This window comes from Kribbella sp. NPDC026596 (genome assembly GCF_040638415.1).
GTDB lineage: Bacteria > Actinomycetota > Actinomycetes > Propionibacteriales > Kribbellaceae > Kribbella.
The window spans coordinates 1-55610 of the sequence record NZ_JBEZYF010000020.1 but is presented as its reverse complement, the minus strand read 5'-3'; the positions used below and the strand labels follow the sequence as shown (position 1 = coordinate 55610).

Sequence of the window (55610 nt, the reverse complement as noted above, 5' to 3'; positions counted from 1 at the left end):
ACCGCTACCGACAGGCTGCGTGCGGCTCGCCGGCGCGCTCCTCCGCTTGTCATCGCCGCCAGCGCGATCAGGCCCATCGCGGCCGCACGGAGGACGCTCGGCTGGGGTCTTGCGAGGACCACGAACACGACGACCGTCATCAGTCCGATCGCAGTCAACCCGCGAGCCCGGACGCCGATCAGCCGGGCGAACGGGAGAACGAACGCCAGCAGCAAGGTCAGGTTGGTGCCCGACACCGCCGAGAGATGCGTGAGACCTGTCGTTTGGAAGTCCTCGGTCAGGTCGGCGGGTAAGGCGGACTCGTCGCCCATCACGAGTGCTGGTACGAGGCCGCGGACGTCCTCTGGCTCCCCGGCGACGGAGTTGCGAAGGCCGCCGCGAACCTTCTCGGCGGCGCGTAACCACCAGGGTGGTTCGTCGGCAATCCGCGGAGGTGAACGGATCGAGAGCATCGCGGTGACATCGGATCCGGATTCCACTGCCTCGAGTCGACCGTTCGCGTTGACGTGCTGGCCGTACCTGACCGTTTGCCATTGCGTCGTACCGATCAGGAGCACCGGGGTACGCACTCGGGTTGCTGTCCCTCGAGATTTCACCTCCTCGATCGTTGCTCTCACTACGACGTACGGCGGGCGTCGGCCGCCTGGACTCTGGCGTACGGATGGGTCAGCGGTCATTTTCAGGCGGACGGTGACTGTTGCGTTGTTGGCCGCCAAGTTGTGTACCGGGCCGACGCGGAGGCTTTCCACCTGTAGGCCGGCCGCTAGTCCCATGCCGGCGATGACGACCAGGACGCCTACGACGGTCGAGCTAATGCGTGTCCGGGGACGCATCTGACGCCTGGGCTTGCCGGACGCGTGGGACTTGGTCAGGGCGAGTACGACGGCGGCGGTTAGGGCGACTGCGGCCGTGATGGCACCGGCGAGCGGGCGCTGGCCGACCAGGAGGACGGCGGTCAGCCAGCCTGCGGCCGCCGGCACCAACAGCCGAATGTCCAATCGCTCGTTGGGGGTGGCGGGCTCGGCGGAGTTGGAGTCGTCGGTCGAGTCGGCAGGGCCTGCGGGGTTGGTGGCGTGGGTGGGGTCGGCGGGGTTGGGGTGGGTGGGGGTGGTGGTGGGGTTAGAGGCGGACATGGGGTTTTAGGGAGTCGAACTTCTTGGGGCCTACGCCGGGGACCTCTTGGAGTTGGTCGATGGTCGTGAAGGGGCCGTTCTGGGTGCGGTAGTCGAGGATTCGTTGGGCCAGGACGGGGCCGACGCCGGGGAGGGCGTCGAGTTGGTCGAGGGTGGCGGTGTTGAGGTTGACGGGGGCTTCGGGTAGCGCGGTGGGTGCGGATGAGGTGGTCGCGCCGGGGGTGGAGGCGGGTGGGAGTGCGTTTGGTTGGCCGACGATGATTTGTTCGCCGTCGGTGACTTGGCGGGCGAGGTTGAGGGTGGTGAGGTCGACGCCGGGGAGGGGGCCGCCGGCGAGGGCGAGTACGTCGGCTACGCGGGAGCCGGTTGGGGCACGGACCAGGCCGGGGCGGCGTACCTTGCCGGCTACATGTACGACGACCAGGCCGGTTGGCTGTCCGGGGATGCCGGTCGACTGCCCGGGCTGGCTTGGTGAGGCCTGAGCTCCTGCGGGTTGGGTGGTGCCGGCGGCGGCTGGGGATTGGCTGCCGGATGATGGTTGGGCGACGGGTGAGCCTGTGGCGGCGGTGGACGGGCGGGTGTCGGGGAGGGTCTCCGGGCGGGTGCGGAAGACGGACCATGCGGCCCAGGACAGGCCGATGGCGAGTACGGCGGCCAGGACCACGACGTGTCGTGGGGACAGGGTCCAGCGTGCGTCTCGTAGTCGCTCGGGCCGGACTGATTCGGGGATCCATCCACCTCGCACCTCCTCATCACGCTCCTCCAGGTGTTCGTCGGGTGCGTGCTCCGGTGGGCGGGCGCCGAGACGTTCCAGCGCACGCTCACGGGCGCCCGGGTCGGGCGCTGGAGCACGACGAAAGACCTTCACGCCAGAGAAAGTACGAGTCCGTGGAGCTGCTGGAACCACGACTTTGAAGCTGTGGAAAACGTCCCGCCCGCGCCTGCGGCGCGGACGGGACGAAAGGCCGGGTGACGAGGCAGGACCGGGTCGAGTGAGCGGGGAGGTGGCGCGGGTTTGGCCGAGCGCGGAGGCGACGCGGGTTGGCCGAAGGTGGAGGTGGCGCGGGTTTGGCCGAGCGGGGAGGTGGCGCGGGTTGACCGAGCGCGGAGGCGACGCGGGTTGGCCGAAGGTGGATGAGGCGCGGGTTTGGCCGAGCGCGCAGGTGACGCGGGTTGGGCGAGAGTGGAGGTGGGGTGGGGGGCTAGCGGGGGGCTATGACGACGGCTAGGAGGCCGGGGCCTACGTGGGCTCCTATGACGGCGCCTACTTCTCGGAGGACTATTTCTTCGGCTTGGGGGAGGCGGGTGGCGAGGCCGTCGGCGAGGGTTTGCGCTTTTTCGAGGTTGGCCAGGTGGTGGACCGCTACCTGGACAGGGGTGTCGCCGGCGCGTTGGACGGCGATGTCGGCGAGGCGGGCGATGGCTCGGCTGGAGGTGCGGACCTTTTCGAGGGGGACGATGCGGCCGCCGCTGATCGTGAGCAGTGGTTTGACGGCTAGCGCCGTACCGAGCAATGCCTGGGCGGCGCCGATGCGGCCGCCGCGGCGGAGGTATTCGAGGGTGTCGACGTAGAAGTACGCCGAGATCGACTTCATCCGGGCGCGGGCCGCGGCCTCGACGCCGGCCAGGTCCTCCCCCGCGGAGGCAGCCGCGGCCGCGGCGAGGGCTGGGAAGCCGAGTCCCATGCCGAGCGAGCGGGAGTCGACCACGCGGACCGGGATCGGCGAGTCCTTGGCGCCGATCATGGCGGCCTCGAAGGTGCCGGACATGTCACCGGAGAGGTGGATCGACACCACCGACTCCGCGCCGTCCTTCGCACACCGAAGGTACGTGTCGGCGAACGTCTGCGGCGCCGGGCGGCTGGTCGACACCGGCGTGAAGGTCTTGAGCGCCTCAGCGACCGCGTCGGCCGAGGTAGCGCCGTCGTCGTACGACGTCCCGCCGATGACGACCTGGAGCGGTACGACGGTCAGCGGGTACCGGAGCACCTCGTGCGTGGACAGGCCGGCCGTGGAGTCGGTGACGACCTGCACGCGGGCTGACATGAAGCGAGGTTACCGGACGGTTTTTGTCTGCGCGCGGTGCCAGACTGCGGAAGATGAAGGAGACAGCGGCCGAAGTCACCGAGTTGCAGGAGCTTCTGGACCGGGCGTACGAGCGTTCGACGGAGCATCTGCGCAACATCATCACGGACCCGCGCCGACTGGACGCCGACGACCTGGTGCGGGTTCTGACCGGCATGTGCACGCTCAACCTGGCCACGGTCACCGCACGGGGCGAGCCGCGGATCAGTGCGGTCGACGGGCACTTCCTGCATGCCCGGTGGGTGTTCACCACGTCGGGATCGGCGGCGAAGGCGCGGCACCTCAAGGCCAGACCGGCCGCCAGCATCTCATACGTCGATGGCGCGCGGATCGGCGTGTTCAGTCACGGCGACGTGGAGTTCCTGACGCCGGAACACCCGGACTTCGCGGAGATCGAGGCGCATCTGGTCAAGCACTACGGCAGCTCGCCATCGAGCTGGGCCGACGACATCGTCTACTGCCGCCTGCAACCGAGCTGGATGGTCGGCTACGCCTTCGACAAGGCTGCTGTGCTCAAGTCCTGAGGCCGTTTAGCGGTGGCTAAAAGTGTGGTCCACGCATGAGCTCGTCGGGATAGTCAGCTCATGACAGTCAGGTGGGAACGACTCGCGGCGTCCCTCCAAGGAGCACTGCTCCTTCCCGGGACCATCGAGTACGACGAAGCCGCGAAAACGGCCCGGCCGCGGCCCACAGCACCCTGTCCACAAGCTATCGTCCAGGCCGCAAGCGCGGGCGACGTCGCGACTGCCATCAGATTCGGTCGCGATCAGGGGATCCGGACGGTCCCCAGAGGCGGCGGCCACTGCTACGCCGGCCGATCGACGACCGCCGGGCTGCTCATCGACGTTGGTCCGATGGACCGGGTCGAGCTCGCCGGGACGCTCGTCACCGTCGGCGCGGGAGCCCGATTGGGCGGTATCTACGACGTCCTGGCCCCCGCGGGCCGGATGCTCCCAGCCGGAACCTGCCCGACGGTCGGCATCTCCGGACAGGTGCTTGGTGGTGGCTTCGGGTTCCTAGGCCGGGCTTACGGGCTGGCGTGCGACTACCTCGTCTCGGCCGAACTCGTCCTTGCCGACGGATCGATCGTCCGGTGTGACGCCACCCATGATGCCGACCTGTTCTGGGCCCTCCGCGGTGCCGGCGGCAGCCAGCTCGGCGTACTCACGAACCTGGTCTTCGACACCGTGCCACTCCCACCCGTCATGACGTCGTTCGACCTGACCTGGGCTTACGATCACGCAGCCGCGGTGACGACGGCCTACCAGCGCTGGGCACCTTCAGCTCCGGACGAGTACGACCTGGACCTCCGGCTGTTCGTCCCAGCCGATCCCGTCCGGCCGCCCGAGGTCCACCTGTTCGGCTCGATGCTCGGCACCGGGCCACTCGACGTGGTCACCGACATCGTCGCTGCGATCGGCGTGGAGCCTCACTGGGTCTTCCACGAGCACGGCGACTACCTGGGTGAGGTCGAGCGGCTCGAGACCGTCGGCCCCGGCTACTCGCCGGACTCGACAAAGCCCAGGTTCGTGAAGTCGGAGTTCTTCCGGGAATCGATGCCGCCGGCGGCGATCAGAGAGTTGGTCGCTCGGCTGACGGCCGATCGGGTCCCGGGCCAGATCCGCGAGTTCAGCTTCTCCCCGTGGGGCGGTGGCTACAACCGCGTCCCGACCGAAGCAACCGCCTTTGCCCACCGCGAAGAGGCATTCCTGCTTGAGCACAGCGTCGAGGTCGAAGACGCAACCGCTCCGGACTGGCTGGACGAGGCGTGGCAGTTCACGCATCAGTGGGGGTCGGGACGGGTCTACCCGAACTTCCCGGACGCCGGACTGACCGACTGGGAGTCCGCCTACCACGGTCCCAACCTCGGTCGGCTCCGCGAGGTCAAACGCCGTTACGACCCGGACAACTGGTTCCGCTTCCATCAGTCGGTGCCTCCGGCCGAGGACACAAACTAGCGAGGTGAAGGCCACCCCGCCGGGGCCTTCACCTCGCTGTGCTGACTGCCTGATCTCTCCGGGCTGACGTCCCCACGTGCGTCAGCCTGGCGACTCCCCCCACGCGTCAGCGGGCGGCTTCCTCATGGCGCCGGCATGCTGGCTCCCCCTGTTGGCCAGCGAGCGACGTGGCTTTCGGTTCCTCGCCGAGCTACTCCCCGCGCCGGTCCGGTGTGGACCGCTCTGACCGCGAGCTCGTCGAGGTCCCGGGAGGCCCCAGCGACTGACCCGCCGGCGGGTGACCAAACCCACCGGTTTCCCCGTGTCAGCCGGACCGCAGCACTCGTCCCCTGTTTCGTGTGCCTGGCCCGTTGCTGGGACCTCGCCCCGGGTGTGGTGCCCTGACGGCGCACGGCACCCGGTTCAGGCAGGACAGATCCGCACTGCACAGCACTCCGGAGCTCTCGACAGCCGATCGGCGCCCCCACCGTCCGGCCGCCGGATGCCCTCCGCGTCGCCTCCCCCAAGCTCGACGGCAGTCCAGTGCGGTTCCATGGCCTCTTCATGGGTTCACCGCCCTTTCCTGCCCGCACTGCCCGGCGTCGGTCTCTGCTTCGTGGAACCTGTCCTACGGCTGTAATTCTTCGTCGGGCAGCCAGGTCAGGACGAGGCAGAAGTACCGGCAGTTACCCGGCAGCTTCAGCAGAAGGGCGTCATGAAAGCGCGGTGAGTACGTCGTTCGCCAGCCGCTGGACCGCGGCTGCGGGATCAGGCTCCGGCCACCCCTCGGCAACGGACGCACTGGCACACGACTCCTGCAGGACCGCCCACGCGGTCGGCAACATCGGCGGGTCCATCGACCGCTGCCACGCCAGCAGCTGGCCGCACAGCAAGTCACCCGCGTCCGACCGCCCCAGCGCGTGCAGGACGGCGACAGCCTCAGGCAGTACTTCGAGCAGATATACCACCCGGCCTTCGACCAGCAGCCGGTTGACCGCGTCCCGGATGCAGACCCGGGCCTGCTCGGCGTCACCGGCGTCGCGCGCGAGTCGGGACCGGTAGAGCATCACCAGGTAGTCGAAGTACCCACGGTGCCCACGGATGTCGGCGTCCGCCGCGTCGAGCAGCGCCCGCGCCTCGTCGTACCGGCCGGCGTGGTACTCGACCATGGCCAGGCAGCCGGCCACCTTCGTCCGCTCCGGATCGTCTGAGGCCTGGCTGTCCCGCGCCAGCAAAACCCAGCGACGGGCCTCGGACAGGTTGCCCAGCTCGAGCTCGACGCGGCTGAGCGCCATGTACGCGATCTCGTCCGGATAGACGCCTGGGTTGACCAGTGCGGCCTCCCACGCGAGCAGGAGTTCCTTTGCCTCCGGCAATCGGCCCCAACGCAGCAGAGCGAGCCCACAGATCGCCTGTACGGTCGCCGACCGCTGGAGGTCGCCGTGTTTGCGCGCGTCGTCCACCAGCGCCGGGATCTCGGCCAGACTCCGGGTGTCGAGCAGATGCGATCCGGACGACACCCAGCCGCCTCGAGCGACCAGACCCATCTCGGTCTCGCCAGGGATGAGCGTGCGCGCCGCCTCGTAGTGCCGGCGGGCTCCACGGATGTCACCGGTCAGACTGGACAGCCGTCCCGCGATCGCGAGCAACCTGCCACTGACTTCCTTGTCCTCGACGTTGTCGGCGCACAGCGTCGCCCAGCGGATCCCGCTCTCGGCAACGCTCGCCTGGTACTGCCAGGCGATCCGGAACCCCAGCACGATCCGCGCGGCCACGTCCCACTGCCCGAGCTCGGACGCGCGCTCCAGCGCCACCTCGAACAAAGCGGAGTTCGCATGCGCGGCCCGATACCGCCGATCCCGGTCCGGCGACGACCACGCGCCCTCCAGCCCGGACATGTACGTCGAACACCACTCGACCGCGCGGTCCCGGAACTCGATCAGATCATCGCCTTGCGACGACAGACCGGCGTACGCGTGCTCCCGGATCGTCTCCAGTAGCTTGTAGCGAGTGCCGTACAGCTGCTCGAACTCGTGGACCGGCTGTAGCAGCGACTTCTCCACCAGCTCGGCCAGCAGCATCGGTACGTCGGCAGCGTCGATCGGAGCGCCCGGACACACCCCGGCCACAGCATCGAGGGTGAACGGCGATCCGAGCACAGACGCCCGATAGAGCAACTGCCGCGCCGGATCAGACAGTGCGTCGACGCTCCACGCGATCGTGTCGGCCAGCGTCCGCTGATGCGGCGCACCGAACCGTCGCGGCCCGGACAACAACCGGAACCGGTCGTCCAGCGCGGACAGTATCGTCTCCACCGGCAGTGACCCGGCCCGCGCGGCCGCCAGCTCCAGTGCGAGCGGCAACCCATCCAGCCGCCGGCACAGGCGAGCGACAGTGGCTGCGTTCTCCTCGGTCAGCGCGAAGCCAGGCCGCACCCGCGCGACCCGCCGGCAGAACATCTCCGCCGCCGGACTGGCTGCAATCTCGTCGAAGTCCTTGTCGTTCTCCGGTACGCCGAGCACCTGGACCCGGCGGACCACCTCGTCAGGCAGTCCGAGCGGGATCCGCGATGTCACGAGTACGCCGATGCCCGGGAAGCTGCGGACCATCCGGTTCGCGACCGTGGCGACTCCGTCGAGCACATGCTCGGCGTTGTCCTCGACGATCACCAGGTCCCCTGGCTCGCGTCCGGACAGGACGTCGTCGAGGTCCGACGTACCGGGGGCGGTGCCGAAGGCGTCCAGGATGGCCGACGGTACGGCGGCATCGCGCTGGACGGTGGTGAGGTCGACGACCACCACTGTGGTGTCCACACCGGAGAACCGGTCGGCCGCGGCGAGGGCGAGCTCGGTCTTGCCGACCCCGCCCGGGCCGACCAAGGTCACCAGCCGGTTCTGCTGCAGCAGCGTCTCCAGCTCCAGCAACTCTTGCTCGCGACCGACGAGACCGTCGGGGATGGGTCTGGTGCCGCGCCAGCGCAGGCCGGTCGGAGCAGGGTCGGCCACCGAGATGACGGGCCGCACGGTCGCACGGCCAGTTCCGGTGCCATGTCCGGCGGCGGCGAGGAAATGGTCCGTGTCGTCGCTTTGCAGTCCGAGTGCGGAAGCGAGCAGCCGGACCGAGTCCTTCCGGGGGCGGGCCACCCGGCCGGCCTCCATCTCACGGATCGATCGGACGCTCAGCCCGGCCTGCCCGGCCAGCTCCTCCTGCGAGAGGCCGGCCTGGACCCGTAGGTCGAGCAAGAGATCGGCGAAACCCCGCCGACCAGCCCGGCCACCCGCGTCCGACACAGCCCGTCACCCCTCTGAAGGCCTCACGTACCTGTCACAACATAGCGTGACAGCGGGCCCGGCGTCGGGCCGAACCGAGGCGCGGGATGCGGCCTGGATCACACCAAGACGTTGATAAGGGCAACAATTTGATTCAGGCTGCAATTACTGAGCAGGCAGAAGAACTGTTTCAAGCGGTCGCCCGAACCGAGGTGGATTCATTTTCTCCGGTGTAGAGAGAAAGCACCGCGGCCCAGTCGTCGAGCCGGGCACGGGTGTCGATGCGGCCGGAATCCGCGTTCAGCAGGCTGCCGGCGCAGATCCCGCGGGTGGCGCGAATCAGCAGGTCCGCGGTGATGTCGCGCAGGGAGTCAAGGGCTGCCATGCGGACAATTCAAGCGGAGGCGTGTTTCGCGAACGTAACGCCCCCCGCAACATCGGGATAAGTCAGCAAAATCCGCGAATAGCGAGTTACCCAGTAGTCCGTTAACCAGGCAGCCAGGAAAGTCGCACCTGGCGCCGGGGATTGTCCACGTTGGTGTCGACCAGGCAGATCGACTGCCAGGTGCCGAGCGCCAGCCGCCCCTCGACCACCGGGACGGTCGCGTACGGCGGGATCAGTGCGGGCAGCACGTGGTCACGCCCGTGCCCCGGCGTACCGTGCCGGTGCCGCCAGGAGAAGTCACGCGGCAGCAACTCCTCGAGCACCGCGAGCAGGTCCGTGTCGCTGCCTGCGCCGGTCTCGAGGATGGCGATCCCCGCGGTCGCATGCGGCACGAACAGGTGCAGCAGTCCGTCGCCCTGGGCCTGGTGGGCCTCAGCGGCGACGAACTGCTCGCACCTGCTCGTCAGGTCGAACACGACCTCGGTCCCGCCGGTCGCGATGTCGATCAGCTCAGAACGCATCTGAGCAGCGTAGCCCCGGGTTCTAGGCCGGAACGATGTTGACCAGTTTCGGCGCGCGGACGATGACCTTGCGGGTGCCGCGGCCGTCCAGGGCCTTCAGGACCGCCTCGGACGCCAGCGCCAGCTGCTCCAGGTCGGCGTCGGAGATGTCCGGCGAGACCTCCAGCCGGTCCTTCACCTTGCCGGCGATCTGGACCACGCAGGTGACCGAGTCCTGAACCAGCAGTGCCGGGTCGACCTGCGGCCAGCCGGCCTTGGCGACGGTCGGCTCGTGGCCCAGCTCTTCCCACATCTCCTCGGCCGTGTACGGCGCGACCAGGCTCAGCAGGATCGCCACCGTCTCGACCGCCTCGCGGACGGCCGGGTCGGCCGCGCCCGGGCCGGCGTCGATCGTCTTCCGGGTCGCGTTCACCAGCTCCATGATCCGGGCCACCATCACGTTGAACCGCATCGAGTCGATCAGCTCGGCCGCGTCCGCCACCGTCCGGTGGGTGACCTTGCGCAGCTCGACGTCACCGGTCGAGGGATCCGTGCCCACCGGCGCCTCGACCGATCCCGCCAGCCGCCAGGCCCGCTGCAGGAACTTCAGCGAGCCACCCGGCGACATGTCGGCCCAGTCGATGTCGTCCGACGGCGGACCGGCGAACACCATGGTCAGCCGGATCGCGTCGACGCCGTACAGGTCGATCTGGTCACCCAGGTTCACCCCGTTGCCCAGCGACTTGCTCATCGCCTTGCCCTGGTTGACGACCTGGCCCTGGTTCAGCAGCCGGGTGAACGGCTCGACCACGGTCAGCAGGCCCATGTCGTGCAGCGCCTTGACGAAGAACCGCGCGTACAGGAGATGCAGTACGGCGTGTTCCTTGCCGCCGACGTACTGGTACACCGACATCCAGCGCTCGGCCGCGGCCGGGTCGAACGGGCCCTCGACGAACTCCGGCGACAGGTAGCGCAGGAAGTACCAGGAGGAGTCGACGAAGGTGTCCATCGTGTCGGTGTCGCGCTCGGCCTTGCCGCCACACTTCGGGCAGTCGACCTCGACCCATTCGCGGTCGGCCGCCAGCGGCGACACGCCCTTCGGCGCCAGGTCGGCGCCGCGCAGGTCGGGCAGCTCCATCGGCAGCTGGTCGTCCGGGACCGGCACCTCGCCGCAGGACGGGCAGTGGATGATCGGGATCGGGCAGCCCCAGTACCGCTGCCGGCTCAGCAGCCAGTCGCGCAGCCGGTAGTTGATCGTCCGCTCGCCCAGCCCCTTGGTCTCCAGCCAGTCGATGATCCGCGACTTGGCCTCGGCGACGTCCAGCCCGTCCAGGCTGATCTCGTCGTTGGCGCTGTTGATCGCCGGGCCTTCACCCGTGTACGCCTTGCCGTCGAAGTCCGCCGCGGGCTCGACGGTCCGCACGATCGGCAGCTCGAACTTCTCCGCGAACTCCCAGTCCCGGGTGTCCTGGCCGGGCACCGCCATGATCGCGCCGGTGCCGTAGTCGGCCAGCACGTAGTCGGCCGCCCAGATCGGGATCCGCTGCCCGGTCACCGGGTTGATCGCGTACGAGCCCAGGAAGACACCGGTCTTGTCCCGCTCGGTGCTCAGCCGCTCGATCTCGGTCTCGGACTTGACCGCGGCCAGGTACTCGTCGAAGGCGGCCTGCTGCTCTGGCGTGACCAGTTCGGCGGCCAGCTTCGCATCCGGCGCGACCACCATGAAGGTGGCGCCGAACAGCGTGTCCGGCCGGGTGGTGAAGACCTTGATCGGCTCGTCCCGGCCCTCGACCTGGAAGCTCGCAAACGCGCCCTCGGACCGGCCGATCCAGTTGCGCTGCATCAGCAGGATCTCTTCCGGCCACTGCAGCAGCTCCATGTCGTCCAGCAGCCGCTGGGCGTACTCCGTGGTCTTGAAGTACCACTGGGTCAGCTCGCGCTTGGTGACCTCGTGCCCGCACCGCTCACAGCGGCCCTGGATCACCTGCTCGTTGGCCAGCACGGTCTGGTCGTGCGGGCACCAGTTCACGTACGACGCCTTGCGGTAGGCCAGCCCGCGCTCGTAGAACCGCAGGAACAGCCACTGCGTCCACCGGTAGTACTCCGGGTCGGACGTGTGCAGCCGGCGGGACCAGTCGAAGCTCATCGCATACCGGTGGATCGACTCGGCCTGCGTCTCGATGTTGGCGTAGGTGTACGTCGCCGGGTGCTCGTTGCGCTTGATCGCCGCGTTCTCGGCCGGCAGCCCGAACGAGTCCCAGCCGATCGGGTTCAGGACGTCGTATCCCTGCTGGAACCAGTAGCGCGACAGCACGTCGTGCAGCGCGAACACCTCGGCGTGACCCATGTGCAGGTCGCCGGAGGGGTAGGAGAACATCGTGAGCGCGTAGCGCCGCTCGGCCGTGCCGTCGTCGCGCGCCTTGAACGGGTCCAGCTTCTCCCAGACCGGGCGCCACTTGGCCTGCATGGCGTTGAAGTCGTACCCACCCCGGTCGATCGGGGCGTCCTCCACCTGCTCGCTCACTGTCCTACTCCTGCGAATCGTGGTTGTTGAGCCTAAATGTGCCAGAAGGCATCCCTGGAAATGAAAAAGCCCCTCGCACAGGAGGGGACGCCGCACTGACCGGCGCTCTCATGGCGCCTTGATGCCAGTACGGCTAACTAAGGAGCAGGCTCACTCGCATGGCCCCAGGATAGCACCGGTGCCGCGACCTACTGAGACGATCGCGACACCGGTAGCGACAGGGCGGTCAGCCGATCGGTACGCCGTAGGTCTTCAGCCAGTCCTGGACGACCTTGATGTCGATCCGCTGCAGGCCATCGAGGTAGCGGCAGTTCTGCGTGTAGCCGTAACTGGTCACGGTCACCACGTAGCCGCTGTGGTAGGTCGGGCCGCCGGAGTCACCGAAACAGGTGCCACCGGTACCACGGTTGTCGTTCTCGTTGCCGTTCACCTGCAGGATCTGCGGGGTGAGTTTTTGGCCCGGCTCCTCGGCCCAGCGGCGCAGCAACGGGTACGACATCGGCGTCGGCTTCTGCGGGCCGGAGTCGGCCTTACGGACCTCGGTGCCGTAACCGACCGAGGTGAAGATGGTGCTGTTCAGCTTCGGCTGTTGATACGCGTTCAGGTAGTTCTGCGGCGCGATCTTGGCCGGGGCGATGTTCGTCACCGGACGGTCGAGCACAATCACGCCAACGTCGTTCCAGTTGGCCAGATCGGTGAAGTTGGAGTAGTTCGGATGCGCGTGCGCCGTCCCGGACTTGTAGCCGGCCTTCTCCAGCTCAGCCTGGGTGTAGCCCTTCGCCGGGTCCGCGGCCACCGGGAACGGCGACGGCGGCTGCTCGGCGATCACCGAGTCGAACGTCACCAGCGTCTTCCCCAGGGCACCCAGCGTGCAGTGCGCCGCAGTGACCAGCACCGTGGGCGACACCAGCGTCGCCGTGCACCGGAAGCGGCCGTCCGGTTGGTAGAACAGGATCAACCCGACAGCTGGATGGCCGTTGCCGTCGGGTTCGCCGCCGGTGATGGCGCTGGCGGACAGCGCCGGCGTGATGGCCAGTCCGAGGGCCAGTGCGCAGATGCCGATGACGCGGCCGAGTCGACTCCTCATATATCCCCTCCAGGGGTGCTGCGGAATACCTGGGTGCATTGGAGCAGTCACCCGGTGCGCTGTCCAGACGTCGTTCACTACGCTGTGTGACCAGGCAGTAGGGCAGATCAAACCGGTCGGCCGGGCAGAAGACGTCCGCGAACCGCCGGTCCGAGTGGTCGCGTAGTGAGCGTCAAGAGCAAGCCAACGACGTATGGGGGAAGAACCGCATGATGCATCTGGGCAAGACGACCGCGGCGGCCGCGCTGGTGATGACCGCGCTGGCGGCACCCGCCGCGGTGGCCCTGCAGCAGTCCGACGACAAGCCCGCCGGGGTCCGGCTCGTCGGTGACACCTGGGTCCGGACCGAACTGTTCTTCGGCACCGACAAGCCCGGACCGGACGTCACGGACTACCAGTTCAGCCGGTTCGTCAACGACACCGTGACGCCGCGCTTCCCGGACGGACTGACTGTGCTGGCCGGCAACGGGCACTGGAAGGACAGCGACACCGGCCAGATCGTCAAGGAGCGGTCCAAGGTCGTCATCATCCTGTATCCGGTCGACGGGGCCGACGACAGCAGCCGCAAGATCGAAGAGATCCGGGACGCCTACGAGAAGAAGTTCCAGCAGCAGTCCGTCCTCCGCACCGACAGCACGGAGCAGGTGTCCTTCTAGATGAACTCCGTACCACCGGTACGCCGGTGCTCCCCCGGTGTGCGCCCGTAGTGTCGCCGGAACGCCGTCGAGAACGGCCGTACGTCGGAGTACCCGCAGGACCGGGCCACGTCGGTCACTGTCAGCGCAGGGTCGAGTAGTAGCTGCGCGGCGAGTTCCAGCCGTAGCCGGCGCAGGGTCGACATGATCGACGCGCCCGTCTGCTGCTGGAACAGCCGCTCGGCGTGGCGCTCGGACAGGTGCGCTGCGGCTGCGACGTCCCGGACGGTGATTGGCCGGGACAGGTTGTCGCGGAGGTGCCGCTGCATCGCAGCCACCACCAGCGGACCCCTGTCGCGCCGAACGGGCTCCACAGCCAGGTCCTCATCCAGTGCGAAGGCTCGTGCGGTTTCGAGCACCAGAGTGGAGCCAAGAGCCGCCAGGGCGGTGTTGTAGCCGGAGAGCGGAGCCGCAGCCTCAGCGGCCAGCGCCGCAATGAGTGCCGGCAGCGATCCCGTTCTGTCCGACAGGACGGGACCGTCGGCGCGCGTCAGGCCCGACCACCAACCTGTTTCGTCTGTTCCCGGGCGGAAGGTGAAACCCCAGAAGGCGATGCCCAGTGGCTCGGTCCGGCTCGACTCGATCTCGTGGACGTCGCCGGGCCGGGCCAGGAACACCGAGCCCGGGCGGACGTCGTACTCGACCGAGCCTGAGTTGAAGCGGCCCGCGCCCGAGTACGCGAGGCAGACCTCGTGGAACGAGTGGCTGTGCCAGTAGTTGCGCCAGTACTCCGGGCGGTAGTGCCCCCAGCTGAGGAAGTCCGCGTGGAAGCCGTCGACCTCGCAGGACTCCAGTAGTCCGGCGAGGTCGACGAAGCGGTCCGCCGCAGCGACATCCGCGAGGCTCAAACAGCACTCCTGCCCGTGGGGTCGACTCCTCGCAGAATCATGCCCTGTCCGAGGGAGTGGTCGTGCGTCTTGACCGTCGGCGGGTCCGCCGGGTCGCGGTACTGGATCAGCCAGGTGGTCCGCGCTTGGTCGCTCACGTTCACCCCGGACCCGTGCACGGTCAGGTAGGTGAAGAACAGGACATCGCCCGCCTCGGCCGGCTGCGGCGTCGCCGACTCGAACGGTACGTCGGGCAGGTGGTACGAGCCCTCAGGGTCGTGCTCACGCGGCCCCTCCTTGTGGCTGCCCGGAATGATCCTGACGCACCCCTTCTCGAGAGGCGCGTCGTCGAAGTGGAAGATCGCCGCGCCGACCCGGTGATAGGTGTGCGGGAAGAACGGGTAGTCCTGGTGCAGCGGGAACGGCGAACCGTTCTCCGGCGGCTTCACGAACAGCTTGGTGTGGTGCAGCTGGACGTTCTCCACGCCCATCACCGCAGCGGCCACGTCGGTGAAGCGCGGGTCCACCAGCAGCTTGGAGAACGCGGCGTCGTAGAACTGCGCGTCGTGCAGGTGCTGCAGCCGGGTCGCACCGCCGGACAGCCCCATCGCGGACTTCCAGGTCGGGTCGTCGTGGCGGTTCAGCTGAGCCAGCAGGTCGTGGCTGCGCTGCCGGTAGTACGCCGCTTCTTCCTTGCTGAGCAGGCCTTTCACCAGCACGAAACCGTCGTCGGCGTACTGCTGCGCCAGCGTCGACAGCTCCGGGCTGCTCGAAGTGATCGTCATCGTCGATGTCCTCCTGATCGGGTACTGCGAGCGTAGGAAAATCGGCGCCCGGACGGCAGGACCGCGCCGGACGCCGATGTTCGTCAAACGGACACGCTTACAGTCCGAGCTGTCCCAGCCGTACAGACGCGGGTTACTCCTCGGTGGTTTTTCTTCCACCGGTACGGCGATCGGCGCAACCGGGCCCAGAGCACGAACACCGCGGCGAACACCAGCATCGCCACGCCACCCCACAGGTTGATGTTGATCCCGTCCGCCTTGGCGATCTCCTCGGGATCGGCGATGATCCCGAGGATCGTCAGCAGCACGCCGTACAGCGCGACCAGCCCGCGATCACCACGCGGACCAGGATGTCGACCACGAAGGCCGCCCCCGCACCGCCGAAGCTCGCGCCCTGACCCGGCAAGTTGATCACGCCGTTCTCGGACAGGACGAACACCAGGACCGCTGTCGCCGTACCGCTCACCAGACCGGTCCAGCCGGCCGTCGCGGTCATCCGCTGCCAGAACATACCGAGGATGAACGTGGCGAACAGCGGCGCGTTGAAGAACGAGAACAGCTGCTGCAGGTAGTCCATCAGGTTGCTGTAACCGGACGCGATCGCCGCCGTCCCGATTGCGATCACGGTGCCGGCCACGGTGATCCAGCGGCCGGTCCGCAGGTAGAAGCCGTCCGGCCGGACAGGAAGAAGTCCAGGCTGTTGGACACCGCGCGTTTGGCCAGGTACCCGATGCCGAGCACGAAGCTCCTGCTTTCAACTACAGACGCGCCGACCCGCGCCGGGCGATTCCTCCACCCCGATCTCCACCCGTGGACGGTCCGCGACCCGGGTCCGCGCGGCCTACCGTCCTGGCCATGAGCTTCGGAACGCTGCCCAACGCACTGGTCGTGATCGCCGTCGTCGTCGCCGTGATGGCCCGGCGGCTGTCCTGGTCCGAGCTGGAGAACTCCGACGCCGATGTCTGGCGCGGCCCGCTCGTGATGATGGGGATCGGGGTCTACCAGCTGTACGACCGGCACGCGCAGCTGGGCGTCCTGGACACCGCCCTGCTGGTCGTGGGCGCCGCTGTCGCGCTGGTGGCCGGCGTCGCCGCCGGGCGGGTGGCCCAAGTCGAGCGGCGCGCCGGGAAGGTGTTCTTCCGGCTCGGGCTGCCGGGACTCGGCATCATGGTGGCCTACGTGGTCGTCCGGCTCGGGCTGGCGGGCCTCGGGCACCTGATCGGCGCGGCGGCCTCCGGCGGCGGCTCACTGTTGGTCTCCCTGGGCGCGAACCTGCTGACCCAGTCGCTGGTCATACAGTCGAAGGCACACCGCGACGCGGAGGAGTACAGCAGCCGGTGACGTTGAAGGCCTACCTGCCGGCCCGGCCGCACGGTGAGAGCGGCTGGGTCGGCCGTGTGCTGACCGGCGGCGTCGCGATCGCCGTCCTGGCCACCGCGCGGCCCGCCGACGCCTGGGTCTGGGTCGTGCTCGGCGTGAGCTTCGTCGCCTTCCTGGCCGGGTCGACGCTGATGGCGACCAGGCCGTACGGCGCTCTCACGCTGCTCTCGGCCGTTGCCGTGAGCAACGCCCTGATCGCCGGCTACCCGGAATCGAACTCCTTGGTGCTGGCTCTCGTCGCGATCAGCGACATCGCCGTCATCGACTTCCGCCGGCCCGGCTATCGGCCGATCATCGCCGCCGGCATCGGTGTCGCGGCGGCGTACGCGGTCTCGGCGTGGTGGTTCGACAAGCCGGACACCTGGTACTTCACCCAGCTGATGTGGACCGCCGTACTCGTCGCCTTCGGGTTGAACCGGCGGCAGTACGAGGCGCAGGCACGGCAGACCGAGCGACTGCTCGAACAGACCCGGTTGGCGCAAAGCGAGCATGCCCGGGCGGCGGCGCTGGAGGAACGCGGCCGGATCGCCCGCGATCTGCACGACGTACTCGCGCACTCCCTCGGCGCACTCAGCGTCCAGCTCGAGGTGGCCGAGGCACTGCTCGCGGAACGCGGCGATGCGGAGGGAGCGCTCGACCGCGTACGGCGGTCGCGGCGGCTCGCCGTCCAAGGGCTCGACGAAGCACGGAACGCCGTGGCCGCTCTGCGGGCCGATGACGTGCTGGACCTCCCCCAGGCGCTCGCGGCGCTGGTGGAGCAGCACGAGAAGGATCACGGCACGCAGGTCCGGCTGACCGTACGTGGCGTGCCGCGGCGACTGGATTCCGGCGTGATCGTGGCGCTGCTCAACGCCGCGCGGGAAGCACTGACGAATGCGGCCAAACACGCGACCGGTCGGACCGTGGCGGTCGAGCTCGGCTACGGGGACGGCGTGCGGCTGACCGTCCGGAACAAGGGAGCGACGAGCGGTACCGGGTTCGGGCTGACGGGGATGCGGGAACGGCTGGCCCTGGTCGGTGGCACGCTGACGGCAGGTCCGGACGGGGACGACTGGCTGGTAGTCGCGGAGGTGCCAGATGAATGACGTCATCCGAGTAGTCGTCGCTGACGACCAGCAGGTGGTGCGCGAGGGACTCGTCGCGCTGCTCGGCCTGCTCGACGGGATCGAGGTCACCGGCGCGGCCGGGAACGGCGTGGAAGCGGTCGCGCTCGTTGCCCAGGGCAACGTGGACCTCGTGCTGATGGATCTGAAGATGCCGGTTCTGGACGGTGTCGCGGCGACCGCACGGATCACGGCCGGCTTCCCGGAGGTCGCCGTACTCGTGCTGACGACGTACGCCGATGACGCGTCGATCGCGACCGCCCTCCGGGCCGGGGCGCGTGGATACCTCACCAAGGACGCGGGCCGGGCCGAGATCGGTGCGGCACTGCGTTCGACCGCGGCCGGTCAGTCCACGTTCGACCCCGAGGTATCCAAGCGTTTGATCGCCGGACTGGCACCTGAGCCGGCCGGCAATGACGGGCTGACGGCACGCGAGACCGAAGTACTGCGGTTGATCGCGCGCGGACTCAGCAACCCGGAGATCGCCGCGCACCTGTTCATCGGCGAGGCGACCGTGAAGACGCACATCAACAACACGTTCGCCAAGATCGGTGCCCGCCACCGCGCGGAGGCGGTTCGCTACGCCTACCGCAAAGGGATCGCGTCAGACCCGTAGCTCGGCGATCACCGGCCGGTGATCGCTGCCGGTGGGCTTCATCACCCACGCCTTGGTCGGAGTGACTCCGCGCACCATGATGTGGTCGATCCGGGCCATCGGGAACTTGGCCGGCCAGGTGAATCCGAAGCCTTGGCCGGCTGCCCCCTGGGCCGAGCGGAGTCCGGCGGTCAACGGGGCCAGGCTGCGGTCGTTCGCCGTACCGTTGAAGTCACCCATCACGATCACGCCGGCCAGTTTCTCGTCGGCGATCTGCCGGCCGAGCGCCTTGATGGTGTCGTTGCGCTGGTCCGAGGTGAAGCCGCTGGTGCCGACCCGCACCGACGCAAGGTGCGCGACGTACACCGCGACCTTGCCCTCCGGCGTACTGACCTCGGCCCGCAGCGCACGCGTCCACTTGAAGCCGACGTCGACCGACTTACTCTCCGCGACCGGGTACTTCGACCAGAGGGCGACCGTGTCCCCGGAGACCTCGTACGGATAGGTCTTCGCGAACTCGGCCTTGTAGACCTTCATGTCCGCCGCGGTGATCTCCTCCAGCGCCATCACGTCCGCGTCGGCGGCGAGCAGATCCTGCGCGGTGTGCTTCGGATCCGGGTTGGCCGCGTCGACGTTGTGAGACAGAACACGCAAGTCGTAGTCGCCACCGCCACCCTTGCCGGGGATCAGCAGGTTCCCGAACATGTAGGCCCACACGGCCAGCGGCAGCAGCAGCGCGACGGCTGCGGTGGCTGAGCGCCGTACCAGGGCCGCGATCGCGAGGATCGGGATGGCGACGCCGACCCAGGGCAGGAAGGTGTCGAGCAGGCTGCCGAGGTTGCCGACCGAGTTCGGGACCCAGCGGTGGAACAGCAGCGGCAGCGCGGACAGGACCGCGAGGACGGCGATGAACCAGCCACGGCGCCACATGCTGCCCTTCCGGCGCCGCTGTGAGGCGGTGCGCGGACGCGGCGGCTTGGCGGCGGCGACTGCGGTCTGGCGGTCCGACATGGAGCGATTGTTGCGGAGTCTCGCGCCGTACCAAAGTCCGCGCCCGGTCAAGGAGGCCTATTTCATCCCTCCGGACGACCGGATCAGACCGAAATGATTAGCGATCTGTGAGAGATCTGGTGCGTTGTGGGGAGAGCCCTGACAATGCGGGTATGTCGTCTGTGCGGAGCGCCGAGCCGTTCGTCGTGAAGCGGCGCGGCCTGGGAACGACGAGGACCGCGCTCTACCTCGGCACGCTGCTGTTCGGACTGATGGTCCTGCTCACGGTGCTGCTCGTCGTGATCCAGTCGATCAGGGGCGGACCGATCCGGGAGCCGCTCGAGGCGGTCTGGCTGGCCTGGGGCGGCATGCCGCTGATCTTCGCGGTCGGGCTGCCGATCCTGCTCCTGGTCGGCGCGATCACGGCGTACGAGGAGCGCCGCGAGGCCGACGATGACGACGTACTCCTGACCGTCGACGACGCCGGGATCTACCTGGGCGGCGAACAGCCGCAGACGATCCCGTGGTCCGAGGTGCACGGCCTGTGCAGGGTCGAGCGCCACTACGACAACGGCGAGAGCGAGTCCTGGCATCCGTACCTGGTCGTCCTGCGGTACGACGACGACGCCTTGCCGCGCAGCTCGAAAGCCTGGGGCCCGTCCCGCCCGTGGCCCGGAACCTTCGAGATCCTCGGCCGCCCGCTCCCCTTCGACGACCTGTGCGCGGCAGTCCGGCGGTGCGCGCCAACCATCGCAGTCACCGACCGCGGCCGCGTCCCGGACTGATCCCCTCCTCGGGTTAGCGGAGCGGGGACTGCTTCCGGTGAAGGGAGATTGAGATGGCCAAGCTGATCTATACGGCGATCATGTCGCTCGACGGGTACATCGAGGACGCGGACGGCCGGTTCGACTGGGCGGCACCGGACGAAGAGGTGCATGCGTTCGTCAACGAGCTGGAGCGCCCGATCGCGACCTATCTGTACGGACGCCGGATGTACGAAACGATGGTCTACTGGGAAACCGCCGACGACGACTCGCAGGTGTCGCGCGAGTTCGCGGAGATCTGGCGAGCGGCGGAAAAGGTCGTGTACTCACGCACACTGCACGCGGTGACGAGCGCCAGAACCCGCATCTGGCGCACCTTCGAACCCGACCCGATCCAGCAACTGAAAGACTCCTCAGCCGCCGACCTAGGCATCGGCGGCGCCAACCTGGCCGGCCAAGCCCTCCACGCCGGCCTGGTCGACGAACTCCACCTCTACCTGGCCCCCATCATCGTCGGAGCCGGCAAACCAGCCCTCCCCAACAACCTGACCACCCAGCTAACCCTTGTAGACGAACACCGCTTCCCCAGCGGCTTCATCCACCTGAACTACAGCATCACCAACTGAAGCCTGGCGCCACTCCAGCCCCGGAACGGAGCAGAGGGCGGCGGGGTACGCCACCTCCGCGGTCCGAGCCCGGGCCTGCCCCACATCACCCGCCCCGGAGCGCGGCGGAGGTGGAGTGACGGCGTAGCACGCGCCGGAAGGAACTAGCCCTTCGGTCCCAGGAGTTTCTCCAGGTCCGACAGCACGTCCATGGCGCCCAGCGGACCAAGGCCCAGGAACCAGACTTCGTCGTCGACGCGGGCTACCTGGCCTTTCTTCACTGCCCCGAGCGCCTTCCAGAGGTTGCCGTTGACAACGGTGTTCTCGGCGGTGGTTTCCGGCTTGCCGTAGCTGGAGTAGAAGATCCAGTCCCCGTCGGCCTTCCCGATGTTCTCCTGCGACACCTCGACCGCGAGATCCTGCACGTCCTGGATCTTCGGCCGCGGCAGCCCGATGTCCTTCAGGATCACGCCGATGAACGACAGGTTCCCGTACAGCCGGATCTCCGCCGGCCGGAACCGGACCAGCGAGATCGTCGGCGACCCCTGCACCTTCGACTTCACCTCGTTGGCGCGCTTCTGGTAGTCGTTCAGGATCCCGGTGGCTTTGTCCTCGTCGCCGACCGAGTCCGCGACCAGCAGGAAGTTCTCCTTCCACGGGAACCCGGGCCGGATGCTGAACACCGTCGGCGCGATCGCGCTGAGCTTGTCGTACAGGTCGTTGGCGCGCAGCTTGCTACCCAGGATCAGGTCGGGCTTGAGTGCCGCGATCGCCTCCAGGTTCAGCTCGCTGATCCCGCCGACGGTCTTGATCCCCTGCGCCTTGTCGGCCAGGTACGACGGTACGCCGGCCTGCCCCGCGGTCGTCGCCATCCCGACCGGCGTGATGCCGAGCGCGAGTACGTCGTCGAGCTCACCGCTGTCGAGCACGACGACCCGTTCGGGCTTCTTCTCGATCTTGGTCTCGCCCAGCGCGTGCTTCACCGTCCGCGGGAACGCGCCCGGCTGCGCGTCCGACCCGAGCTTGGCGGTGTCCTCGTCCGCGGTCTTGAACAGCCGCCCGCCTGTCGCCACGTCCGTGTCACCGACGCCGGTGTCGGCGCTCCCGGCGTCCTTGCCACCACAACCGGCCAGCACCAGCAGGGCAGCCGTAACGACTATTACGATGCGCATCTTCACGGACGTGAGAATACAACAGATTTGGTTAGGCAGCCCTAACCAGGTCCACCTGTTGGCCCGCCGCGAGCTCCACAGTCCGCTCACCGTCCGGCAGCGCGATCCGGTACGTGCCGGACTGCGTCGCACGGACCGTAGCCGCCGTCAGTACGCCGTCCCGCCAGCTCACGTCGAAGCTCAGACCGCCCCGCGCCCGCAGCCCACGGAACGAGCCATCGGGCCAGTCGGCCGGTAGTGCCGGGAGCAGCCGGACGGTGTCGGTGTGGCTCTGGATCAACAACTCAGGAACGCACCCGGTCATGCCGAAGTTGGCGTCGATCTGGAAGATGTCGCCGTCGCGGTGCAGCAGGTTGTCCGACACGAGCCGACTCAGATAGTCCTGAATCACGGCCGACGCCTTCTCCGGCTCGAACAACCGCGCCCACAGCGCGACCAACCACGCGGCCGTCCACCCACCGTTGGTGGCTCCGGCGGTCCGCAGCTCGAGCGAAGCACGGGCCGCCGCGGCCCATTCCGGCGTACGCGTCGGATCGATCTCGGCGCCCGGGTAGAGGCCGTAGAGATGCGACTGGTGCCGATGCTGAGGCTCGGACGGCTGCCAGTCCGTCGGCCATTCGAGCAGTCGGCCGTCAGGCGTCGTACCGATCTCCGGCAGCCGCTCGCGCGCAACAGCCGCCCGGGCGGCGAGGTCGGAGCTCAGCCCCAGTACGCCTTCCGCCTCGGCCAGGTTGGCGAACAGCTCGCGGATCAGCCAGATGTCGTACGTCGACGTCAGGTCGACGGATGCCTTCTCGCCGAACGGGAGGATGAAGTGATGCTCAGGCGCCGTCGACGGGACCAACTGCAACACCCCGTCGCGATCCTCGACCAGCATCGACAGCACGAACTCGGCCGCCCCTGCGATCAGCGGGTACGCACGCTCCCGCAAGAAGTCCACGTCCAGTTGGAAGCGGTAATGCTCCATCAGATGCGCGGTCAGCCAGACACCACAGGTCGCGCACATCGACCAGACCGGGTCGTCGCCACCTTCACCCACCGGCCAAGTCGCGCACCAGATGTCCGAGTTGTGGTGCGACACCCACCCGGGAGCGTCGTACAGGGTCCGCGCGGTCTGCGCGCCCGACTCCGCCAAGCCTTCGAGCAGATCGGTGAGGGGGTCGAAGCACTCCCCCAGACCGGTCAGGTCCGCCGGCCAGTAGTTCATCTGGGTGTTGATGTTGTTGGTCCAGTCACTGGCCCACATCGGCCGGCGGTCCTGGTTCCAGATGCCTTGCAGATTGGCCGCCTGCGTCCCCGGCCGCGACGAGGCCATCAGCAGGTAGCGGCCGAAGTTCACCATCAACGCGACCAGGTCCGGATCGTTGCCTCCGGCAGCGACCGCCTTGATCCGCGCATCGGTCGGCAGGTCGACGGATGAGCCCAGTTGCAGTTCGGCGCGTTCGTAGAGCCGCAGGTGATCCTCGACGTGCCGCTCCCGAAGCTTGTCCACGGCAACTGCATCCAGCAACGCGGTTGCCTCGCGCAACGCCACCCGCGGATCACGTCCGGGTGGCACCGACCAGCCTTCGAAAGTACTTGCCGCCGACACCAGGACGGTCAGCCGGTCGGCTCCGCGGACGGTGACACCCTCGTCCGTCACCGTCACGCTGCCGCCGTCGTTCACCACGCGCAGTGCGACCCCGAACCCGATGCCGCGCCCGTCCTCGTAACGGATCGGGTCCGGGCTCTGCCGGTACTCGATGGTGAGATCCGACGGCGCGTGCCCGACGACACCATACAATTCCTTCCCCGCCCCACCGCCCCGGTCGGTGCCGTCGGCAACGTCCGTACGGATCGGATGCACGCTGTCCAGCCGCAGGCCGAGGTCGATCGCCCCCGGCTGGTCAGCGTCGATCGTCCACACCATCACCTGGTCAGGTGTGGACACGTAGGTCTCGCGCCGGAACCGTACGCCGTCGATCGAGTACTCGACGGCGACGGTCCCGGTGCGGAGATCCAGACTCCTGCGGTAGTCCTGTGGTTCCCCCGCCGAGTTGATCAGCAGGTCGGCGAGCGGCTGGTACGACTCGACCAGCGGACCCTGCAAGGCCCGCGTCCGCTCGGTCGCCGTCAACTGATCATCGTCCTCGAGCAACAACCGCCGTACGTCGGCCAGCACCGAAGGACCGTCCGTCACGGCCAGTTCGCGCGGGCCGTCGCCGGACCAGACGTCGTCGAGGTTGAGGGCGATCCGTTCCTCGCCGACCCGGCCGAACACCTTGGCCCCGAGGTGACCGTTGCCCAACGGCAACGCCTCGAACCAGTCCGGCGCGGGCGTCCGGAACCACATCTGATGGGTCATGGGGCCTCCCGGCCTGGACTGAGGAGCGTAAGGAGCGAAGCGACTGAAGCGACGAGGGAAGGCCGGGAGTCCGGGCCCCATGGCACGCCGGTGCCGGAGGCCCGGCCAAAAGTACTGCTACTTGCTCCCGGACTTGTACTTGTCGTAGGCCTGCTGCTGGATCTCGAGGTACCGGGGCATTCCGGTGCTGTCGAGGCCCTTCACGTAGGCGTCCCAGTCGGTGTCGATGTTCTTCGACCCGGTGATGAAGGCCAGCTGGTTCTGGTTGACGTAGCTGTTGAGGTTCGTCTGCAGGGTGGCAGTCTCACCGCTCAGGCTGGGGTCCGGCCAGACCGAGGTCTGCGGGAACCACTGCGACTTGTCCTCGTGGCCTTCGTACAGCTTGGTGGCCTGGAACAGCCGCCGCTCGAGGCCGGCGCCGGTGTAGATGTCCTTCGGCACGACCTGCGCGTTCCGGTAGGCCAGCGTGTTGTTGTACTGACCGAGCGCACCCCAGTTGATGTTCTTCGGCGCGTCCTGCTTCGGCTTGTACAGCGGCTTGACGCTGTCGTCCAGCGCGATGTCACCGGCACCGGGCTTGGTCCAGCCGACACCCTCCGGGCCCATGTTGGTGATCATCTGGCCCTCGTCGGTGTAGATGTAGTCCAGCATCTTGATCGCCGCGACCTGGGCCTCCTTGCTGGCCTTGTTGGTCAGCATGAACGTGTAGCCGGTGGAGGTCGGGTGGTTGTACCCGGTGTAGCTCTTGCCCTCCGGGCCGGTCAGCGGCGGCACCGCGTCGTACTGCTTGTCGCGGCCGTCCTTGGAGTCGAGCTGGACGAAGATGCCCGGCCACAGCACCGGCACCGAGCCGAGTACGACGGCCTTCGGGTTGTTGCCCTGGGCCTGCAGTGCCTGCGCATTCTGGGTGAACGCGGCCTGGTCGATCAGGCCCTCCTTGTACAGCGAGGCGATGTACTTGAGGCCTTCCTTCCACTGCGGCGAGGCCACCGGGGTCACGACCTTGTCACCGTCGAGCGTGACGAGGGAGCGGACGCCGTTGTTCGCGCCGACCGGGTCGTAGGCGAACGCGTTCATCAGGTACGCGATCAGGCTGCTGTCCTGCGGGTCGGTCGTCATCGGGATCTCGTCGGCCTTGCCGTTGCCGTTCGGGTCCTTGGTCTTGAACGCCTCGAGCACCTTGCGCAGGTCCTCGGTGGTCTTCGGCACCTCGAGGCCGAGCTTCTTCAGCCAGGTGCTGTTGATCCACAGCTTGTCCGGGTAGGTGCAGTGGTAGCAGTCGGCCCACTGCGGCAGCGCGTAGATGTGGCCGTCCGGCGCGGTCGACATCTCCTTGTACTCCTTGTTGGAGTCCAGCACCTTCTGGATGTTCGGTGCGTTCTCCTTGATCAAGTCTTCCAGCGGTACGGCGACGCCCTGCTGGCCGAGCTTCAGCACCTCGGCCTGGGTGAACGCGTCGACCCACGGGATCAGGAAGAACAGGTCCGGGTAGTCGCCACTGGCCAGCGCGATCTGCCGCTTCTCCTTGGCCGGCCCACCGTCGTACGTCGTGGTCTGCCAGCGGAACTGGATCTTGAACTTGTCGCTCATGATCTTGGTGACCTGGTTGGTGTCCAGGTTGGTGTTCTGGTCGGCCGGGGTGAAGGTGTCGATGATCACCTTGCCGTCGGACGAGGTCTCGTTCGCCGCCCCCTTGTCCGACTTGTCCGAACTGCACGCCGCCAGGGCGAGCGCACCGGCCGCTGCCAGCGCGACGACCTTGCTCACGGATGAGCGCATTGCTGTGTTTCCCTTCTGGAATGGGCTGTTTCAGCCCTTGACCGCGCCGACCATCACGCCCTTCGTGAAGTGGCGGGCGACGAACGGGTAGATGATCAGTACGGGCAGGCTCGAGATGACGATGAGCGCGTACTTGAGGACGTTGGCCAGCTGTTGCTGGTCGAGCTGCTGGGCCAGGTTCTGTGAGGTCGAACCACCCGCGACGGTGTTCAGGATCAACACGTTGCGCAACACGATCTGCAACGGGTAGAGGCTCGGGTCCTTGAGGTAGACGAGTGCGTCGAAGTAACTGTTCCACTGGAAGATCGCGTACATCAGCGCGATCACCGCGATCACCGGCTTGGACAGCGGCAGCACGATCGACCAGAGGAAGCGCAGGTCGCTGGCCCCGTCGATGGTGGCCGCCTCGTACAGCTCGTCCGGGATCGTCGAGCGGAAGAACGTCCGCGCGATGATCACCTGCCAGACCCCGATCGCGCTCGGGATCACCATCGCCCACCGGGTGTTCAGCATGCCCAGGTCCTGCACCACCAGGTACGTCGGAATCAGGCCGCCGGAGAACAGCATGGTGAAGATCAGCACGCTCATGATCACGTTGCGGCCGAAGAAGGTCCGGCGCGACAACGGGTAGGCGATCGCGATCGTCAGCGTGACACTGATCAGCGTGCCGCCGATCGCGTAGATGAACGAGTTCAGGTAGCCCTGCATGATCTGCGGGTCGCCGAAGGCCACCTTGTACGCCTTCAGGCTCGGCTCGACCGGCCAGAGCAGCACCCGGCCGGCACTCACCGCGGACGCGCTGCTGAAGGAGTTGGCGACGATGTAGACCAGCGGGACGGTGACGACGATCAGCGCGATCCAGAGCATGATCCTCACGCCGACCAGGAAGATCCGGTCGGTCGTGGTCTCCTCGATCGTGGTGCGCTCCGACCGGTTGTCCGTCGTACGCCGGAAGCCCGGCAAGGTAATGCTCATGACCAGAGTCCGTTCCCTGTGATGCGCTTGGCCGCGAAGTTCACGCCGAGCAGGAGGAAGAGGTTGATCACCGAGTTGAACAGGCCGATCGCGGTGGCCATGCTGAAGTCGGCGTTCAGCAGACCGGTCTTGTAGACGTAGGTCGCGATGATCTCCGACTGGGCCAGGTTCAGCGGGTTCTGCAGCAGGAAGGCCTTCTCGAACCCGATCGACATGATGTTGCCGACGCCGAGTACCAGGATGATCACCGCGGTCGGCATGATCCCGGGCAGGTCGACGTGCCGGATCCGCTGCAACCGGCTGGCCCCGTCGATCCGGGCCGACTCGTGCAGCGCCGGGTCGATGCCGGCCAGCGCGGCCAGGTAGATGACTGCGGAGTACCCGGTGGTCTGCCACACGTCCGACCACACGTAGATGTGCCGGAAGTAGTCCGGGTTACCGAGGAAGTCGACCGCGGGCACCCCGAACAGGCCGATCGCGTCGTTGACGAACCCGAGCCGCGGCGACAGCACCAGGATCGTCATCGAGACGACGACCACGGTGGAGATGAAGTACGGCGCGTATGTGACCAGCTGGGTGATCTTCTTGAACCGCCCGTTGCGGATCTCGTTCAGCGCGATGGCCAGGATGATCGGGATCGGGAAGCTGGCCAGCACGGTGTACGCGGCCAGGAAGAACGTGTTCTTCACCAGGGTCCAGAACACCGGGTTCTGGAAGAACAGTTCGAAGTTGCGGAACCCGACCCAGTCACTGCCCCATGGGCCCTTGACGGGGCTGTAGTCCTTGAACGCGATCACCGCGTTGCTGATCGGGATGTACTTGAAGATCACGAAGTACGCGAGCGGTACGACGATCAGCAGGTAGAGCTGCCAGTGCCGGCGCAGGCTGCGGCCGGCCGCGGTCCGGCGACTGGTCCTGGGGATTTTCCGGGCGGTTTTCACCGCCTCCCGGGGTGCCGGTGCCGGCGGCGCCGGTTTGACCTCGAAAGTTGCGCTCACTCCGCATCCTTTCCCTCACGCGCTGGAGTGGAACCGATATCCGATAGGATCTCGGGTTTCGCTATCCCGGAGGATGGCACAGAACCACGGGCAGCGGAAGACTCTCCGGCCCCGTCGATACCGGACGGTGACCGAGACGCTCAGATCCCCTTGTTCACAAGGGATTCCCAGCGTTGCCCGCAGCAACCATCTGACGAGAACGCCAAATGATCCGATGGCCAGCCATCGGATCCGGGCACGTACCGATCAAGCCCGAGGTCGCTCTGAGCCACCGACACCGGACCGATCCAGAATTTATTTCTCTTGTGAACTATGTCGAAGTCAACCCGCCCCGCACCACTGATGTCAAGACCTGAAGTTCGCCGGCTGCCGCTCGATCAGGTCGAGACGTCGTACGCGTGGAGGCCGATCAGTAGGCCGGCGGGGTCGAGGATGTACGAGCCTCGGCCGACGTCGGGGCTGTTGAACTCGACGTAACTCACCAGCTGACTCATGGTCGATCTCCTCGGCGCAATGGCGGCGCCTTCTCATGGCGGGCGGCCACGTCGATGGCCCAGTACGCCAGCGCGTGGAGCGCGTCCGGATTCAGTTCGTGCCAGCGATGGCGCCCGACCAGCGTGGTCCGCACGACGTCGGCGGTTTGCAGGATCTTCAGGTGCTGCGAGACGGCAGGGCGGCTGATCGGGAACAGTTCGGCCAGTTGCCCGGTCGTCGCCGGCCCCTGCGCGAGGCGCGCCACGATCCGCCGCCGCGACCCGTCCGCGACCGCGGCGAGGACGGCGCCCACCTCGATCGCCATGCCATCCCCTCAACCCGTAAGCCAGGCCTTACGCGTAAGAATCCACTTACGCAATGCGGCAAAAACCTGACCCGACCATCACGGGGGAACGGCCGGGCCAGGCACTTCGATGGTACTCCTGATCACCGGCAGTGGTCCTCAAATTCAGCGGCGGACACGCCCGTCTTCCCCTACCCTGGACGCCATGCAAGCCCGCTCCTGAAAGCGCACCACCGCGGCCCTTCCCATCGGGCCCGCCGTCGTGCGTCACGTCAAGCGTTTGACCTACCCGGGTCGCGCTTCGTCATTCGCACGCACGCTTTCGGGAGCAACCCACGATGTCTCTGCCTGCCTACCGGTCCGCCGATCCGGTCCGGACCTATTACGCCTACAACGGCGCCTGGGCGTTCCTCTCCGCGCTGACCTTCACGCTCAGCATGGTGTACTACGTCCGCGACGCCGGACTGAACCCACTCCAGATGGTCCTGGTCGGGACCGTCCTCGAGCTCGCCTGCTTCCTGTTCGAGGTACCGACCGGCATCGTCGCCGACCTTTACAGCCGTCGGCTCTCGATCATCATCGGCGTCGCTCTGATCGGTGTCGGCTTCCTGCTGCAGGGACTGGTACCGGCGTTCCTGGCGATCCTCGCCGCCCAGGTGCTGTGGGGTGTCGGCTACACCTTCACTTCCGGCGCCGACCAGGCCTGGATCACCGATGAGATCGGCACCGATCGGGCCGCGAAGGTCTTCATCCGCAGCCAGCAGTTCAGCCTGGGCGCGAAGATCGCCGGCACGGTCTGCGCCGGCGCGCTAGGTCTGATCAGCCTGCCGCTGCCGCTGACCCTGTCGGGTGCCGGGATGATTCTGCTCGCGCTGGTACTCGCGCTCTTCATGCGCGAGCAGAACTTCCACCGGACGCCGCGGGAGGAGCGCGAGACCTTCAAGCAGATGGCCGACACGTTCAAGCACGGACTGTCGGTCGCCCGGCAGCGTCCCGTCGTACGGACGTTGGTGCTGATCAGCCTGATCTCGGGGCTGTCCAGTGAGGCGTTCGACCGGTTGTGGTCGGTGAAGATCCTGTCCTTCAGCTTCCCGACCGTGTTCGGTACGTCGGACCCTGCGTTCTGGTTCACCGTGCTGGCTCTGATCGGGACGCTGCTGTCCCTGGTGTGCTCGGTCGCCCTCAACAGGCTCTCGCCGGAACGCGTGACCGCTGCGCATCCGAACGGCGTACTCGCGTTGCTCGCTGCGTTGCAGGTGGCCGGTGTGATCGCGTTCGCCCTGCTCGGTCATCTCTGGCTGGCACTCGCGGCGATGTGGATCAACACGATCGCCGGCACGCTCGCCTGGCCGATCGAGTCCGCCTGGCTGAACCGGCACGTCGACTCCCGGTCCCGCGCGACCGTGATCTCGATGGTGTCGCAGGCCAACGCCATCGGCCAGGTCGTCGGCGGTCCGCCGCTGGGCGCCGTCGGCCGATCGTCACTGCGCGCCGCACTCCTCGCCTCGGGGCTCATCCTCACCCCGATCCCGCTGCTGTACCTCCGCCTCCGCCCGGCCCGTACCGAACAGCACGAGCGGGCGTGAGGCGGACCGCCAGCACTCATCAATTGCCGGTTGGCGAGCGGCTCACCGCTCACATCCGGCTCCGGGCCGCGATTGTGAAGTGCTGGCGGTCCGCCTCAGTCGTCGATGCGGACCTTGACCTCGACCTGACGACGGTCGTACGACGACTTGATCAGGCTGGCGACCGTGGTGACGAACAAGGTGCCGACGATGAAGCCGAGCGAGGTCAGGATGCCGATGTGCGGCAGGTGGATCGCCCCGACGTCGTCGATGTGCGAGCCGTGCAGCGCCTCGATGATCAGCTTCACGCCGATGAACGCCAGGATCACCGACAGGCCGACGTTCAGGTAGATGATCCGCTCCAGCAGCCCGCCGATCAGGAAGTACAGCTGCCGCAGGCCCATCAGCGCGAACGCGTTGGCGGTCAGCACGATGTAGGCGTCCTGGGTGAGTCCGAAGATCGCCGGGATCGAGTCGAGCGCGAAGATCACGTTCGCCATCCCGATCGCCGCGATCACGATGACCAGCGGGGTGAGCATCCGGCGGCCATCGGTCTTGGTGACCAGCTTCGCTCCGTCGTAGTCGTGCTGGAGCGGCAGGATCCGGCGCATCCCACGGATGACGACGTTCTCCTGGAAGTCGGTCTCGTCGTTCTCGCCCTCGAGCGCCAGCCGGACCGCGGTGTAGACCAGGAACGCGCCGAAGATGTAGAAGACCCAGCTGGCCGCCGAGATCGCCGCCGCACCGGCCAGGATGAAGACCGCCCGTAGCGCCATCGACACCACGATGCCGATGTAGAGCACCTTGTCCTGAGCCAGGCTCGGTACGGCGAATCGCGCCATGATGATCACGAACACGAACAGGTTGTCGATGCTCAGGCTGTACTCGGTGATGTACCCGGCGACGAACTCCCCGCCGCTCTGCCCCGGACTGAACACGAACAGCCCGACCGCGAACAGACCGGCCAGCCCGACGTAGAACAGCACCCACCGCGTCGCGTCCTTGATCGTCACGGTGTGGTTGCGCCTGGCGATCACGATCAGGTCGAACGCGACGATCCCGAGCAATCCGATGATCGTGAGCACCCAGACAACAGGGGGCATGACTGAGACCATGACAAACCTCCGGACGACGGCGAAGAGCTAGCTCGGTCCGGAGGTCTCTTCCACCCGGATCACTCCGGGCCGGCAGCACCGGTTCGGCCGCCCGGGCCTCCCGTGATGACGACACTGCCGTAGTCGGATCCGCCGAAGCGCGACCCGAGAGGAATACTCCCCTCCACAAACGCACCAACTATATCCAGTACCGATGAATTCCACCGTGCACCGGGTCACATCAGCGCGCTGGCTAGATCGTATACCGCATACAGACTCCAACGCCAGCCCCCGCGCGCCCCGCCGGAGGACTCTAGCCGATCAGGACCATCCACCCCGAGCCACTTGGCAAAAAGTTTCCGTTTCGGGGTTGAGCACTGGGAGTTTCCGCCTGATCGGAGTACAAAAGTTTCTGTAGGTCTTACCGCCCCTAGACCTGGAGGAATTGTCATGGCCGGACTCAACGGCGAAGTCTCATGGTTCTGTTGCGGAAACGCGTGGGGACCCTGCGCGAGCACCGGACGTGGTGCTTGCGGAACCTGTCACTCGGGGAACTTCCAGCACGCGTGGCCGAACGCCTCGGACGCGTGCTACGCCATCACCCATCCGGACACCTGTGGCGTCACCGGGATGTCCCGGCGTACGTGCGGGTTCAAGCACTCCACGACCAACCTGTGCAACAGCAAGCGGGTGGTCACGTCGATCGCGGACTGTGGTCCGCAGACCGACCTGTTCTGTGGTGAACGAGCCTGCTGCGGCGGTACGTGCGCCTCCAACCGGATCGTCGACCTCACTCCGGCCGCGTTCTCGGCGATCGCGAGCCTGAGCGCCGGCCTGATTCCCGCTGCGATCAACGTCGGCTGAGAGGTGAGCTGAGATGACAACCACGATGGACCGCCGTTCCCTGCTCACCCGCGCCGCGCTCGGCGCCACCGGCCTGGTCGCCGCGACGGCGATGGGCTCGCTTGCCCCGGAGACCGCGTTCGCCGCGGCCTCGCAGTTCCCCGAACCGGGACAGCCGGACCCGAACTTCGCCGAAGGCCTGATCATGGGCCGCAACCAGGATCTCCTGCAGGTACAGGGATCCGACGGCCGGATGCACCGGATCCAGCTGACCGGCGTGACCAGTGTCTGGAAGCTCCGGCCGACCACGATCGACCAGGCCCGGATCGGCGACGGCCTGTACGCGCGCGGCGTACTGATGCCGGACGGGACACTGGCGGCCGAGTCGGTGTGGATCAACATCGTCAACCTCACCGTCGCCATCACCTCGATCGGGCGCTCCGGGTTGCAGTTCGACCATCACGGCCAGAAGGTCGTCGGGTACGTCCAGCCCGGGGTCACCGCGGCCGTGTACAACGGCACGCCCGCGGTGTCGGACCTGTCGATGCTCAAGGTCGGCCGGCACGCCCAGGTGATCGGCGCCTGGCGACCGGGGACCAACGAGATCGACATCGCGACGATCTACGCGTCGAACTGACATGGGCGCCCAACAAATGGCGGCCGCCCAGCCGCTCCTGATCGGCTTGCTCCTGCTCTGGACGTCGTACGGCAAGTTCGCCCACGCGGAACAAGCCACTCGTACGGCGTTGCCGCGCTTGGTCGGCGAGTCACGCGCGACCGCGGCGTATCGCGCCGTCGGTGGAGTCGAGGCCCTCATCGCTCTGGCCCTACTGCTCCCACCAGCCTTGAGCATCGAGGCAGCGGCGGCGGTTGCGTTGGCCGTCGGGTTCACCGGCTACCTGATCTACGCCAAGATCGTCGTACCCGAAGCGTCGTGCGGGTGCACCGGCGCGTCGGCCAAACCCATTGACCGGCGGGCGATCGGGCGTGCCTTGTTGCTGCTAGCAACAGCAGCGGTAGCGACCACGCCCGATGCCGGATGGTGGTCAGCCGGTCCGGCTGCGGTAGTGCTCGTCTGTGAGGCGGCCGTCTTCGTCATGCTGTCCGCCGAGCTGGATCGGTACTGGCTGCTGCCGTTGCGCCGACTGCGGCTGCGACTCAGTCATCCGCTCGCGGGTACGGCGACCGACGCCGTACCGCTGGCGGCCACGCAGCGACGGCTGCTGCTCAGCCCCGCGTACCGCTCGGTCGACGGGCTGCTGCGGTCCGACATCCACGACTACTGGGACGACGAGGACTGGCGGTTCGTCAGCTACACCGCCAGGTACGACGGCCGCCCGGCGACCGCCGTCTTCGCCGTACCGCATCATGACTCCACTCCGGAGTCCGTCCGGGTCGCCGTCGTCGACGAGACGTCGGGACTCACCTTGTACCGCCCGACCATGCTGGCCGCTGCCGGGTAACAACCAACGGAGCAAGGCCCCCGCGGACGTCCCGCGGGGGCCTCGTGCTGTTGACACCCCACCCGCAACGGCCGCCGCCACCGACTACCAAGCCGAGGGCGCGACCATCTCGCATGGCGCGGTCGAGTCGAACTTCCCTGACCATCGCGCCCCCGGGGCCAGCTTGTGGCCCCCGGGGGGCGCGGTCAGCGCAGTGCGTGCCGGTCCAGCCAGGCGGAGATCTCAGTCGCGATCTCCTTGGGGCGGTCCTCGGCCGCGTGGTGACCGGCTTCGCCGCCGTGGACGATGTCGAGAGCGGCGATATTGGCGGCGCACCAGTCGGCCACCTCCTTGCCGATGAGCAGGGTGGGCGATCCTTCGAAGGTGATCAGCAGCTTGGGTACGTCGGTGCTGCCGGCCAGCCAGTCGTCGTACTGGTTGATGCGGGCAACGAGTTCGGCCGGGTCGCCGCCGAGCGGCAACTGGCGGGCCCACGCGAGGATCGGGCGGCGGGTCTGTGGCGTCGGGTACGGCGCCAGGTAGGTCCGCAGGTCGTCGTCGCCGACCGGCGTGAGTACGCCGCCGGTGAAGGCCTGGCGGACGAAGAGGTTCTGCTCGAGGACGAGGTCTTCGCCGGGACCTTCGGTTCGGATCAGCCGGGAGCGTTCGCGCGCTTGGGGCGACAGCTCCTCCCAGGCCATCGGCTTCACGATGCTTTCGAAGAACGCGATGCCGATGACGCGGTCGGGATGCCGGGCGGCCCAGTCGAAGGCGAGCGCACCGCCCCAGTCGTGACCGACCAGGATGACCCGGTCGAGCTCCAGCGCGTCGAACCAAGCGTCGAGATAGCGGGCGTGATCGGCGAACGTGTAGGCGATGTCGGGCTTGCCGGAGCGGCCCATTCCGATGAGGTCGGGTGCCAGCAGCCGGCCGCTGCCGACGTACGGCATGACGTTGCGCCAGACGTGGGACGAGGCCGGATTGCCGTGCAGGAAGACGATCGGCGTACCGCTGCCGTTGTCCTCGTAGTGGATTGTCGAATTGTGTACGTCGATCTCGGGCATGGCGGAGTCCTTCACAGTGGAGTGTCGAGGAGTTCGGTGAGGTCGCGCACGAAGTCCTTGGTGCGCGCACCACGGCGACCGCCGAGCGGCGCCAGCAGCTTGTCGAGCAGGCCGGCGACTTCCGCGATGGCGGGCTGGATCGTCTCGCGCCCCTGGTCGGTCAGCTCGAGACGCATCGTGCGGGTGTCGCCGGCATCGCGGGTGCGCTGGATGAGTCCGTCGGCGTCGAGACTGCGGGCCAGCTTGGACACGTACAGCGCCTCCAGCCCGGTGTAGTCGGCCAGCTCCCGCTGACTCGGCACCTGCCCGGCGCGCTCCATCCCGTACAGAGACGCCAGCATGACGTACTGCGCATGGGTCAACCCCACCGGGGCCAACGCCCGATCGACCGCCACCCGCCACTTCATCGACAACCTCCAGACGAGATGCCCAGGAGTCGCGCCACTCACCTTGCTCATGTCAGATACAGTACACGGCTACTAAGTACATGGCTACTATTTTGCTGGCGGCCGGGGGTAGCGGGCTCCGGTCAGCGGCCGAAGTCGGCGTACGTCGCGGTGCCGGTGGTGAGGGAGTGTTGGGCCAGGGCCAGGCGGCGGGTCATGGAGGGGCGGAGGCGAGGGGTTGCCTCGGCGAGGGTGAGGAAGTGGATGGCGCGGACCTCGGTGGGGTCGGGGACCAGGTTGCCGCCCTCGAGTCCGCCGCCCTTGAGTCCGCCATCTTCGAGTCCGCCGTCTTCGAGTCCGCCGTCTTCGAGGTCGCGGCCGAGGATTCCGCCGTCGAAGACGAAGGCGAGGGCGTCGGTCCAGGGGCCGAGGACAGGAACCCAGTCGACGACGAGGAGGGGCCCGATCTCGAGGTCCAGGCCGATCTCTTCCTTCACCTCGCGACGGCAGGCGTCGTACGGCGATTCGTCGTACTCCGCAATGCCGCCGGGGATGTCGAGCGTGGGCTTGTAAGTGGGTTCGATGAAGAGGATGCGCCCACCCCGATCCCGGATCAACGCTCCCCCGGCCACCGTCTTCCTCGGCAATCGGCCCGCGATCCCGGGATTGAACTCCTTCTCCGGTTCACCTTCAGCAGCCAGATCATCCTGTCGGTTCACGGCCCTAGTCTCGTACAAACGGCTCTACGCCGATGGCTGATCGAGGGCGCGCGTCATCCAGATTGTGTTGCCGCGGTCGAGGTCCTCGGTGACTCGATCGCTGCGGTAGAAGTCGAGTTTCTCCAGGACGCGGAACGAGGCCGCGTTCCACTCGCGCACCGTTGCCCACAACCGGCGCCGGCCGGTGCGCGCCGCGGCCTCGACGACTGCGCGCGCCGCCTCGGTGGCGTACCCGTGACCGTGGGCTCGCTGGGCGAGCTCGTACGCGATCTCCGGTTCGTCGAACGACGCGCGGCCGACGGTCAGTCCGCAGTACCCGATGAACTCACCAGTGTCCTTCCGCTCGATCGGCAACAACCCGAGCCCGGGCGCGGCGCTCAGCGGATTGTCGGCGAGCCACCCACGGATCTCGTCCACCGTCGGGTGCCCGTCCGCGTCGATCCGGTGTAACGCCCGCGGATCCCGTTCGGCCCAGAGCGCGCGATACTCGGCTGCGTCCGACGTACGCCAAACCCGCAGACGCAGCCGCTCGGTCACCAACTCCACCGGAAACGCCGCGAAACTCGACACCCCCACAACCTAGATCAACTGGATCGGCCGGCTCCCAGCAGGAGGCCGAGTTCCATCATCATTCCGGCCAGGTCCGGGTACGCGCGGAACTCGACCACCTGGTCGCCTTCGAACCGGGCGAAGCACGCGCCGCGGCCGACGACTCGCCGGCCGGTCGGCGGGATCTGCGCACCGGCCACCCGGTTGCCAGGTCGTCCGATCCCTCACGACCCTGACCTGACTGCGATGCAATCGATCAGTTTTCAAGAAGCGTGGGGCGTCGGCGGGTTCTTAGCATTGGTCTTGTTCACACCGGATCACGCAGACAGGAACCTCTGATGGCCACCACGCGGAAGACCACCTCGAAGACCACCAAGTCGTACGACGGCTTCACCGCCGAGGAACGCGACGCGATGAAGGAGCACGCCAAGGAACTCAAGGCGTCCCGCGGCAAGGCGGAAGACCTGGCCGCCGTCCTGGAGAAGATCGCCGAGATGGACGACGACGACCGTGAGATCGCCGAACGCCTGCACGCCATCATCACGACCAACGCGCCTGAGCTCGCCCCGAAGCTCTGGTACGGCCAGCCCGCGTACGCCAAGAACGGCAAGGTCCTCTGCTTCTTCCAGGCCGCGAGCAAGTTCAACACCCGCTACGCGACCCTCGGTTTCAACGACATCGCAACCCTCGACGACGGCACGATGTGGCCCACCGCCTACGCCCTGACCGACCTGACCCCCACCGTCGAGAAGCACATCACCACACTCATCAAGAAAGCCGTCAGCTGACGCAAACGTCACCCTCGGTTGGCCCGGGGTGACTGGTAGGGATGTGGGACCGTCCTGCCTGACTGGAGTCCCCATGACCTACGGCCCGCCCGAACCGAATGCGTCCTCCGCCCCCACACCGCCGCAACAGCCCTGGACGGGCCAACCGCAACAGCCGTGGACTGACCCGCATGGGCGCACGTGGCCCGGAGGCCCGCCTCCGGCGGCTGCTCCCAAGGGGTCCTGGCCGGCGGTGTTCGCGGTGATCTTCGGGCTCGCGGGCTGCGTGGTGTTCCTGCTGCCGGTCAACATGGACACCTGGCGGGCCTACTCCCCGCTCCCCTTCGCACTCCCCGGGGTGGCCCTCGCGGTCTACGGCTGCATCGGCTCCCGCCGCGGCAAGCCGCTGGCCGCGGTCGGCTGGGTCCTGTCCTCGATCGCCCTGATCCTCAGCCTTTTCATGATCGTCCAGAAATTCACCCACTGACGCCCGGCGGGGTCAGCTGCCTCCGAAGGTCTCCAGGAGTTCCTGGCGCTCGGCGTCGGTGAGGTTCGTGGCGATGAGCTTGCTGTGCATGTTGTGGAAGCGCTCGCCCACCCGGTCGAGATCGCCGTGCTCGGTGACCACGAAGAGGGCCGAGGTCCCCTCGGTCACCTCGGTACGGATCTTCGTCAGTTGCTCCTTGGTGATGCCGGTGTCCTGCGTCATCTTGCTGATCGCGCCGATCGCGGCCCCCGCCACGCCACCGACGACGGGGACGAAGAACAGCGCACCGAGGAGAACTCCCCAGAAAGCCCCCCACCCGGTCCCGCGCCAGGCTTCTTCGTGCGCCTGCTTGGTGGTCGGCTGCGAAGCGCCTTTCGGCCAGGAGACGATCGCGTGGTCGAGGATCTTCACCAGCCCGTCCCGCTCGCAGCCCTTGAGGACCGAGGCGGCGTGCGCGGCGTCCTCCGGGCCCTCGAACTTCCACACCGTAAAGGCGGTCATGACGTACTCCTTGCCTTCGATCCAACCGGGCGCTCCCCATCGTGGGCGCCGGAAGTCAAGGCAACGTCACCCTGCCGGGGTGAATCTGACCCGCCCGCCGCCATGATGGCAAGATCAGCCAGGTGCAGATCGGGATTCTGGGATCATTCGAGGTACGCACGGACGACGGCGTCCTCACCGACGTACCGGGCGCCCGGTTGCGCGGGCTGCTGATCGCTCTCGCGCTCAGGCCGGGTCACATAGTCCCGAAGGCGACGCTCATCGACTGGATCTGGGGTGAGCAGCCGCCCGCAGAAGCGGCGAACGCCCTGCAACGCCTGGCCTCCCGGCTCCGGAAGGTGCTGCCGGAAGGCTCGGTCGAGGGGCAGACGGACGGCTACCGGTTGAGGGTCGATCCCGACGCTGTGGACGCCGTACGGTTCGAACGCCTCCTCGGTCAGGCCCGTAATGACGAGGATCCACGGCGGGTGCGGCTGCTGCGCGAGGCGCTCGGATTGTGGCGCGGTGCTCCCATGCAGGATGTCGGTCTGCAGGACAGTACGGCGTTCGACGCGGCGGTCACCCGGCTCGAGGGGCTCCACCTGGCCGCCCTGGAGGACCGGTTCGATGCGGAGATCAGCCTCGGCAACGGTGCGGAGCTGGTCACGGAACTGACCGACCTGGTGGCCGCGAACCCGGTGCGGGAACGGCTCGTCGCCGCACTGATGCATGCCCTCGCCGCGGCCGGTCGCAACGCGGACGCCTTGCTCGCGTACGAGCGTACGCGGGAAGCGCTGGCCGATGCGCTGGGCGTCGACCCCTCTCCCGAGCTGTCCGCACTGCACGTCGCACTGCTGCGGGGCGAGGTGGGACAGCGTCAGGAGAGCCGGAAAGACAACCTGCGCGCCGAGCTGACCAGCTACGTCGGCAAGGACGCTGACGTCGCCGCGGTCCGCGAACTCGTCGCCGACCATCGGCTGACCACGCTGATCGGGCCGGGCGGCGCGGGGAAGACCCGGCTGGCCACCGAAACCGCGCGTACGCTGCTGGGCGATCTGCCGGATGGCGCCTGGCTGGTGGAGCTCGCGCCCATCGGCGCGGACAGTGACGTGGCGCAGGCGACGCTCGCCGCGCTCCGCCTGCGGGACGCGCTGCTGGGCGAGCCATCGGACGTGGAACCCACTGATCGGGTCATCACCGCATTCCGCGAGCAAGAGGCGCTGCTGATCCTGGACAACTGCGAGCACGTGATCGAGTCGGCGGCGGAGTTCGCCCATCGGGTGCTCGGGGAGTGCCGCCGGCTGCGGATCCTCGCGACCAGCAGGGAACCGCTCGGCATCACCGGCGAGGCGCTGTGGCGGGTCGCGCCGCTGGCCCTGCCCGCGGGCGACACCGACCCCGGCGAGATCGAGTCTTCTCCGGCGGTCCGGCTGCTGCGCGATCGGGCGGAGGCGGTGCGGATGGATCTCGGCACCGACGCCCACACGTTGTCGACCATGGCGCGCGTCTGCCGCGCGTTGGACGGGATGCCGCTGGCGATCGAACTGGCCGCGGCGAGGTTGCGCACCATGTCCCTCGAACAGCTCGCCGACCGGCTCGACGACGTGTTCCGCCTGCTGACCGGCGGCAGCCGGACGGCGCTGCCCCGGCAACGGACGCTGCGGGCGGTGATCGACTGGAGCTGGACCCTGCTCAGCGACGCCGAACGAGTGGTCCTGCGCAGGCTGTCGGTGTTCTCCGGCGGCGCGAGCCTGGAAGCAGCCGAGCGAGTGTGCGCGGGCGACACGGTCGAGTCGTGGCAGGTGCTCGAGTTGCTGACCGCACTGACCGAGAAATCGCTGGTGGTCGCCGATACCGACGACGCGCCGCGGTACCGGATGCTCAGCATGATCAAGGAGTACGCCGGGCAGCGGCTCATGGAAGCGGGGGAATCGGAGCTGGCGCGCAACGCGCATCTCGCCTACTTCACCGAACTCACCGAGACCGCGGAGCCGCATCTTCGCCTCGCCGAGCAGCTGGTCTGGCTTGCCGCGCTCGAGGCTGAGCACGACAACATCGGTGCCGCGATGCGTAACGCGATCGCGGCCGGCGACGGGCCGGCGGCGATGCGGCTCGCTGCGGCCGCCGCCTGGTACTGGTGGCTCAGCGGGCACAAGGCCGAGGGCAACGAAATGCTCCGGGCCGCCATTGAGACGCCTGGTGAGGTGAGCGATGAGATCCGCGCGACGGTATACGCGCTGATCTCGATGTTCGTGAGCTCTGGGCCGGCCGACGAATTCGCGGCGGCGGAGTGGATCCACAAGGCCTACCAGCTCGGCCGGAGCAGTCCGCACTATCACCCGTCGCTGGAGCTGGTCGTCCCGCTGGAACGCATGTTGCAGGAGCCGGGCTCGTTCCTGCCCGCGTGGGAACCCTTGCTGGACAGCGAAAACCCCTGGGTACGCGCGCTGGCCCGGCTCCATCTGGGCAAGATGCGGGTCATGCTCGGCCACGGCGGGCGGGATGCGGACGCGTACCTCGAGACGGCGCTCACCGAGTTCCGGGCACTCGGCGAGCGGTTCGGGATCTCGTTCGCCCTGACCGAACTGGCGGACCGCATCACCATGCGCGGTGAGTTCGCCGCCGCGTGCGAGTACTACGAGCAGGCGGTCGCGGTCGTGACCGAGGTCGGCTCCATGGACGATGTCATCCGGATGCGGGCGCGACAGGCCCAGCTGTACTGGCTCATGGGCGACAAGGACTCCAGCGCGGCCGCCATCGCCGAGGCCGAACGGTGCGCGGAACGGGTCAACTGGCCGGCCACGCTGGCTCAACTCGCCCTCTCGAAGGCGGAACTCGCTCGGTGGAACGGCGACGCCGGGGAGACTTACAAACAGCTCGGCCTCGTGACCAGCCTGCTGGGCGACGAAGCGGAGGGGGCGAACATCCGCGCGTACACCGAGGACCTGCTCGGCTACTTCGCCGAGGATCTCAGCGAGGCCCGCACGCACCGTGCGGCGGCTTGCGAGGCGGCGGCCCAGGCGGGGCACGCACCAGGGATCGCCCAGGTACTCGTCGGGGTCGCGGACCTGGCACTAAGGCTCGACCAGTACGAACAGGCCGCGCGGCTGCTCGGAGCCAGCGCCGGCGTGCTCGGACTGCAGAATCGCTCCTACCCGGATCTCGCCCGGATCGAGCAGGCAGCGCGAAACCGCCTCGGCGACACAGGGTTCGCCGAGGCGGTTCGGGAGGGCACTGAGACGGACTGGACTCAGCTGGTCGAGGTCACGCTCGCTTCTTGAACGTGGACGACGCCCACAGGTATCCGACGAGGGCGATCCCGACGCACCAGGCCAGGGCGGCGATCACGTCGCCGCTCTGCGGTGAGCCGTTGAGGAACCCACGCAGGGTCTCGATGATCGGTGTGAAGGGCTGGTACTCCGCGAACTGCCGGACGCCGGCGCCCATCTTGTCCGCCGGTACGATCGCGCTGCTGAAGAACGGAAGCATGATCAGCGGCACGGCGGCCAGACCCGCGGTTTCCGGAGACTTCGCGGCCATTCCCAAGGCGACCGTGAGCCAGGCGGTCGCGAACCCGAGCAGTACGACGATGCCCAGCACGCCGAGCCAATCGACGAAGCTCGCCGACGGGCTGAATCCCAGCAGGAAGGCCACCCCGATGAGGGCGGCGATGGCGACCAGGTTGGTCAGCACACTGGCGACGACGTGTCCCGTGAGTACCGCACCTCGGGAGACGTCCATGACCTTGAACCGGTTGATGATGCCCTTCGTCATGTCCGAGTTCACCGCGGTAGCGGTGGCTCCGAGGCCGTAGCAGACGGCCAGCAGCATCAGCCCCGGCGTCGCGTAGTCGATGTAGTCGACACCGACGTTGAACGCGTCTCCGAACACGTACACGAACATCAACATCATCACGATCGGCATCAGGACCGCGTTGAACACCGAGGTCGGGTTCCGGGCGATGTGCTTGAAGTCGCGACGCAACATGACGATCGAATGCGACTGGGTGCTCATTTCGCGACTACCTCCGTGGAGTGGCCCGTCAGGGCGAGGAAAACGTCATCAAGGTCAGGGGTGTGCACCGAGAACTCCTCGGCGCTGAGTGCGTATTCGTCGAGCCGGTCGAGCACAGCCCGCAGGGATCTCGTCCCGCCGTCGCTGGGAACCCGCAGGGCCAGTGCCTCGTCGTCCCGCGTGGAGTCGGCGAAGAGTTGCGCGGCCGCGTCGAGTTCGCCGACGGTGCTGAACCTAAGGCGGACGTGCGTACCGGGGAGCTGGCGCTTGAGCTCGTCAGGGGTGCCCTGGGCAACGATGCGGCCCTGGTCGAGAACCGCGATCCGGTCGGCGAGCTGATCGGCCTCGTCGAGGTACTGGGTGGTGAGGAAGATGGTCACGCCATCGGCCACCAACTCGCGGATGATCGTCCACATCGTCCGCCGGCTGCGCGGGTCCAGTCCCGTCGTCGGCTCGTCCAGGAAGATGATCCGCGGGTTGCCGACCAGCGTCATCGCCAGGTCGAGCTTGCGGCGCATACCCCCGGAGTACGTCGAGGCCGGCTTCTGCGCCGACTCCGCCAGGTCGAACCGCTCCAGCAGCTCGGTGACGACACGCTTGCCCTCGCCGGAGCCGATACCGAGCAGATCCACCATCAACTGCAGGTTCTCCTGCCCCGTCAACAGCTCGTCCACCGCCGCGAACTGACCGGTCACCCCGATCACCTTGCGCACCGCCTTGGCCGCGGTCGCGACATCGTGCCCGGCGACGCGGACCGTCCCGCCGTCGGCCGCCATCAGCGTGGTCAGCACGTTCACGGTCGTCGTCTTGCCCGCCCCGTTCGGGCCGAGCAGCGAGAAGACCGTGCCCGCAGGAACATCCAGATCGATGCCGTCGAGGACGGTCTTGTCCTTGAAGGCCTTCCGCAGCCCCGAGACTGCAATCGCCGAAGTTGTCATGCGACAACCATCGCGATCAGCCCAGACACCCCCCTGACACCGCCCTGACACGCCCCCTGTCACACCGGAAGGTCCTCGAAAGGAATCTGTCGGATCAAGGCTGAGGTGCAGGCTCAGAAGTCGATGCGCATGACGGCGCGGCGGTTGCCCGGCCGGCTCACCTCGGCGTACCCGGCATCGGCGAACATGGCGAGAGTGCCGACCGACCCGCCGTCCACGAGGTCCGGGTAGCCCTCCACGGCGCGGGCGCCGCGTTCACGGGCGAACCCGACGGACGCGCGAGCGAGCGCGCGGCTGATCCGTCGGCGCCGGTAGCCGGCGCGGGTGACGAAGCAGGTCACGGCCCAGACGGTGGTGTCGGCCTTGTCCTCGTTGCGGCCCAGCCAGGGGACACGGAAGTCGCGTAGCAGCCTCGGGTGGTCCGCCCGCGGCGCGACGGCGCACCAGCCGACGGGCTCGCTGTCGAGATACGCGACCAGGCCGCTCGTTGCCCGTGCCTTGCGGCTTCCGCAGGCGGTCTGGTCGCGGAGCCGGGCGGCGAGCTCTTCGGGACCCTCAGACGCCCATGATTCCTTGGGCAGCATCCGATACCGCTGGCACCAGCACCGCGCGGTGTCGCCAGACGCGCCGAAGACCGCCTGCAGGTCCTCCCAAGCCGCCTGGTTGGCCGGCACGATCGTGAGCTGCTCGGCGGTGACGGGCTCCCGGGAGCCCGTCGGGCGGGGAGTGCGCACCCGCTTGGCCGGCGGCTGCTTCTGCTGACGGGGCGGCGCGTCGAACGTGAGCCGAACGTCCACCCCGTCGCCTGCATCCAGTCGCTCGGGCTTGCGTACGGCGTCCTTGAGCGGGAGCAGGTAGCCACCGTCCTTCGGCCACAGCGACGTCTTCCACTCGGTGTTGCCGATCCGAGCGCGGATCGGCAACAGCCCCCACCCGTAGCTGGCGGCCAAGGCCACCGCCCGCAGCGCGGCACCTTCCTCCTCCGGCACGGCCACGAAGTAGTACGGCGCCGGACCACGCCACTCGATCACCTCGCCGCTGAACTCTTGCTCCATGACCAGATGCTAGGCCCCATTCCGGACACCCTCCTTCCGGATTCACACGGACAGCAGGTATCAGGTACCGCGGCATCTCATCACTCGTTGTCCCGACGACCTCCCACGGGCCGCCCCTTACCCCTGCAACGAACGCCGCACCCGGATCCGACAGGCTACCGCCAGAAATTCTCAAGATCGGTCGATCCAGGGGGCACGTCGTACGGCGTGACCGCGGACCACATGCCGCACCACTGCTCGGCGCCGTACTTCTCGAACCGCTCCACCTCGGTGAACCCCAGCTTCGCCGCGACCCGCATCGAGCGGCCGTTCGCGGTCTGGGTGTAGAGCACCACCGGCTCGCCGGGAAGCGCGCCGGCGAACCAGTCGAGTACGGCTGCGCACGCCTCGGCGGCATACCCGTATCCCCACGCATCCGGCAGGAACATGTAGCCGAGCACGACCTCCCCGGCATCCGTACGGACGTCACCCGGACGCTCCGCGTCGCGCCGATCGAGCGTGGCCATGCCGATCATCGCTCCGTCGAGATCGACCACGAAAAGGCCAGGGCGCCGCCTGGGCACCTCAGGCACCGCGAGCTCGAGCTCGTCACGCGGTCGAGCGCCGCCGACGTACGTACCCACCTCTGGCGAGGCCAACAGCTCGATGACCGCCGCACGGTCCCGCGCCTCGGGCTCACGGAGCACGAGGCGCTCGGTCTTCATCGGGACAGGTGGCCAGGAGACGGGTCCGAGCTCAGTCATGGCGCGCAACTTACCAACGCGTCGTTCCTGGGTGCTCGGAAGCGTCAGTCGCGGCGGTCCTCGCGATTGTCTTGGCGGTCGTCACGACGGTCGTCACGACGGTCGCGGCGGCGGTTGACGCCATGTGCGACGACCACGGCACCTCCCACGGCCATTGCGGTCCTGCGCCTGCGTCGGGCTGCGAGTGGCATCTCAGGCTCCTTCCTCGGTCTACTTGGTCTCTTCGGCCTCAGCGGCGTCGGCCTCGATGGCGGCGATCACGGCCTGGATCGGGATCCGTCCGCTGGCGGCCAGGTGACCGCCGGCGTGCCGTACTGCCGTACCGAACGGCGCGGCCCACAGGTTCTCCCAGACGAGTACCGCGGCCGAGCTGCCGGGCTCGATGGTCTCGGCGAGGTCCGCGACATCCTGCTCACTGAGCAGCATCGCGATCTCGGTCTCGAACCTCCGCAGCTCCCCGATCTCGGTGTCCTCCAGATCAGCCGCCTCGTACGCCTCCAAGCTGCCGTCCGCATCCTTCATGAGGAACAGCAGGTCGAGGATCCGGATCAGGCCCCGGTCGACATAGTCGGTCAGGATCGGTGCGATCTCTCCGGTCAGCTTGGTACCGGGGAACTCGACGACGACCCAGTCGACCGGACCCAGCTCATCGATGTTGACAGTCATGCTCTACCTCCAGCGGTCAGACCTGTTGGATTGCGTCGATCCGGTTCGAGCTGATGGCTTTGGTGAAGTCTGCGAAGTCCTGGTCGTTCTGGGCGGCGTAGCGTACGGAGAAGTCGGTGATCGACTTGTCGAAGGCATCGTCTTCGCCGAGATAGGCGGCGATGGAGACCGCGTCGCCGGATCGAGCGTGTGCACGGGCCAGGGTCCATCCGCACGTACGGGCGTAGAAGGCCAGCGTCGCGGGCGCCATCAGCTCTACGAGCGCCGAGCCCTTCATGTCGCGCAGTTGGCGCCAGTAGAAGTAGCGGTCGGCCTGAACACCTTTGGACCAGCCCAGGAAGATGTCGCTGCTGGCCTGCATCAATCGCTGGCCCTGCACCACGCGCTCGCCGGCTTGCTTGAACCTGCTCTTGCGCAAGGTTCCTTCGAGAACCGACCGGGTGGCTTCCTTGACTTGGAGGAACAGCGGATCGCCGCGGTCACGGCCCTGCAACAGGACGATGAACGCTCGGGTTCCGACGCTGCCGACGCCGACGACCTTCCGTGCCCAGTCGATGATCTCGAAGCGCTCCAGAAGTTGCCGAAGGTCGGGTCGAAGGGTGGACCGGTAGTCCCGGAACAGGTCGACGACGACCTCCTCGAGAGCCCCGGGCTGCAGGCCGTACGTCGCGTGCAGTTCGCGCGCGGGGACGATGACCGGTGGGACACTGGTGATGCGGTAGCGGCCGTCGACCTCCTCGCTGAGCTTGGAGAGGGCCTGATCGCTGTTGCGGGAGTGCGCCTTCAGCGCGTTCTTCTCGAACCGCTTCTGGGCCTCTTTCACCTGCTTCGGCGTCATTCCGCTCATACCGGCCGGCTCGCCGGCGAGCTTGGTCTTGTCCTTCTTGGATCCCTTGCCTTTGCCCTTTCCGTCGGCTCCGGCGAAGAAGGCGTTCACCGACTCCTTGATCTGCTCCTCGGCGGTGCGGGCGTACCAGACGTCGAGGGTTTTCATGGCGGCGAACTCGGCCATCGCCTCCCGGTAGGACGTGGCACAGGCCTTCGTGATTGCACGAGCATCCGACTCCGAGCAGCCGTTGTTCTGTGCCGCCACCATGAGACTCGCTGCCAGACGTTTGACGTCGTACTCGAACGGGCCCGGAAGGGTCTCGTCGAAGTCGTTGATGTCGAAGAGCAGCGTCCGCTCCGGCGAGGCGTAGACGCCGAAGTTCGACAGGTGGGCGTCCCCGCACAGTTGGACCTCGAGACCGGCCGTCGGTGTCTTGGCAAGGTCCTCGGCCATGATCTTGGCGGCACCGCGGTAGAACGTGAACGGCGAGGCCATCATCCGGCCGTGCCGCACCGGAACCAGGTCCGCGTCACGCCGGAGGTTCTGTTCCTCGATGAGTGCGACAGGGTCCGGCCGGTCCGGCGCGGGCCTCCACCCTTCGTGACTGTCCGGCGACACTCGCGCGCGAGCCTCCAGGCCTCGTGCTTTGCGCTCATCCAGACTCAGATGTTGAACTTTCGTCGGCACGATCGGCCCCCTCCTGTCCTCCGCAGGCGCCGCTCGTCGGACGAGCCGGAGTCCCCCACCCTGCATTCCGCGTACCCGTCCGACGATTCCGCAGATCTCGGCCCACAACATCACCCCTGCGGGAGGATTGGCGTACGTCGCAGGCCCGAAGCGGGCCGGGCGGCCGACCAAATCGCCGGTCCGACTCGGCTCAGTGGCTATCGCCTGAGGCCAGCTGGGGGAAGTAGTGGAAGGCGACGTCCCTGATGACGTCGACGATGAGTTGCGGCGTTAGTTCGGCGGAAGGGTCGTCCAGTTGCGATGGGAGTTCGACCCCCAACTGTCTGGCGTGCTCGATGATGCCGGGTGCGACGTCCTTGCCCAGATAGCCCAGGGCCTTGCCCATGGTTTTGTAGTCGATCGTCCAGGCCGGCAGCGGCTGGGCCGCGACGGTGACCCAGGTCTGCGGATCGCGCGGTGTGCCGCGGGTGAACACGTGGTCGAAAGTGCGTGCCGAGGCATCACGCTGGGTGAACGGCGCGCCGAGGTCCCAGGCCTTGCGCAGCGTCGCGATCAGCGAGGTGTGCCGGTACTCCTCGTTGTACACCGAACCCGGCTCGACCCATGGCGACACGACGATGGCGGGAACGCGGTAGCCGGAACGGTCGAACGTGAAGCCGAACTCACCCGCCGGTGCGGCCGGATCGGGCGGCGGGACCGGCCCCGGGGGCACATGGTCGTAGGTTCCGCCTGGCTCGTCCCACCCGATCAGCAAGGTGGTGTTCCAGACGTTGGCACCCGACTCTGCAGTGGCGGACCGGTAGGCGTTGAAGACCCGCTCCAGGAACGCCTCGCCGCCCAGCATTGCCGACGACGGGTCCAGACCGATATCGACGTTGCCGCCGAAAAACGACCGGCCGAACGCCGGATGGTAGTCGCCGTGACCCGCGATCATGTCCGGCTCGATCAGCGAGAAATCGGGCAGGGTCCCGGCCGCAGCGTCCTTCTCGAACTCCGAGAACCGCACGAAGTGCGTCGCCAGCCTGTCCTTCAGCCGGGGATAGTGGATGACACCGGTGAACGACAAGCACATCGGCTCCATCACATAGACCTTCCAGGTCCTGCCGTGCTGCTCGAGCCGCTCGAAGATCGTCTCCGCGTCGTTCTTCGTGAACCACTTTCGCACCGGGCTGTTCACGACCAGCCCCGACGACGTCGCCGCCGTCCAGAACGACCGGTTCATGAACGTCTGCGACGGCACCTCGGAGAACCAGTGGTCGAACACCCCGAACTCACGCGCGATGCCGCTCAGCACCGGCAGCTGCTGCGGGGTGTAGCCGGTCATGATCTGGGCGTACTCGTCGTAAGTCGGCTGCCGCCCGACTTCGGCGGTGAACGTGCTGATGTAGTCGGCGACGAACCCATCCATGGCCGGAACCGCACCTGGCGGCGGCGCGTTCCACGGTGCGGTCACGCCCTCGCCGATCTTGAACCGGTTGTGGTCATCGATCGCGCCGAACAGCTGCGTGTTGGTGTGGTACCACTCCTCACCCGAGTCCGGGTTAGGGGAATCCAGGTCGGTAGTGACGCCGTACGGCACCACCGTGCGGCCGGCGCCGTGCTCCGCCCATTCGGGGATCGGGTTGCTCAGCTCCTTCCCGATGACGCCCTCGAAGGCCTTGCCATCCTCCGGCCCGTACAGGCGGCCCAGCACGTTGTCCAGGGACCGGTTCTCGAACAGCACGACCACTACATGATCGAGCGCATTAGTGCGGTTAGCTGAGCCGGGCATTCCCGCCTCCACTCGTCAGAGGACGTTCCGGGTTTCATCCCACCCCATGATCGGTTGCCGCTCCTTCACCCCGAACGGATGATTGCGTAATCCCGATGACGTCGGTGGTCATCCCCGCGATAATCGCCGACGTGGATGAGGTCGAGGTCGTCGTCGCCCATAACGAGCGCGCGACTCTGCGCGTCGGTGACGTGTTCCTGAAGATCGACGCTGATCAGACGAACATCGACGTCGAGGTCGAGGCGATGGCCCTGGCGCCGGTCCCGACTCCGGACATCCTGTGGCGCAAGCCGTCCGTACTCGCGCTCGCCGCCGTCCCGGGGACGGCACTCGGCCGCCTCGGCGAGCCGTCGACCGCGTCACCGGCGGCGTGGGCCGCGGCGGGTGCCGCCGTACGGATGCTGCACGACGCGCCACTGCCACCCTGGCCCGGTCGAAGCCGCGACGAGCTCGCAGCGCGCCTCGACGGCGAATGCGAGTGGCTCATCACCAACGGCGTCCTTCCCACCGACTTGGTCACCCGCAACCGCGAGATTGCCGAGGCCGCGCTCCGGCCGTGGACGCCGGTGTTCACGCACGGCGACCTGCAGATCACCCACGTCTTCGTCGACGGCGACAAGGTCACCGGCGTGATCGACTGGTCCGAGGCGAGCCAGGGCGACGCCCTGTTCGACCTCGCCATCCTGACGCTCGGACACGAGGAGCACCTTGCCGACATCGTCGCCGGGTACGGCGCCGACGTCGACCTCGACGTGATCCGCGCGTGGTGGTCATTGCGAAGCCTGAGCGCCGCCCGCTGGCTCGTCGAGCACGGCTTCGACCCGTCCTCGCCAGGCTGCGAGTTCGACGTACTGAAATCCGGGATGTGAGCCGCACCAGCCCGCCGGCGGTCCTTCCGAGCAGTCCGCGACCTCATTGTCGAACGGCCGTCGTTCCACGATGAGGTCGCGGTCGACGTCACTCGGTCCGAGGCCGCGGCTTGAAGCGGCGAACCTCATGCGGCCAACCGCATGCCTCCGCGACCTTGCCCGCCCACATCTTCGCGGCCTCGTCGTCGGCCACGTCCACCAGAGCGAACCCGCCCAGAAACTCCTTGGTCTCGACGTATGGTCCGTCGGTGACCAACACATCGCCACCGGTGGGGTCGGCGTTGTAGACCGGGCCGTCCTCCTCCTCCAGCCCCCCAGCGAAGACGTAAACGCCGGCAGCCTTCATCTCGTCCACTGCCGCCATGGCGAGTGGCCCGCGCCCGCGGAACCACTCCTCGGTGTGGTCACCCACCCACTGCTGGTTGAAGTAGATGAGGTACTCAGGCATGTCTGCTCCTTCGGCTCGAGCGGACCCACTGTCCGCCTCCACCAACGCAACGAACGGCGTCCGGTGGATACGACAGGCTATCGGCAAGACTTTTCACGAGACCGGCGCTGCGCTGAGCACGACGACCCGGCTAACGGTGCAGGAGTTCGCGTCTCATCACGGGCCGGGCTGGGAAGGTGCGTCCGATCTCGGCGAACCCGGCCCGCCGAAACATGGCAAGAGTTCCAGTGAAGACGGCAGCTGGTGACGGGGTTCCGGCGAGCCCGTCGGTGTCAACGGGGTAACCGTCGAGTACCGAGGCGCCGTGTTGCGCCGCCCAGTCCACAGCGGCCTCGAGCAGCGCGACTCCGATGCCGCTCCCACGGTGTTCGCGGCGCACCACGAAGCAGGACACCCACCACGCGTCCGGATCTTCATCAAGGACGCGGGCAAGTACCCGGTTCTCGGTGATCCCCGGCAGCGTCGAGCGCGGCACCACCCGCGTCCAGCCGACCACGTCGTCATCGACGACGGCCAACAGACCGACCGGCAGATCTGCTTCGAGGACTTCACGTTGCAGCGCGCTCCGGTTGTCGGGCTCCTGGTGCCGGCAAAACCGTTGGCACCAGCACGATGCGGGGTTCTTCTCCCGGGGGCCGAAGACCCGCCCGAGTTTCGGCCACATCTCAGCAGTCGCCGGCACCACACGCACCGTCCTCATCCGTCCGGATCCCCTCTGTCCGTCGCTCTGGATTGCCTCACCAAGACGCTAGACCTCGGTCAGCCAGGTCACACCGTCGCGGTCGACTCTTTGTCCACGGCGAGGACGAGAAAGTCGACTACGAGGGCGACCAGCGTGCCGTCAGTGGCGACACCCCAGTAACACGGATATGCGCCGTCCCCGTAGCCGCTGGTAACCATGGCCGAATCGGTCACGTCACCGAGCAGACTGAAGGTCGTGCCTGGGGCGACCTCGAGTCCTTCGGTCTGGCGAACGTACAACTCCTCCGCCCACTGCGCCTCGCAGCGAACGAGGTTCGCCAGGTCGAGAATTGCCACATTTCCGGCGTCAACGCCGATGATATGTGTCCCATCTATGCGTTTCGCGGGGTGCCAGGTGGCTGCGGGGAGGTCTGAGAGCCGAAGGCGCAGCGCGACGTTTGTCTGCGCAACCGTGGCCACCTCGACCGGGTACGTCCCAGCAGGCACTCGCCGGGCGAGCGGTTCGTGGTCGAAGCCGATGTAGCCGAAGTCGCGGACGGTCAGCACACCCGAGCGGCAGGTGATGTCCCCGAGTCGATGCACATCGAGGGTCGCCGGCTCGCCGAACGGCGCGACCGTACGACCGGCTACGAACAGGCTCGGGATGTTCAACTCGACATCGGCGTCGATCGCCTCGAGGGAGCCTTCGGTCTGCGGAGCGCTCAGCAGCCGTTGGGCTTCGACCTTGTCGATCAGCGGGACTCCCGGCGGATCAAGGAATGACAGGATCCGGCCGATACGCCACTGCTCCTCACGAAGCACAAGTCGGTACTCGAAGTACCTGCGCTGCCCACCGTGCTCGACTACCGATCGCACGCTTACCTGGTCGTCGTGACCGATGACCTCGGTGATGGACTCGCTCGCAGGACTGTGTGCCGGACGGCTGGACAGGACGCCTTCCTCGCCGGTTTGCGTGCCAGGCAGACAGTGGGAATCGACCAACTGGGCCAGTTCGGCTCGCCACGCCTCCGAGAAGGCCGGGTCCAAGGAGAAGTCCGTCCCGGCCCATCCTGCTCGCTCCCACGCCTGATGGAAGTCTGCGATGAAGGCCTCGATACGAGCCTGCGCGTCGGGGATCATCGCCCGAGGCTACTCAGCTGAGGAGGCCAACAGCGTCCGGTACGTCGCCGTCGATCGGAGGCTCACCGGTTGGCGACCATGACGCCTGAGTTCATTCCGATGAGTGGCGGGCCTGCTGCAGGTTCGACTCGTGGGGGCCGGAGAGCCAGTCTTGCGCCAGACGCGCGTCGACCGGGTCCTCTCCTCGCCGCAGCGCGTCGATGTAGGCCTGATCGGCGGCCAGGCGGGCCGCCACCTCGGGACCCTCGGCAACGGCCCCGTGGCCGGGGACGACGACAGCTACGTGCCGGGCAGCCTCACCGAGCCGGTCGAGTGCCGTCTCATAGGCGCCCACCTGATCGGGGCGGCGAGCGTCGAGGAGCGGGATCAGGACGTCGGAGAGCATGTCGCCGGCGAGCAGGACGCCACGGTCCGCGAGGAGCACCGCGGCGTGGCCGATGGCGTGCGCCTGATGCTCGATGATCTCGCCCGGCACGGGTCCCCCGTCCGCGGGCAGCGGGGTGAGAAGCCCGATCAGCTCCAGAGGAATGCCCGACGCGCTCTCCGCCGCCATCGCCTGCGCCCGCTCTCGGGCTTCACTGGCAACCTGGACGCCGCCGGCGGTGGCATAGCGCGGCACGTCGCCGAACCGGGAATGCCACAGCAGGTGGTCCCAGTGGGGATGGGTGGAGAACCCGGCGACCACCGCAATGCCGAGCCGGTCCACGTCATCGGCGAGCTGGCCCAGATCGGAACCGTCGATGCCGGGATCGACCAGGACCAACCCATCTTCCCCGCGCACCACGACGGCGTTGCTCCAGACCCACTCGCTCTGCCGCACCCAGACTCCGTCGGCCACCTCATTCAGCATGAGTGCACCTTGTCAGGCGTCTCCGACAGACGCGAGCAGCGACGCCCTTCGGATCCGGATTCGGGACCGGCAGGCCCGACCGAGCCACCGTCCGGGGACTCACGCACCGCAGCGGGCGGCGGAACCCGCGGCGCTCGCGCTCACGGGACCACGGTCATCTCACTGGTCTCAGCCCCGTGCCGGCGGCTTCGCGTTGTACTGGTTGAGGGCCGCGACGAGGGCGAGCCCGGCGGCCTCCACGACATCCGTGGACGACGCCCGTACCGCAACCCTGCGGCCCGGCAGCTCCACCTCGAGCTCGACCTCTCCGACAGCCTCGCTGCCCGGGCCGACCGAGTACGCCCGGAACGCGACTACCCGCGCCTCCACGCCCGTCGCCTGCGAGATCGACTGGCACACCGCGTCGACGAGCCCGGTGCCGGAACCCTCAGCGTGCACCTGTTCCCCAGCCCGGGCGAGCTTCACGTTGGCACGCGGCCCGTCCTGCGTACCCCCGGAGTACGTGATGCCGTCGAGCTGCCAGCCGGTGGACGACTCCGTCATGCGATCCCCCTCGATGTCCAGCAAAACCAGGGTCAGTACGGTCCTCGAAGCATATTGCGCCCGCCCCTTAAGCCGGAGCCTAACCGTTCCCACCTGCGAACGGCCCCACAAACAAATCTCGACCACCAGACGACAGCCGGTTGACCGCCGAGGAGCCGTCACTGGATCAGCCGTGCCGACCGACCGAGTGATGAGTTATCCCGCCCGCACCCGTCATACCTACAACGCGACACGACGAGACGGAAGGATGACGTTATGAGTGCGGAAACGCGGCTGGAGGAGCTGGGCGTGAACGGTCTGGGCGGGAGCGGGCTGGGCGAGGTCGATGAGCCGGCGTTCTCGGGGCTGGCGGAGCGGCACCGCCGAGAGCTGCACGTGCACTGCTACCGGATGCTCGGGTCGTTCCAGGACGCCGAGGACACCGTGCAGGAGACGTTCCTGCGTGCCTGGCGGCGGCGGGAGACCTTCGAGGGGCGGTCGACGTTCCGGGCCTGGCTGTACCGGATCGCCACCAACGCCTGCCTGGACCTGCTCGCTGAGCGCCGCCCGGAGCCCGCGACCGGCGGCGAGGTGCTGTGGCTGCAGCCCTACCCGGACCGGCTGCTCGACGAGCTGCCCGCGGACGACGCGGACGAGCCGGAGACCGTCGCCGTCGCGCGGGAGACGATCGAGCTGGCGTACCTGGTCGCGGTCCAGCACCTCGCGCCGCGCCCGCGGGCCGTGCTGATCCTGCGGGATGTACTCGGCTGGCCGGCGAAGGACGTCGCGGAGCTCCTCGGCGACTCCGTCAACTCCGTGAACAGCGCGCTGCAGCGGGCCCGCGCCGGCCTGCGGGAGCACCTGCCCGCCGAGCGGCAGGACTGGACCGGCGGCGAGGAGGACGCCGGGACGCGCGAGCTGGTACGCCGTTTTACCGAGGCCAGCGTGGCCACGGACATCCCGGCGCTCGCCTCGATGGTGCGGGATGACGTCCGATCCTCGATGCCGCCCACGCCGGGCCTGTACGTCGGCCGCGACATGGTGGTGAAGTACTGGATCGAGAGCGGCTTCGAGGGCATGACGGGCCTGCGCGCCGTACCCACCTCCGTGAACCGGCAGCCCGCCGTCGCCTTCTACCACTGGCGGCAACAGGAGGACGCGTACCTGCCGCTGACGATCGACGCCCTGCGCATCACCGGCGGGGCCATCAGCGAAATCGTCACGTTCCACGCCGACCAGTTTTCACGGCTCGGGCTGCCGGAGCGCCTGCCGGCGGACGGCACAGAGTAGTCCCGGTGCGGACGCTCGCACTGCGCGGTGGCGAGCGTGTCGCGGTGGTCGCACCGGAGTGGTACGACGCGTTCGGCGTCGTACCCGCGGGCGGGTGCAGCTGGAGCTGCGCGACGGCGAGCCCGGGCCGGTCCTCGGACGCGACGCCGGGTTCTGGCTCCGCGGCACGGGCGTCCGCGCCCTGCGGAACCCCGGCCGTTGCACGGCGAGGGTGCGCATCGTCACGCCCAGAGCAAGGACCGTCAACACACCCCGTACGCCAGTTACCGAATGGTGGAGGAACGACATGAACAGCATGAAAAACAGCGAAATCGTCGCAGGCCCGGCATCGGGCCAGACCACCCACACCCACCGACTGCACGGGCTCGCCGGCACAGGCTTCATCGCCACGCTCGCAGCGATGGCGGCCACCACCCTCGCCGCTGCGCTTGCCCAGGCCGTCGGCGTCGACTTCGAGATCCCCGATGGTGGCGAAACGATCCCGTTGGCCGGGTTCGCCGTGGTGACCGGCTTCTTCTCGGTCGTGGGCATCGCCATTGCCGTCGCTCTTCTTCGTTGGAGCGCTCGCCCCGCCCAGAGATTCCTATGGACGACAGTGTCGCTGACCGCGATCTCGTTCGTCCCGCCCCTGCTCTCCGGGGCAAACACCGCCACCATCACCGCCCTCCTCGGATTACATCTCGTCGCTGCGACAGTGATGATCCCCACCCTCGCGAGGAGCCTCCGCACCCAGGGACGCGGCATAGTCGCTCATGCGGCTTGAAGGAGCCTGAGGGTGCGTTGCGGGTCGCGGGCGTGGTGCCTGTTCGCTGCGGCGATGTTGTCGTGTCCGTCGAGGCGCAGCAGGCTGATTGCGAGGCTGCGTAGGGTGGCCATCACTCGGGGTGCGTTTCCCGTCCTGACCAGAGACTTGTCTTCTTGGTAGGTCACGTCGCGGACCCAGTGCAGACGGTTCTCGATGTGCCAGTGCCCGCGCACCCAGGCGGCCAGCGTTGCGGGATC

Annotated in this window: 55 protein-coding genes and 2 pseudogenes (1 of these 57 running past the window's edge); 18 read left to right on the top strand and 39 right to left on the bottom strand. The window is 67.7% G+C overall.

Annotated elements, in window-relative coordinates; all coding sequences use genetic code 11:
- The 3 genes from AB0E63_RS18815 to AB0E63_RS18805 form a co-directional block, all read right to left on the bottom strand.
- Positions 1–1133, bottom strand: partial view of a ComEC/Rec2 family competence protein gene (locus tag AB0E63_RS18815; RefSeq protein WP_360367249.1) — the beginning only. Its footprint begins 1384 nt before the window's first position; the window shows 1133 of its 2517 coding nt (coding positions 1–1133); it begins with the start codon at positions 1131–1133; the stop codon falls past the left edge of the window.
- Positions 1120–2001 (bottom strand): ComEA family DNA-binding protein, encoded by an 882-nt coding sequence (locus AB0E63_RS18810; protein WP_360367246.1) that lies wholly within the window; start codon positions 1999–2001, stop codon positions 1120–1122. Before AB0E63_RS18810 ends, AB0E63_RS18815 begins: the two co-directional genes overlap by 14 nt.
- Positions 2002–2335: 334 nt before the next feature.
- Positions 2336–3178: a DegV family protein gene (locus tag AB0E63_RS18805; RefSeq protein ID WP_360367243.1), complete on the bottom strand. Its 843-nt coding sequence runs from the start codon at positions 3176–3178 to the stop codon at positions 2336–2338.
- Positions 3179–3231: 53 nt separating this feature from the next.
- On the opposite strand from AB0E63_RS18805, the gene AB0E63_RS18800 reads away from it, so the two are divergent.
- A complete protein-coding gene (locus tag AB0E63_RS18800) occupies positions 3232–3741 on the top strand; it encodes a pyridoxamine 5'-phosphate oxidase family protein (protein WP_360367240.1) in 510 nt (169 codons plus the stop codon).
- Positions 3742–3801: 60 nt separating this feature from the next.
- A complete protein-coding gene (locus AB0E63_RS18795) occupies positions 3802–5175 on the top strand; it encodes an FAD-binding oxidoreductase (RefSeq protein ID WP_360367237.1) in 1374 nt (457 codons plus the stop codon).
- A gap of 692 nt (positions 5176–5867) precedes the next feature.
- On the opposite strand, the gene AB0E63_RS18790 is transcribed toward AB0E63_RS18795, so the two are convergent.
- The 5 genes from AB0E63_RS18790 to AB0E63_RS18770 all read right to left on the bottom strand — a co-directional run bounded on the left by AB0E63_RS18790 (position 5868) and on the right by AB0E63_RS18770 (position 12919).
- Positions 5868–8444: a helix-turn-helix domain-containing protein gene (locus AB0E63_RS18790; protein ID WP_360367234.1), complete on the bottom strand. Its 2577-nt coding sequence runs from the start codon at positions 8442–8444 to the stop codon at positions 5868–5870.
- Positions 8445–8613: 169 nt separating this feature from the next.
- Complete coding sequence (locus AB0E63_RS18785; RefSeq protein ID WP_360367231.1) at positions 8614–8808, bottom strand: hypothetical protein; 195 nt, start codon at positions 8806–8808, stop codon at positions 8614–8616.
- Positions 8809–8909: 101 nt separating this feature from the next.
- The gene (locus AB0E63_RS18780) at positions 8910–9329 is read right to left on the bottom strand and encodes a YjbQ family protein (protein ID WP_360367228.1); all 420 of its coding nucleotides are present in this window, start codon (positions 9327–9329) and stop codon (positions 8910–8912) included.
- Positions 9330–9351: 22 nt separating this feature from the next.
- Positions 9352–11832, bottom strand: coding sequence for a leucine--tRNA ligase (leuS, locus tag AB0E63_RS18775; RefSeq protein WP_360367225.1), 2481 nt, complete (start codon positions 11830–11832; stop codon positions 9352–9354).
- Between the two features lie 226 nt (positions 11833–12058).
- A complete protein-coding gene (locus AB0E63_RS18770; protein ID WP_360367222.1) occupies positions 12059–12919 on the bottom strand; it encodes a trypsin-like serine protease in 861 nt (286 codons plus the stop codon).
- Between the two features lie 209 nt (positions 12920–13128).
- On the opposite strand from AB0E63_RS18770, the gene AB0E63_RS18765 reads away from it, so the two are divergent.
- Positions 13129–13575: a DUF3574 domain-containing protein gene (locus tag AB0E63_RS18765; protein ID WP_360367219.1), complete on the top strand. Its 447-nt coding sequence runs from the start codon at positions 13129–13131 to the stop codon at positions 13573–13575.
- Here the strand turns inward: AB0E63_RS18765 and AB0E63_RS18760 are convergent.
- The 4 genes and pseudogenes from AB0E63_RS18760 to AB0E63_RS18745 all read right to left on the bottom strand — a co-directional run.
- Positions 13572–14462 (bottom strand): AraC family transcriptional regulator, encoded by an 891-nt coding sequence (locus tag AB0E63_RS18760; RefSeq protein ID WP_360367216.1) that lies wholly within the window; start codon positions 14460–14462, stop codon positions 13572–13574. The genes AB0E63_RS18765 and AB0E63_RS18760 overlap by 4 nt on opposite strands.
- The gene (locus tag AB0E63_RS18755) at positions 14459–15226 is read right to left on the bottom strand and encodes a phytanoyl-CoA dioxygenase family protein (protein ID WP_360367213.1); all 768 of its coding nucleotides are present in this window, start codon (positions 15224–15226) and stop codon (positions 14459–14461) included. The genes AB0E63_RS18760 and AB0E63_RS18755 overlap by 4 nt, the downstream gene beginning before the upstream one ends.
- A gap of 83 nt (positions 15227–15309) precedes the next feature.
- Complete coding sequence (locus AB0E63_RS18750; RefSeq protein WP_360367210.1) at positions 15310–15534, bottom strand: hypothetical protein; 225 nt, start codon at positions 15532–15534, stop codon at positions 15310–15312.
- Positions 15535–15557: 23 nt separating this feature from the next.
- Positions 15558–15917, bottom strand: a pseudogene (locus tag AB0E63_RS18745) (Na+/galactose cotransporter); the annotation flags it as partial.
- 164 nt (positions 15918–16081) lie between these two features.
- Here AB0E63_RS18745 and AB0E63_RS18740 point away from each other — a divergent pair.
- From AB0E63_RS18740 to AB0E63_RS18730, 3 genes are read left to right on the top strand one after another with little or no spacing between them, the layout of a single operon-like run.
- Positions 16082–16567 (top strand): hypothetical protein, encoded by a 486-nt coding sequence (locus AB0E63_RS18740; RefSeq protein WP_360367207.1) that lies wholly within the window; start codon positions 16082–16084, stop codon positions 16565–16567.
- Positions 16564–17691, top strand: a complete 1128-nt coding sequence (locus tag AB0E63_RS18735; RefSeq protein ID WP_360367205.1) for a sensor histidine kinase — start codon at positions 16564–16566, stop codon at positions 17689–17691. The genes AB0E63_RS18740 and AB0E63_RS18735 overlap by 4 nt, the downstream gene beginning before the upstream one ends.
- On the top strand, positions 17684–18325 hold the full coding sequence (locus AB0E63_RS18730; protein WP_360367202.1) for a response regulator transcription factor: 642 nt from the start codon (positions 17684–17686) through the stop codon (positions 18323–18325). The genes AB0E63_RS18735 and AB0E63_RS18730 overlap by 8 nt, the downstream gene beginning before the upstream one ends.
- Here the strand turns inward: AB0E63_RS18730 and AB0E63_RS18725 are convergent.
- Positions 18314–19315 (bottom strand): endonuclease/exonuclease/phosphatase family protein, encoded by a 1002-nt coding sequence (locus tag AB0E63_RS18725; RefSeq protein WP_360367199.1) that lies wholly within the window; start codon positions 19313–19315, stop codon positions 18314–18316. The two genes, AB0E63_RS18730 and AB0E63_RS18725, sit on opposite strands and share 12 nt — an antisense overlap.
- Positions 19316–19467: 152 nt before the next feature.
- On the opposite strand from AB0E63_RS18725, the gene AB0E63_RS18720 reads away from it, so the two are divergent.
- Both AB0E63_RS18720 and AB0E63_RS18715 read left to right on the top strand, forming a co-directional pair.
- Entirely contained in the window at positions 19468–20079 is a 612-nt protein-coding gene (locus AB0E63_RS18720; protein ID WP_360367196.1) for a hypothetical protein, read from the top strand.
- A 53-nt stretch (positions 20080–20132) separates the two neighbouring features.
- Positions 20133–20684 carry a dihydrofolate reductase family protein gene (locus AB0E63_RS18715; protein WP_360367194.1) on the top strand — a complete coding sequence of 184 codons (552 nt, stop codon included), beginning with the start codon at positions 20133–20135 and terminating at the stop codon, positions 20682–20684.
- A gap of 143 nt (positions 20685–20827) precedes the next feature.
- On the opposite strand, the gene AB0E63_RS18710 is transcribed toward AB0E63_RS18715, so the two are convergent.
- The 6 genes from AB0E63_RS18710 to AB0E63_RS18685 all read right to left on the bottom strand — a co-directional run bounded on the left by AB0E63_RS18710 (position 20828) and on the right by AB0E63_RS18685 (position 28730).
- Positions 20828–21835, bottom strand: a complete 1008-nt coding sequence (locus tag AB0E63_RS18710; RefSeq protein ID WP_360367490.1) for an iron-siderophore ABC transporter substrate-binding protein — start codon at positions 21833–21835, stop codon at positions 20828–20830.
- Between the two features lie 31 nt (positions 21836–21866).
- Positions 21867–24179: a glycoside hydrolase family 95 protein gene (locus tag AB0E63_RS18705; protein ID WP_360367191.1), complete on the bottom strand. Its 2313-nt coding sequence runs from the start codon at positions 24177–24179 to the stop codon at positions 21867–21869.
- Positions 24180–24296: 117 nt separating this feature from the next.
- Positions 24297–25958 (bottom strand): ABC transporter substrate-binding protein, encoded by a 1662-nt coding sequence (locus AB0E63_RS18700; RefSeq protein WP_360367188.1) that lies wholly within the window; start codon positions 25956–25958, stop codon positions 24297–24299.
- A gap of 30 nt (positions 25959–25988) precedes the next feature.
- A complete protein-coding gene (locus tag AB0E63_RS18695; protein WP_360367185.1) occupies positions 25989–26933 on the bottom strand; it encodes a carbohydrate ABC transporter permease in 945 nt (314 codons plus the stop codon).
- A complete protein-coding gene (locus AB0E63_RS18690; RefSeq protein ID WP_360367182.1) occupies positions 26930–27931 on the bottom strand; it encodes an ABC transporter permease subunit in 1002 nt (333 codons plus the stop codon). The genes AB0E63_RS18695 and AB0E63_RS18690 overlap by 4 nt, the downstream gene beginning before the upstream one ends.
- 490 nt (positions 27932–28421) lie before the next feature.
- A complete protein-coding gene (locus AB0E63_RS18685) occupies positions 28422–28730 on the bottom strand; it encodes a metalloregulator ArsR/SmtB family transcription factor (RefSeq protein WP_360367179.1) in 309 nt (102 codons plus the stop codon).
- 317 nt (positions 28731–29047) lie between these two features.
- Here AB0E63_RS18685 and AB0E63_RS18680 point away from each other — a divergent pair, with 317 nt between their 5' ends.
- Entirely contained in the window at positions 29048–30295 is a 1248-nt protein-coding gene (locus tag AB0E63_RS18680) for an MFS transporter (protein ID WP_360367176.1), read from the top strand.
- Positions 30296–30390: 95 nt separating this feature from the next.
- Here AB0E63_RS18680 and AB0E63_RS18675 read toward each other — a convergent pair whose 3' ends face one another.
- Positions 30391–31377, bottom strand: a complete 987-nt coding sequence (locus AB0E63_RS18675) for a TerC/Alx family metal homeostasis membrane protein (protein WP_360367173.1) — start codon at positions 31375–31377, stop codon at positions 30391–30393.
- Between the two features lie 621 nt (positions 31378–31998).
- Here AB0E63_RS18675 and AB0E63_RS18670 point away from each other — a divergent pair.
- From AB0E63_RS18670 to AB0E63_RS18660, 3 genes are read left to right on the top strand one after another with little or no spacing between them, the layout of a single operon-like run.
- The gene (locus AB0E63_RS18670; RefSeq protein WP_360367170.1) at positions 31999–32232 is read left to right on the top strand and encodes a hypothetical protein; all 234 of its coding nucleotides are present in this window, start codon (positions 31999–32001) and stop codon (positions 32230–32232) included.
- A gap of 13 nt (positions 32233–32245) precedes the next feature.
- The gene (locus tag AB0E63_RS18665; RefSeq protein WP_360367167.1) at positions 32246–32848 is read left to right on the top strand and encodes a cell wall protein; all 603 of its coding nucleotides are present in this window, start codon (positions 32246–32248) and stop codon (positions 32846–32848) included.
- 1 nt (position 32849) lies between these two features.
- Positions 32850–33674 carry a MauE/DoxX family redox-associated membrane protein gene (locus AB0E63_RS18660; RefSeq protein WP_360367164.1) on the top strand — a complete coding sequence of 275 codons (825 nt, stop codon included), beginning with the start codon at positions 32850–32852 and terminating at the stop codon, positions 33672–33674.
- A gap of 185 nt (positions 33675–33859) precedes the next feature.
- On the opposite strand, the gene AB0E63_RS18655 is transcribed toward AB0E63_RS18660, so the two are convergent.
- The 5 genes from AB0E63_RS18655 to AB0E63_RS18635 all read right to left on the bottom strand — a co-directional run bounded on the left by AB0E63_RS18655 (position 33860) and on the right by AB0E63_RS18635 (position 36571).
- Positions 33860–34717, bottom strand: a complete 858-nt coding sequence (locus AB0E63_RS18655; RefSeq protein WP_360367161.1) for a haloalkane dehalogenase — start codon at positions 34715–34717, stop codon at positions 33860–33862.
- Positions 34718–34728: 11 nt separating this feature from the next.
- Positions 34729–35175 carry a MarR family transcriptional regulator gene (locus AB0E63_RS18650; protein ID WP_360367158.1) on the bottom strand — a complete coding sequence of 149 codons (447 nt, stop codon included), beginning with the start codon at positions 35173–35175 and terminating at the stop codon, positions 34729–34731.
- 71 nt (positions 35176–35246) lie between these two features.
- Positions 35247–35822: an NUDIX hydrolase gene (locus tag AB0E63_RS18645; RefSeq protein WP_360367155.1), complete on the bottom strand. Its 576-nt coding sequence runs from the start codon at positions 35820–35822 to the stop codon at positions 35247–35249.
- Positions 35823–35846: 24 nt separating this feature from the next.
- Positions 35847–36392, bottom strand: a complete 546-nt coding sequence (locus AB0E63_RS18640; RefSeq protein WP_360367152.1) for a GNAT family N-acetyltransferase — start codon at positions 36390–36392, stop codon at positions 35847–35849.
- A gap of 14 nt (positions 36393–36406) precedes the next feature.
- Positions 36407–36571, bottom strand: a complete 165-nt coding sequence (locus tag AB0E63_RS18635; RefSeq protein ID WP_360367149.1) for a hypothetical protein — start codon at positions 36569–36571, stop codon at positions 36407–36409.
- 138 nt (positions 36572–36709) lie between these two features.
- Here AB0E63_RS18635 and AB0E63_RS18630 point away from each other — a divergent pair, with 138 nt between their 5' ends.
- Positions 36710–37159 (top strand): DUF1801 domain-containing protein, encoded by a 450-nt coding sequence (locus AB0E63_RS18630; RefSeq protein WP_360367146.1) that lies wholly within the window; start codon positions 36710–36712, stop codon positions 37157–37159.
- Between the two features lie 241 nt (positions 37160–37400).
- Positions 37401–37625 carry a hypothetical protein gene (locus AB0E63_RS18625; protein WP_360367143.1) on the top strand — a complete coding sequence of 75 codons (225 nt, stop codon included), beginning with the start codon at positions 37401–37403 and terminating at the stop codon, positions 37623–37625.
- Between the two features lie 12 nt (positions 37626–37637).
- On the opposite strand, the gene AB0E63_RS18620 is transcribed toward AB0E63_RS18625, so the two are convergent.
- Positions 37638–38126 (bottom strand): DUF1269 domain-containing protein, encoded by a 489-nt coding sequence (locus AB0E63_RS18620; RefSeq protein ID WP_360367141.1) that lies wholly within the window; start codon positions 38124–38126, stop codon positions 37638–37640.
- 122 nt (positions 38127–38248) lie between these two features.
- Between AB0E63_RS18620 and AB0E63_RS18615 the strand changes: the two genes are divergently transcribed.
- Positions 38249–41386, top strand: a complete 3138-nt coding sequence (locus AB0E63_RS18615) for a BTAD domain-containing putative transcriptional regulator (protein ID WP_360367138.1) — start codon at positions 38249–38251, stop codon at positions 41384–41386.
- On the opposite strand, the gene AB0E63_RS18610 is transcribed toward AB0E63_RS18615, so the two are convergent.
- The 7 genes from AB0E63_RS18610 to AB0E63_RS18580 all read right to left on the bottom strand — a co-directional run bounded on the left by AB0E63_RS18610 (position 41370) and on the right by AB0E63_RS18580 (position 48808).
- Positions 41370–42119, bottom strand: coding sequence for an ABC transporter permease (locus AB0E63_RS18610; RefSeq protein ID WP_360367135.1), 750 nt, complete (start codon positions 42117–42119; stop codon positions 41370–41372). The two genes, AB0E63_RS18615 and AB0E63_RS18610, sit on opposite strands and share 17 nt — an antisense overlap.
- A complete protein-coding gene (locus AB0E63_RS18605) occupies positions 42116–43057 on the bottom strand; it encodes an ATP-binding cassette domain-containing protein (protein ID WP_360367132.1) in 942 nt (313 codons plus the stop codon). The genes AB0E63_RS18610 and AB0E63_RS18605 overlap by 4 nt, the downstream gene beginning before the upstream one ends.
- Before the next feature lie 113 nt (positions 43058–43170).
- Positions 43171–44112, bottom strand: a complete 942-nt coding sequence (locus tag AB0E63_RS18600) for a GNAT family N-acetyltransferase (RefSeq protein ID WP_360367129.1) — start codon at positions 44110–44112, stop codon at positions 43171–43173.
- 155 nt (positions 44113–44267) lie between these two features.
- Positions 44268–44855, bottom strand: coding sequence for a GNAT family N-acetyltransferase (locus AB0E63_RS18595; RefSeq protein WP_360367126.1), 588 nt, complete (start codon positions 44853–44855; stop codon positions 44268–44270).
- Positions 44856–45065: 210 nt separating this feature from the next.
- Positions 45066–45521 carry a DUF6325 family protein gene (locus tag AB0E63_RS18590; RefSeq protein ID WP_360367123.1) on the bottom strand — a complete coding sequence of 152 codons (456 nt, stop codon included), beginning with the start codon at positions 45519–45521 and terminating at the stop codon, positions 45066–45068.
- Between the two features lie 16 nt (positions 45522–45537).
- Positions 45538–47037 (bottom strand): DUF2252 domain-containing protein, encoded by a 1500-nt coding sequence (locus AB0E63_RS18585; RefSeq protein WP_360367120.1) that lies wholly within the window; start codon positions 47035–47037, stop codon positions 45538–45540.
- 190 nt (positions 47038–47227) lie between these two features.
- A complete protein-coding gene (locus AB0E63_RS18580; RefSeq protein ID WP_360367117.1) occupies positions 47228–48808 on the bottom strand; it encodes an alkaline phosphatase family protein in 1581 nt (526 codons plus the stop codon).
- Positions 48809–48903: 95 nt separating this feature from the next.
- Here AB0E63_RS18580 and AB0E63_RS18575 point away from each other — a divergent pair, with 95 nt between their 5' ends.
- Positions 48904–49677: an aminoglycoside phosphotransferase family protein gene (locus tag AB0E63_RS18575; RefSeq protein ID WP_360367114.1), complete on the top strand. Its 774-nt coding sequence runs from the start codon at positions 48904–48906 to the stop codon at positions 49675–49677.
- A gap of 88 nt (positions 49678–49765) precedes the next feature.
- On the opposite strand, the gene AB0E63_RS18570 is transcribed toward AB0E63_RS18575, so the two are convergent.
- The 5 genes from AB0E63_RS18570 to AB0E63_RS18550 form a co-directional block, all read right to left on the bottom strand.
- Positions 49766–50125 carry a YciI family protein gene (locus tag AB0E63_RS18570; protein ID WP_360367112.1) on the bottom strand — a complete coding sequence of 120 codons (360 nt, stop codon included), beginning with the start codon at positions 50123–50125 and terminating at the stop codon, positions 49766–49768.
- Positions 50126–50255: 130 nt separating this feature from the next.
- A complete protein-coding gene (locus AB0E63_RS18565; RefSeq protein WP_360367109.1) occupies positions 50256–50825 on the bottom strand; it encodes a GNAT family N-acetyltransferase in 570 nt (189 codons plus the stop codon).
- A 68-nt stretch (positions 50826–50893) separates the two neighbouring features.
- The gene (locus tag AB0E63_RS18560) at positions 50894–51946 is read right to left on the bottom strand and encodes a DUF4241 domain-containing protein (RefSeq protein WP_360367106.1); all 1053 of its coding nucleotides are present in this window, start codon (positions 51944–51946) and stop codon (positions 50894–50896) included.
- A 91-nt stretch (positions 51947–52037) separates the two neighbouring features.
- Positions 52038–52796 (bottom strand): MBL fold metallo-hydrolase, encoded by a 759-nt coding sequence (locus AB0E63_RS18555; RefSeq protein ID WP_360367104.1) that lies wholly within the window; start codon positions 52794–52796, stop codon positions 52038–52040.
- 168 nt (positions 52797–52964) lie between these two features.
- On the bottom strand, positions 52965–53339 hold the full coding sequence (locus AB0E63_RS18550; RefSeq protein ID WP_360367101.1) for an alpha-isopropylmalate synthase regulatory domain-containing protein: 375 nt from the start codon (positions 53337–53339) through the stop codon (positions 52965–52967).
- Positions 53340–53594: 255 nt separating this feature from the next.
- Between AB0E63_RS18550 and AB0E63_RS18545 the strand changes: the two genes are divergently transcribed.
- Positions 53595–54608 (top strand): RNA polymerase subunit sigma-70, encoded by a 1014-nt coding sequence (locus AB0E63_RS18545; protein WP_360367098.1) that lies wholly within the window; start codon positions 53595–53597, stop codon positions 54606–54608.
- Between the two features lie 94 nt (positions 54609–54702).
- Positions 54703–55371 (top strand): DUF6069 family protein, encoded by a 669-nt coding sequence (locus tag AB0E63_RS18540; protein WP_360367096.1) that lies wholly within the window; start codon positions 54703–54705, stop codon positions 55369–55371.
- Here the strand turns inward: AB0E63_RS18540 and AB0E63_RS18535 are convergent.
- Positions 55359–55610, bottom strand: a pseudogene (locus AB0E63_RS18535) (ISAs1 family transposase); the annotation flags it as partial. The gene AB0E63_RS18540 and the pseudogene AB0E63_RS18535 overlap by 13 nt on opposite strands.

Excerpts from the sequence above, each read along its gene's own strand:
- AB0E63_RS18805 (WP_360367243.1), bottom strand. The coding sequence starts at position 3,178 with ATGTCAGCCCGCGTGCAGGTCGTCACCGACTCCACGGCCGGCCTGTCC.
- AB0E63_RS18800 (WP_360367240.1), top strand. The coding sequence starts at position 3,232 with ATGAAGGAGACAGCGGCCGAAGTCACCGAGTTGCAGGAGCTTCTGGAC.
- AB0E63_RS18795 (WP_360367237.1), top strand. The coding sequence starts at position 3,802 with ATGACAGTCAGGTGGGAACGACTCGCGGCGTCCCTCCAAGGAGCACTG.
- AB0E63_RS18785 (WP_360367231.1), bottom strand. The coding sequence starts at position 8,808 with ATGGCAGCCCTTGACTCCCTGCGCGACATCACCGCGGACCTGCTGATT.
- AB0E63_RS18780 (WP_360367228.1), bottom strand. The coding sequence starts at position 9,329 with ATGCGTTCTGAGCTGATCGACATCGCGACCGGCGGGACCGAGGTCGTG.
- AB0E63_RS18770 (WP_360367222.1), bottom strand. The coding sequence starts at position 12,919 with ATGAGGAGTCGACTCGGCCGCGTCATCGGCATCTGCGCACTGGCCCTC.
- AB0E63_RS18765 (WP_360367219.1), top strand. The coding sequence starts at position 13,129 with ATGATGCATCTGGGCAAGACGACCGCGGCGGCCGCGCTGGTGATGACC.
- AB0E63_RS18755 (WP_360367213.1), bottom strand. The coding sequence starts at position 15,226 with ATGACGATCACTTCGAGCAGCCCGGAGCTGTCGACGCTGGCGCAGCAG.
- AB0E63_RS18740 (WP_360367207.1), top strand. The coding sequence starts at position 16,082 with ATGAGCTTCGGAACGCTGCCCAACGCACTGGTCGTGATCGCCGTCGTC.
- AB0E63_RS18730 (WP_360367202.1), top strand. The coding sequence starts at position 17,684 with ATGAATGACGTCATCCGAGTAGTCGTCGCTGACGACCAGCAGGTGGTG.
- AB0E63_RS18725 (WP_360367199.1), bottom strand. The coding sequence starts at position 19,315 with ATGTCGGACCGCCAGACCGCAGTCGCCGCCGCCAAGCCGCCGCGTCCG.
- AB0E63_RS18720 (WP_360367196.1), top strand. The coding sequence starts at position 19,468 with ATGTCGTCTGTGCGGAGCGCCGAGCCGTTCGTCGTGAAGCGGCGCGGC.
- AB0E63_RS18715 (WP_360367194.1), top strand. The coding sequence starts at position 20,133 with ATGGCCAAGCTGATCTATACGGCGATCATGTCGCTCGACGGGTACATC.
- AB0E63_RS18710 (WP_360367490.1), bottom strand. The coding sequence starts at position 21,835 with ATGCGCATCGTAATAGTCGTTACGGCTGCCCTGCTGGTGCTGGCCGGT.
- AB0E63_RS18705 (WP_360367191.1), bottom strand. The coding sequence starts at position 24,179 with ATGACCCATCAGATGTGGTTCCGGACGCCCGCGCCGGACTGGTTCGAG.
- AB0E63_RS18700 (WP_360367188.1), bottom strand. The coding sequence starts at position 25,958 with ATGCGCTCATCCGTGAGCAAGGTCGTCGCGCTGGCAGCGGCCGGTGCG.
- AB0E63_RS18695 (WP_360367185.1), bottom strand. The coding sequence starts at position 26,933 with ATGAGCATTACCTTGCCGGGCTTCCGGCGTACGACGGACAACCGGTCG.
- AB0E63_RS18685 (WP_360367179.1), bottom strand. The coding sequence starts at position 28,730 with ATGGCGATCGAGGTGGGCGCCGTCCTCGCCGCGGTCGCGGACGGGTCG.
- AB0E63_RS18680 (WP_360367176.1), top strand. The coding sequence starts at position 29,048 with ATGTCTCTGCCTGCCTACCGGTCCGCCGATCCGGTCCGGACCTATTAC.
- AB0E63_RS18675 (WP_360367173.1), bottom strand. The coding sequence starts at position 31,377 with ATGCCCCCTGTTGTCTGGGTGCTCACGATCATCGGATTGCTCGGGATC.
- AB0E63_RS18670 (WP_360367170.1), top strand. The coding sequence starts at position 31,999 with ATGTCCCGGCGTACGTGCGGGTTCAAGCACTCCACGACCAACCTGTGC.
- AB0E63_RS18665 (WP_360367167.1), top strand. The coding sequence starts at position 32,246 with ATGACAACCACGATGGACCGCCGTTCCCTGCTCACCCGCGCCGCGCTC.
- AB0E63_RS18660 (WP_360367164.1), top strand. The coding sequence starts at position 32,850 with ATGGGCGCCCAACAAATGGCGGCCGCCCAGCCGCTCCTGATCGGCTTG.
- AB0E63_RS18655 (WP_360367161.1), bottom strand. The coding sequence starts at position 34,717 with ATGCCCGAGATCGACGTACACAATTCGACAATCCACTACGAGGACAAC.
- AB0E63_RS18650 (WP_360367158.1), bottom strand. The coding sequence starts at position 35,175 with ATGAGCAAGGTGAGTGGCGCGACTCCTGGGCATCTCGTCTGGAGGTTG.
- AB0E63_RS18630 (WP_360367146.1), top strand. The coding sequence starts at position 36,710 with ATGGCCACCACGCGGAAGACCACCTCGAAGACCACCAAGTCGTACGAC.
- AB0E63_RS18620 (WP_360367141.1), bottom strand. The coding sequence starts at position 38,126 with ATGACCGCCTTTACGGTGTGGAAGTTCGAGGGCCCGGAGGACGCCGCG.
- AB0E63_RS18610 (WP_360367135.1), bottom strand. The coding sequence starts at position 42,119 with ATGAGCACCCAGTCGCATTCGATCGTCATGTTGCGTCGCGACTTCAAG.
- AB0E63_RS18605 (WP_360367132.1), bottom strand. The coding sequence starts at position 43,057 with ATGACAACTTCGGCGATTGCAGTCTCGGGGCTGCGGAAGGCCTTCAAG.
- AB0E63_RS18600 (WP_360367129.1), bottom strand. The coding sequence starts at position 44,112 with ATGGAGCAAGAGTTCAGCGGCGAGGTGATCGAGTGGCGTGGTCCGGCG.
- AB0E63_RS18595 (WP_360367126.1), bottom strand. The coding sequence starts at position 44,855 with ATGACTGAGCTCGGACCCGTCTCCTGGCCACCTGTCCCGATGAAGACC.
- AB0E63_RS18590 (WP_360367123.1), bottom strand. The coding sequence starts at position 45,521 with ATGACTGTCAACATCGATGAGCTGGGTCCGGTCGACTGGGTCGTCGTC.
- AB0E63_RS18580 (WP_360367117.1), bottom strand. The coding sequence starts at position 48,808 with ATGCCCGGCTCAGCTAACCGCACTAATGCGCTCGATCATGTAGTGGTC.
- AB0E63_RS18575 (WP_360367114.1), top strand. The coding sequence starts at position 48,904 with ATGACGTCGGTGGTCATCCCCGCGATAATCGCCGACGTGGATGAGGTC.
- AB0E63_RS18570 (WP_360367112.1), bottom strand. The coding sequence starts at position 50,125 with ATGCCTGAGTACCTCATCTACTTCAACCAGCAGTGGGTGGGTGACCAC.
- AB0E63_RS18565 (WP_360367109.1), bottom strand. The coding sequence starts at position 50,825 with ATGAGGACGGTGCGTGTGGTGCCGGCGACTGCTGAGATGTGGCCGAAA.
- AB0E63_RS18560 (WP_360367106.1), bottom strand. The coding sequence starts at position 51,946 with ATGATCCCCGACGCGCAGGCTCGTATCGAGGCCTTCATCGCAGACTTC.
- AB0E63_RS18555 (WP_360367104.1), bottom strand. The coding sequence starts at position 52,796 with ATGCTGAATGAGGTGGCCGACGGAGTCTGGGTGCGGCAGAGCGAGTGG.
- AB0E63_RS18550 (WP_360367101.1), bottom strand. The coding sequence starts at position 53,339 with ATGACGGAGTCGTCCACCGGCTGGCAGCTCGACGGCATCACGTACTCC.
- AB0E63_RS18545 (WP_360367098.1), top strand. The coding sequence starts at position 53,595 with ATGAGTGCGGAAACGCGGCTGGAGGAGCTGGGCGTGAACGGTCTGGGC.